42 protein-coding genes (1 of these 42 only partly in view) are annotated in these 47,452 nt (G+C 65.3%); 33 read left to right on the forward strand and 9 right to left on the reverse strand.

The genetic code is table 11. The annotated features are described in order from the left end of the window. Nucleotides 1-865, reverse strand: partial view of an NPCBM/NEW2 domain-containing protein gene (locus ABDJ85_RS17980; protein ID WP_347706173.1) — the 5' portion only. Its footprint begins 1,049 nt before the window's first position; 865 of the gene's 1,914 nt are visible here — the first part of the coding sequence; its start codon is at nt 863-865; its stop codon lies off the left edge, out of view. 231 nt (nt 866-1,096) lie between these two features. On the opposite strand from ABDJ85_RS17980, the gene ABDJ85_RS17985 reads away from it, so the two are divergent. Together ABDJ85_RS17985 and ABDJ85_RS17990 are read left to right on the forward strand one after the other, a co-directional pair. Next, nucleotides 1,097-4,024, forward strand: a complete 2,928-nt coding sequence (locus tag ABDJ85_RS17985; protein WP_347706174.1) for a glycoside hydrolase family 31 protein — start codon at nt 1,097-1,099, stop codon at nt 4,022-4,024. A 103-nt stretch (nt 4,025-4,127) separates the two neighbouring features. Continuing rightward, a complete protein-coding gene (locus tag ABDJ85_RS17990; RefSeq protein ID WP_347706175.1) occupies nt 4,128-4,616 on the forward strand; it encodes a PEP-CTERM sorting domain-containing protein in 489 nt (162 codons plus the stop codon). 68 nt (nt 4,617-4,684) lie between these two features. Here ABDJ85_RS17990 and ugpQ read toward each other — a convergent pair whose 3' ends face one another. After that, entirely contained in the window at nt 4,685-5,419 is a 735-nt protein-coding gene (ugpQ, locus tag ABDJ85_RS17995; RefSeq protein ID WP_347706176.1) for a glycerophosphodiester phosphodiesterase, read from the reverse strand. 165 nt (nt 5,420-5,584) lie between these two features. Here ugpQ and ABDJ85_RS18000 point away from each other — a divergent pair, with 165 nt between their 5' ends. Further along, the gene (locus ABDJ85_RS18000; RefSeq protein ID WP_347706177.1) at nt 5,585-9,442 is read left to right on the forward strand and encodes a DUF3683 domain-containing protein; all 3,858 of its coding nucleotides are present in this window, start codon (nt 5,585-5,587) and stop codon (nt 9,440-9,442) included. Beyond that, a complete protein-coding gene (locus ABDJ85_RS18005) occupies nt 9,439-9,849 on the forward strand; it encodes an HIT family protein (protein WP_347706178.1) in 411 nt (136 codons plus the stop codon). Before ABDJ85_RS18000 ends, ABDJ85_RS18005 begins: the two co-directional genes overlap by 4 nt. A gap of 2 nt (nt 9,850-9,851) precedes the next feature. Here the strand turns inward: ABDJ85_RS18005 and ABDJ85_RS18010 are convergent, their stop codons facing one another. Beyond that, a complete protein-coding gene (locus ABDJ85_RS18010; protein ID WP_347706179.1) occupies nt 9,852-10,307 on the reverse strand; it encodes a hypothetical protein in 456 nt (151 codons plus the stop codon). 326 nt (nt 10,308-10,633) lie between these two features. Here ABDJ85_RS18010 and gmd (ABDJ85_RS18015) point away from each other — a divergent pair, with 326 nt between their 5' ends. The 18 genes from gmd (ABDJ85_RS18015) (at nt 10,634) to ABDJ85_RS18100 (ending at nt 29,511) form a co-directional block, all read left to right on the forward strand. After that, nucleotides 10,634-11,749, forward strand: a complete 1,116-nt coding sequence (gene gmd, locus ABDJ85_RS18015; RefSeq protein ID WP_347706180.1) for a GDP-mannose 4,6-dehydratase — start codon at nt 10,634-10,636, stop codon at nt 11,747-11,749. A 188-nt stretch (nt 11,750-11,937) separates the two neighbouring features. Next, entirely contained in the window at nt 11,938-12,885 is a 948-nt protein-coding gene (gene fcl / locus ABDJ85_RS18020; protein ID WP_347706181.1) for a GDP-L-fucose synthase, read from the forward strand. Between the two features lie 72 nt (nt 12,886-12,957). After that, nucleotides 12,958-13,347: a gamma-butyrobetaine hydroxylase family protein gene (locus ABDJ85_RS18025; RefSeq protein WP_347706182.1), complete on the forward strand. Its 390-nt coding sequence runs from the start codon at nt 12,958-12,960 to the stop codon at nt 13,345-13,347. Nucleotides 13,348-13,456: 109 nt separating this feature from the next. Beyond that, nucleotides 13,457-14,188 (forward strand): bifunctional demethylmenaquinone methyltransferase/2-methoxy-6-polyprenyl-1,4-benzoquinol methylase UbiE, encoded by a 732-nt coding sequence (gene ubiE, locus ABDJ85_RS18030; protein WP_347706183.1) that lies wholly within the window; start codon nt 13,457-13,459, stop codon nt 14,186-14,188. A gap of 204 nt (nt 14,189-14,392) precedes the next feature. Beyond that, entirely contained in the window at nt 14,393-15,361 is a 969-nt protein-coding gene (locus tag ABDJ85_RS18035; protein WP_347706184.1) for an EpsD family peptidyl-prolyl cis-trans isomerase, read from the forward strand. Further along, nucleotides 15,361-16,197: a polysaccharide export protein EpsE gene (epsE, locus tag ABDJ85_RS18040; protein WP_347706185.1), complete on the forward strand. Its 837-nt coding sequence runs from the start codon at nt 15,361-15,363 to the stop codon at nt 16,195-16,197. The genes ABDJ85_RS18035 and epsE overlap by 1 nt, the downstream gene beginning before the upstream one ends. A gap of 15 nt (nt 16,198-16,212) precedes the next feature. Further along, entirely contained in the window at nt 16,213-17,646 is a 1,434-nt protein-coding gene (epsF, locus tag ABDJ85_RS18045) for a chain length determinant protein EpsF (RefSeq protein ID WP_347706186.1), read from the forward strand. Nucleotides 17,647-17,681: 35 nt separating this feature from the next. Continuing rightward, a complete protein-coding gene (locus tag ABDJ85_RS18050; RefSeq protein ID WP_347706187.1) occupies nt 17,682-18,518 on the forward strand; it encodes a CpsD/CapB family tyrosine-protein kinase in 837 nt (278 codons plus the stop codon). A gap of 27 nt (nt 18,519-18,545) precedes the next feature. Beyond that, the gene (gene xrtB, locus ABDJ85_RS18055) at nt 18,546-19,457 is read left to right on the forward strand and encodes an exosortase B (protein ID WP_347706188.1); all 912 of its coding nucleotides are present in this window, start codon (nt 18,546-18,548) and stop codon (nt 19,455-19,457) included. Continuing rightward, nucleotides 19,454-20,152, forward strand: a complete 699-nt coding sequence (epsI, locus tag ABDJ85_RS18060) for an exosortase-associated protein EpsI, B-type (RefSeq protein ID WP_347706189.1) — start codon at nt 19,454-19,456, stop codon at nt 20,150-20,152. The genes xrtB and epsI overlap by 4 nt, the downstream gene beginning before the upstream one ends. Before the next feature lie 5 nt (nt 20,153-20,157). Next, nucleotides 20,158-21,279 (forward strand): GDP-mannose 4,6-dehydratase, encoded by a 1,122-nt coding sequence (gene gmd / locus ABDJ85_RS18065; RefSeq protein ID WP_347706190.1) that lies wholly within the window; start codon nt 20,158-20,160, stop codon nt 21,277-21,279. Then, nucleotides 21,263-22,354 carry an acyltransferase family protein gene (locus ABDJ85_RS18070; RefSeq protein ID WP_347706191.1) on the forward strand — a complete coding sequence of 364 codons (1,092 nt, stop codon included), beginning with the start codon at nt 21,263-21,265 and terminating at the stop codon, nt 22,352-22,354. The genes gmd (ABDJ85_RS18065) and ABDJ85_RS18070 overlap by 17 nt, the downstream gene beginning before the upstream one ends. Nucleotides 22,355-22,411: 57 nt before the next feature. Continuing rightward, on the forward strand, nt 22,412-23,350 hold the full coding sequence (fcl, locus tag ABDJ85_RS18075; RefSeq protein WP_347706192.1) for a GDP-L-fucose synthase: 939 nt from the start codon (nt 22,412-22,414) through the stop codon (nt 23,348-23,350). A 69-nt stretch (nt 23,351-23,419) separates the two neighbouring features. After that, a complete protein-coding gene (locus ABDJ85_RS18080; RefSeq protein ID WP_347706193.1) occupies nt 23,420-24,877 on the forward strand; it encodes an oligosaccharide flippase family protein in 1,458 nt (485 codons plus the stop codon). Between the two features lie 52 nt (nt 24,878-24,929). Continuing rightward, nucleotides 24,930-26,021, forward strand: coding sequence for an alpha-1,2-fucosyltransferase (locus ABDJ85_RS18085; RefSeq protein ID WP_347706194.1), 1,092 nt, complete (start codon nt 24,930-24,932; stop codon nt 26,019-26,021). Further along, on the forward strand, nt 26,021-27,136 hold the full coding sequence (locus ABDJ85_RS18090) for a glycosyltransferase family 4 protein (RefSeq protein WP_347706195.1): 1,116 nt from the start codon (nt 26,021-26,023) through the stop codon (nt 27,134-27,136). The genes ABDJ85_RS18085 and ABDJ85_RS18090 overlap by 1 nt, the downstream gene beginning before the upstream one ends. An 84-nt stretch (nt 27,137-27,220) precedes the next feature. Beyond that, complete coding sequence (locus ABDJ85_RS18095; protein ID WP_347706196.1) at nt 27,221-28,612, forward strand: O-antigen ligase family protein; 1,392 nt, start codon at nt 27,221-27,223, stop codon at nt 28,610-28,612. Further along, nucleotides 28,609-29,511: a glycosyltransferase family 2 protein gene (locus ABDJ85_RS18100; RefSeq protein ID WP_347706197.1), complete on the forward strand. Its 903-nt coding sequence runs from the start codon at nt 28,609-28,611 to the stop codon at nt 29,509-29,511. The genes ABDJ85_RS18095 and ABDJ85_RS18100 overlap by 4 nt, the downstream gene beginning before the upstream one ends. A 28-nt stretch (nt 29,512-29,539) precedes the next feature. On the opposite strand, the gene ABDJ85_RS18105 is transcribed toward ABDJ85_RS18100, so the two are convergent. Further along, on the reverse strand, nt 29,540-30,913 hold the full coding sequence (locus ABDJ85_RS18105; protein WP_347706198.1) for a hypothetical protein: 1,374 nt from the start codon (nt 30,911-30,913) through the stop codon (nt 29,540-29,542). Between the two features lie 1,154 nt (nt 30,914-32,067). Between ABDJ85_RS18105 and ABDJ85_RS18110 the strand changes: the two genes are divergently transcribed. The 9 genes from ABDJ85_RS18110 (at nt 32,068) to lplT (ending at nt 40,775) form a co-directional block, all read left to right on the forward strand. Further along, nucleotides 32,068-33,132: an acyltransferase family protein gene (locus ABDJ85_RS18110; RefSeq protein WP_347706199.1), complete on the forward strand. Its 1,065-nt coding sequence runs from the start codon at nt 32,068-32,070 to the stop codon at nt 33,130-33,132. Between the two features lie 128 nt (nt 33,133-33,260). Beyond that, complete coding sequence (locus ABDJ85_RS18115; RefSeq protein ID WP_347706200.1) at nt 33,261-34,409, forward strand: glycosyltransferase family 4 protein; 1,149 nt, start codon at nt 33,261-33,263, stop codon at nt 34,407-34,409. Further along, nucleotides 34,406-35,560: a glycosyltransferase gene (locus tag ABDJ85_RS18120; protein ID WP_347706201.1), complete on the forward strand. Its 1,155-nt coding sequence runs from the start codon at nt 34,406-34,408 to the stop codon at nt 35,558-35,560. The genes ABDJ85_RS18115 and ABDJ85_RS18120 overlap by 4 nt, the downstream gene beginning before the upstream one ends. Then, nucleotides 35,553-36,302 carry a WecB/TagA/CpsF family glycosyltransferase gene (locus tag ABDJ85_RS18125; protein WP_347706202.1) on the forward strand — a complete coding sequence of 250 codons (750 nt, stop codon included), beginning with the start codon at nt 35,553-35,555 and terminating at the stop codon, nt 36,300-36,302. Before ABDJ85_RS18120 ends, ABDJ85_RS18125 begins: the two co-directional genes overlap by 8 nt. A 55-nt stretch (nt 36,303-36,357) precedes the next feature. Next, nucleotides 36,358-37,365 (forward strand): NAD-dependent epimerase, encoded by a 1,008-nt coding sequence (locus ABDJ85_RS18130; protein ID WP_347706203.1) that lies wholly within the window; start codon nt 36,358-36,360, stop codon nt 37,363-37,365. 59 nt (nt 37,366-37,424) lie between these two features. Next, nucleotides 37,425-37,715 (forward strand): nucleotidyltransferase family protein, encoded by a 291-nt coding sequence (locus tag ABDJ85_RS18135; RefSeq protein WP_347706204.1) that lies wholly within the window; start codon nt 37,425-37,427, stop codon nt 37,713-37,715. Next, nucleotides 37,712-38,080 (forward strand): HepT-like ribonuclease domain-containing protein, encoded by a 369-nt coding sequence (locus ABDJ85_RS18140; protein ID WP_347706205.1) that lies wholly within the window; start codon nt 37,712-37,714, stop codon nt 38,078-38,080. Before ABDJ85_RS18135 ends, ABDJ85_RS18140 begins: the two co-directional genes overlap by 4 nt. A gap of 38 nt (nt 38,081-38,118) precedes the next feature. Next, nucleotides 38,119-39,438, forward strand: coding sequence for a UDP-glucose dehydrogenase family protein (locus ABDJ85_RS18145; protein ID WP_347706206.1), 1,320 nt, complete (start codon nt 38,119-38,121; stop codon nt 39,436-39,438). Between the two features lie 113 nt (nt 39,439-39,551). Then, nucleotides 39,552-40,775 carry a lysophospholipid transporter LplT gene (gene lplT, locus ABDJ85_RS18150; protein WP_347706207.1) on the forward strand — a complete coding sequence of 408 codons (1,224 nt, stop codon included), beginning with the start codon at nt 39,552-39,554 and terminating at the stop codon, nt 40,773-40,775. On the opposite strand, the gene ABDJ85_RS18155 is transcribed toward lplT, so the two are convergent. Then, nucleotides 40,762-42,009, reverse strand: a complete 1,248-nt coding sequence (locus ABDJ85_RS18155; RefSeq protein ID WP_347706208.1) for a glycosyltransferase family 4 protein — start codon at nt 42,007-42,009, stop codon at nt 40,762-40,764. The genes lplT and ABDJ85_RS18155 overlap by 14 nt on opposite strands. Before the next feature lie 123 nt (nt 42,010-42,132). On the opposite strand from ABDJ85_RS18155, the gene ABDJ85_RS18160 reads away from it, so the two are divergent. Further along, nucleotides 42,133-42,744 carry a DUF962 domain-containing protein gene (locus tag ABDJ85_RS18160; protein ID WP_347706209.1) on the forward strand — a complete coding sequence of 204 codons (612 nt, stop codon included), beginning with the start codon at nt 42,133-42,135 and terminating at the stop codon, nt 42,742-42,744. Between the two features lie 5 nt (nt 42,745-42,749). Here ABDJ85_RS18160 and ABDJ85_RS18165 read toward each other — a convergent pair whose 3' ends face one another. Genes ABDJ85_RS18165 through ABDJ85_RS18175 form a run of 3 tightly spaced genes read right to left on the reverse strand, consistent with a single transcriptional unit; the run spans nt 42,750 to nt 45,535 of the window. Further along, nucleotides 42,750-43,523, reverse strand: coding sequence for a hypothetical protein (locus ABDJ85_RS18165; RefSeq protein ID WP_347706210.1), 774 nt, complete (start codon nt 43,521-43,523; stop codon nt 42,750-42,752). A gap of 7 nt (nt 43,524-43,530) precedes the next feature. After that, nucleotides 43,531-43,857: a TA system antitoxin ParD family protein gene (locus tag ABDJ85_RS18170; RefSeq protein WP_347706211.1), complete on the reverse strand. Its 327-nt coding sequence runs from the start codon at nt 43,855-43,857 to the stop codon at nt 43,531-43,533. A gap of 28 nt (nt 43,858-43,885) precedes the next feature. Continuing rightward, nucleotides 43,886-45,535 carry an aminotransferase class III-fold pyridoxal phosphate-dependent enzyme gene (locus tag ABDJ85_RS18175; RefSeq protein ID WP_347706212.1) on the reverse strand — a complete coding sequence of 550 codons (1,650 nt, stop codon included), beginning with the start codon at nt 45,533-45,535 and terminating at the stop codon, nt 43,886-43,888. 56 nt (nt 45,536-45,591) lie between these two features. Here ABDJ85_RS18175 and asd point away from each other — a divergent pair, with 56 nt between their 5' ends. Next, entirely contained in the window at nt 45,592-46,509 is a 918-nt protein-coding gene (gene asd, locus ABDJ85_RS18180; RefSeq protein WP_347706213.1) for an archaetidylserine decarboxylase, read from the forward strand. Between the two features lie 3 nt (nt 46,510-46,512). Here the strand turns inward: asd and ABDJ85_RS18185 are convergent, their stop codons facing one another. Beyond that, nucleotides 46,513-47,340, reverse strand: coding sequence for a UDP-2,3-diacylglucosamine diphosphatase (locus tag ABDJ85_RS18185; RefSeq protein ID WP_347706214.1), 828 nt, complete (start codon nt 47,338-47,340; stop codon nt 46,513-46,515). Between the last annotated feature and the right edge of the window lie 112 nt (nt 47,341-47,452).

A 47,452-nucleotide genomic window follows, 5' to 3' on the forward strand; every position in this document is an offset into this window, starting at 1 on the left:
TGGTCAGCATCCGGCTCCAGGTGGGGTTGATGTCGTCACTGGTGCGGGAGATATTGCCGAAGTCCTTGCCCCAGGCGCGCACATTGCCCGCGCCCCAGACGCACAGCGACAGCACGAAGTCGCCGTCCGGGTTGCTTCTCACCAGAGCCTCGTGGATCTCGCGGAATTGCTGCTGCACGGCTGCGATGTCCGAGCGGGCAACGGAGTCCATGTCGAGCACGGGCTTGAGCTCGCGGTATTTGCCCGAGCGCACCTTCTCGGCCTCGGCGCCAAAGGCGCGCAGGCCGCAGCCGTCCACCTTGATGAAGTCAAAGCCCCAGGTCTCGAAGTAGAGGGCGATGTCCTGCTGCGTGTGGCCGTAAAGGCCCACCTCGCGCTCCAGCACCGAGCCCTTGGGCAGGTCGGTGTCGTCGGGCGAATAGGCCTGCGAGCAGCTGTTGCGGCCCAGGTCGGTGTAGATGCCGGCTTTGAGGCCCATGGCATGCAGCCGGTCGGTGAAGCTGCGGAAGGACGGCGTCCCGCTCGCTTGCCGGGTGGACGGGAAGCGCTCGGTGCGGATGATCAACGTGCCGTCGCTCAAGCGCCGCTGCAGCCACCAGCCGTCGTCGATGTTGATGTAGCGGTAGCCCTTGGCGGCCAGACCTTGGTCCACCAGCGCCTGCGCGGCCCCGAGCACCTTGTGCTCGTCGATGTCGGTGCCAAAGGCGTTCCAGCTGCTCCAGCCCATGGGCGGCGTGGCGGCCCGGCCGGCGGTGTAGGCGGACCAGGTGCCGGTGGGGGCCAGAGGGTCGGCGTGGGCCTGCAAGCCCAGCGCGAGCAGCAGGGCCAAAGTGACGACGCGGAAGCGGGGCAGGGCCAGTTTCATGGGGGCAGGCGCGGTGGCACGGCGGGCGGGGCCCGCACCATATCAAGCCGAAGGGCTGCTTTCGCGCGCTATGCGCAATCGGAATGGGTGCTGGTCAAGTTGTGATCGCAGGCGCCGGCCGCGATGCGCAATGACTTCCCTAAATCAGCGCAGATGCCGAGTGGCAGCGGCTGCGAGGCTCGCCATACTGGCCGGTGTTTGGATAGCGCAACCCTCCCACGCTGAATCGCCATGACTTCACCCCGCCTGCTCTCGCTGCTGACCGCCACGCTGCTCGTGGCCCTGGCCACGCCCGCCCTGGCCGGCAGCTACGAAAAAACGCCCACCGGCGTGCTGGTGCGGCCCGACACGGGCAGCGTCAAGGAGCTGCGCCTCAATGCCATCACCGAATCGATCATCCAGGTCACCGGCGTCGATGACCCGGCACGGCCGCAGATGGAATCGCTGATGGCCGTTGCCAAGCCCAGCGGCCGCTTCACGCTCAAGGCCGGCGCTGACAGCGTGACCCTGAATGCCGGCAAGGCCTCGGCCACAGTGTCCTTGAAGGACGGCGGGGTGCAGTTCTTCGATGCCAAGGGCGCTGCGGTGTTGCGGTCCAACAAGGTGGCGATCCAGCCGGTCACGGTCGAGGGCCAGGCCTTCGTTGCTCCGTCCATCCAGTTCAATCGCGGCACGACCGAGGCTTTCTACGGCCTCGGGCAGCACCAGGATGCGCAGATGAACATGAATGGCGAGGACGTCGAGCTGCGCCAGCACAACATGGACATCGCCATCCCCTTCGTCGTGTCCGACCGCAACTACGGTGTGCTGTGGGACAACAACGCCGTCACGCGCTTTGGCAACCCCATTCGCTTTGGCCTGGCCAGCCGCGACCTGAAGCTCACCGCGCTGGACGGCAGCGCGGGCCTGACCGCGCGCTACTACGTGGACGACCAGCTGGTGCTGACGCGCGTGGAGCCAGACATCCGCTATCAGTTCCTCAGCGACTTGCGCAAGCACTGGCCCACCGACCCTCGGCTCACCCGCGAGGCCACACGCGGCAAGAAGCTGCGCGTCGTCTGGGAAGGCGCCATGGCCTCCGACAAGGCCGGCCTGCACAAGATGCGCCTCTTTGGCTCGGACTACTTCACCCTCACGGTTGCCGGAAAGACGGTCTTCGACAAGCGCCAGTGGCGCGTTCGCTGGAACGGCTGGTACAACAACTTCGAGCAGGCCTTCACGCCCGGCAAGCCGGTGCCGCTGCAGCTGGAATGGCTGCCCGATGGCGGCCTCATCTCCCTGCACCACTCCGACCCCGAGCCCGCTGCTGACAAGCACTCGCTGCGCTTTGCCTCCGAGGCGGGCACGGGGCTCAACTACTACTTCATCAGCAGCGACTCGATGCAGGGCGTGATCCGCGGCTACCACCAGGTCACCGGCGTGCCGCCCATGATGCCCAAGTGGGCCTACGGCTTCTGGCAGTCCCGCCAGCGCTACAAGACCCAGGCCGAGCTGTTGGGCGTGCTGGACACCTACCGCAAGAACCGCTGGCCGCTCGACAACATCGTGCAGGACTGGCTCTACTGGCCTGAAGACCAGTGGGGCAGCCACGCGTTTGATGCCGCGCGCTTCCCCAACCCCAAGGGCATGGTCGATGAAGTGCACCACCAGCATGCGCGGCTGATGATCTCGATCTGGGGCAAGTTCTACGCAAACACGGACCACTACAAGGAGCTAGACGCCAAGGGCTATATGTGGCGCCGCAATGTCGAGCTGGGCATGAAGGACTGGGTCGGCCCCGGCTACCTGAACAGCCACTACTCGCCCTACAACCAAGAGGCCCGCGACATCTACTACCGCCAGATGAAGCAGCGCCTGGTGGACCTGGGGATCGACGCCTGGTGGATGGACAACACCGAGCCCGACGTGCGCTCCAACTCCAGCCCCGAGGAGATGGCCGCGCTGACCTCGCCCACTCAGATGGGCCCCGGCGCCCTGGTGCAAAACGCCTACTCGACCATGAGCACCAAGGCCATGTACGACGGCCTCGTGCGCGACCAGCCGAACACCCGGCAATTCATCCTGTCGCGATCCGGCTTTGCGGGCGTGCAGCGCCATGCGGCAGCTGTGTGGTCCGGCGATGTGGGCGGCACCTGGGACAACTTCTACAAGCAGATCTCGGCGGGGGTGCAGACCGGCTTCTCGGGCGTGCCCAACTGGACGCACGACATTGGCGGCTACACGCAGGAAGGCCGCTTCCAGGACGACTCCGTCCAGGGCCTGCAGGAGAACCGCGTCGAGGCGGGCAAGCGCACGGCCGAGGACCTGAAGGAATGGCGTGAACTGAACCAACGCTGGTGGCAGTTCGGCACCTTCTCACCGCTGATGCGCAGCCATGGCGAAGGCGTCAAACGCGAGATCCACGAAATCTCGCCCGAGGGCTCGCCCATGCGGGCCAACCTGCTGTGGTTCCTGGAGCTGCGCTATCGCCTGATGCCCTACATCTACACGGCCGCCGCCGACAGCCACTACGAGGGCGCCCCCCTCATGCGCGGCCTGGCGCTTGACTTTCCCAGCGACGCCCCGGCCCGCACGATTGCCGATCAATACCTGTTCGGCAAATCCATCCTGGTGGCGCCGGTGACGAGCTACGGCGCCACGACTCGCCGCGTCTACTTCCCCGGCGCCTCCACCTGGTACGACTTCTGGACCGGCGAGGCCGTCAAGGGCGGCAGCACCCGCGACGTCGCAGCGCCGCTGGACCGCCTGCCGCTCTTCGTCAAGGCCGGCGCCATCGTCCCCATGGGCCCGGTGATGCAGTACGTGGACGAAGTGCCCGACGCGCCGCTGACGATCAATGTCTACACCGGCGCCGATGGCCGCTACAGCCTCTACGAGGACGACGGCGTCTCGAACGGCTACCTTGCGGGCCAGTTCAGCCGCATCCCGTTTGCCTACGACGAGAAGCGCGGCACCCTCACCATCGGTGCGCGTCAGGGCAGCTATCCGGGCATGGTCGCCACGCGGCGCTTCAACGTCCGCTTCCTGAAGGCGGGGGACAAGACGGTGGACTTCGATGCACCGGGCGTTGCGGTGACTTATGCGGGTGAACAGGTCGTGGTTCGGGCCCCTGCCCCCCGAGACAGGGGTGTCGATGGCGTTGTCAAACTAGGGGGGTAATTTGGGGCCTAATTTCCCTAAGTGGCTGTCCTGATTGAAGAAAAATTTCCTGGCACGCTGGGTGCTTTGTTGAATGCATCCCGCCCCTTACCGTGAGACCCCGATGAACACAACGTTTGCCAAGTCCCTGATCGCCGCCCTCGCAGTGGCCGCCTCTTCGGTCGCCATGGCGGCGCCGGTCAGCATTCAAGCTGATTTCACGTTTACCTGGCCTGGTGACAACGTCTATACCGGTCACATCGGTGCCACGGATTCCAACAACGACGGGCTGATCACCAAGTCAGAGGTCACCAGCATTTTCGAGTCCCTGAGCAATCACAACTCGATCAGCCAGCTGTACGACATCGGGACGATCGATATCGCGACCAAGCACTGGACGGCAAACGGCATTTCTTGGAACGGCTATCCCAATACAGCGTTCATGACTTTCGATAACCGTTCTTGGTCCTGCACCACGTACAACGGTTGCAGCGTCACGTTCACCCAGTTCGAGACCCGTGGTGGCAACGTCCCTGAGCCGGCTTCGATTGCTTTGCTGGCCGTGGCACTCGTGGGTGCTGGCGTGGCCTCACGCAAGCGTCAGGTGCGCTGAACGAAAAGCGTTTCACCTCGCCGAAAGCCCGCTCTGCGCGGGCTTTTTGCATTTTGGCCTTCTGCTCCTCAGCCCAGCACGTCCACTCGGTCTGTGATGAGACCGTCGATGCCATCACGGATCAGCCGCTCGGCCACTTCGGCCTCGTTCACGGTGTAGACCAGCGCCCGCCAACCGGCGCCGTGCAACTGCTCAATCAAGGCGGCGTCCATCACGCGCCAGTTGGTCACAACGGCGACGATGCCCAGGGACTTTGCAGCCTCGAACCAGCCGTCCCACAGCGTGTCCAGCAGCAGGGCGCGGGGCAGGGCGGCGGCGGCCTCGCGGGCGCCTTCCAGGGCCTCGGGCTTGAAGGAGCTGAGCAGCGGCGGCACGGCGGCGCCGGCCCAGAGGCTGGCGGCCTTGGCGGCCACCACCTGGCCGGTGCGGCGCTCTACGCCGGGGCAGGGCTTGATCTCGACGTTCAGCGCGCAGGCATTGGCCCGGCAGAAGCGGGCGATCTGGTCAAACCGGGGCAGGCGCTCGCCGGTGTAGGGCGGGCTGTGCCAACTGCCAGCATCCAGGGGCGCCAGCGCCGACCAGTCCTGCTCAGCCGGCGAGCCCTGGCCGCTGGTGGTGCGCTCCAGCGTGTCGTCGTGGAGCAAAAATGTCGCTTCATCCCGCGTCAGCTTCACGTCGCACTCAAAGGCGCGGTAGCCGTGTTGCAGCCCGAGCCGAAAGGCGGCCAGGGTGTTCTCGGGCGCCAGCTTGCCGGCGCCACGGTGCGCAATCCACAAGGGGTAGGGCCAAGGGGTGAGAGCCATGCCGGCAGGATAGCGGCGCTTCGTGCTCAGGCAACCCAGGCCCCGGCCCCGGGGAGGCAAGGGGATAGCCCCCTCGGTTAGCATTCCGGCCCTTGCCGCTGCTGGGTTTTACCCGTGGCGATGCGCCCCGATCCGACTCCTCCTGGCGCAGCCGCGCCGGACGCCATGAACGCTCCGCACCCCTTGATGCTCACCGCTGCCGAGCACGAGACCGCAGCCCCTCGGCTGCGTGAGATTCCCTACAACTACACCTCGTTCTCCGACCGCGAGATCGTGATCCGGTTGCTGGGGGAGCGTTCCTGGGAGCTGCTCGACAAGCTGCGTCTGGAGCGCCGCACCGGCCGCTCGGCCCGCATGCTCTACGAGGTGCTGGGCGACATCTGGGTCGTGCAGCGCAACCCGTACTTGCAGGACGACCTGCTCGACAACTCGCGCCGCCGCATGCAACTGGTGGACGCGCTCAAGCACCGCCTGGGCGAGGTTGAGAAGCGCCGCAACCCCGAGGGTGACGCCCAGCGTGACGCCCATGTGGGCGAGCTGCTGGTGGCTGCACGTGGCGCGGTGGAGGCCTTTGCCGCCCAGTTCGAGCAGGTGGCCGACCTGCGCCGCCGCGCGAGCCGGCTATTGGCCCGGCACACGGCCAAGGACAACATCAAGTTCGACGGCCTCTCGCGCGTCTCGCACGTGACCGACGCGACCGACTGGCGCGTCGAGTACCCCTTCGTCGTGCTCACGCCCGACACCGAGGCCGAGATGGCCGGCCTGGTGGCCGCCTGCTTCGAGCTGGGCCTGACCGTGATCCCGCGTGGGGGCGGCACCGGCTACACCGGCGGCGCCGTGCCTCTGGTGTGGAACAGCGCCGTCATCAACACCGAGAAGCTCGAAGCCTTGCGCGGCGTCGAGATGCTCCAGCTCCCGGGCCTGGACCGCGAGGTCGCCACCATCTACAGCGAAGCCGGCGTTGTCACCCAGCGCGTGGCCGACCTGGCCGAGCAGCACGGTTTTGTGTTTGCGGTGGACCCCACCTCGGCCGAGGCCAGCTGCATCGGCGGCAACATCGCCATGAATGCCGGCGGCAAGAAGGCCGTGCTCTGGGGCACGGCACTCGACAACCTGGCTTCCTGGAAGATGGTCACGCCCGAGGCCAAGTGGCTGGAGGTGGTGCGGCTCAACCACAACCTCGGCAAGATCCACGACGTGGAGCTGGCCAGCTTCGAGCTGCGCTACTTCGACGCCAGCGGCAAGAAGCTGGAGAAGACCGAGCGCCTCGACATCCCCGGCCGCGTCTTCCGCAAGGAAGGCCTGGGCAAGGACGTGACGGACAAGTTCCTCGCCGGCCTGCCGGGCATCCAGAAGGAAGGCTGCGACGGCCTGATCACCAGCGCGCGCTGGATCGTGCACCGCATGCCGGGCCATGTGCGTACCGTCTGCCTGGAGTTCTTCGGCAACCCCAAGGACTGCGTGCCCAGCATCGTGGACATCAAGGACTACATGTTCTCGATCGCCTCGTCGGGTGTGCTGCTGGCGGGCCTGGAGCACCTGGACGACCGCTACCTCAAAGCCGTGGGCTACGCGACCAAGAGCAAGCGCGGCGGCTTCCCCAAGATGGTCCTCATCGGCGACATCGTCGGTGACGACGCCGACGCCGTGGCCCGCGCCACCAGCGAGGTGGTGCGCCTGGCCAATGGGCGCTCGGGCGAGGGCTTCATCGCCGTCAGCGCCGAAGCGCGCAAGAAGTTCTGGCTCGACCGCAAGCGCACGGCCGCCATCTCCAAGCACACCAATGCCTTCAAGGTGAACGAGGACGTGGTGATCCCGCTGGAGCGCATGGGCGAGTACACGCTGGGCATCGAGCGCATCAACATCGAGCTCAGCTTGCGCAACAAGCTGGAGCTGGTGGACCGCCTGCGCACCTGGTTCGAGGCTGGCCAACTGCCCCTGGGCAAGAGTGACGACGCCAGCGACATCGCCGGCAGCGAGCTGCTGGAAGACCGCGTCCAGCAGGCGCTGGAGCTGCTAGCCGGTGTGCGCAGCCAGTGGCAAACCTGGCTCGATGGTTTGGATAGCGATGGCTACTTCGCCGGCCTGCAGGACCATTCGCTACGCGCCTCGTGGAAGACCCAGATCCTCAAGCCCCTGCAGTCGATCTTCAGTGGCGCGGCTTTCGAGCCCCTGCTGGCCGAGGTCCGCAGCATCCACAAGGAGGTGCTGCGGGGCCGCGTCTGGGTGGCGCTGCACATGCACGCGGGGGACGGCAACGTCCACACCAACATCCCCGTCAACAGCGACAACTACGCCATGCTGCAAACGGCCCACGCGGCCGTGGCGCGCATCATGGTGCTGGCGCGCAGCCTCAATGGCGTGATCTCGGGCGAGCACGGCATCGGCATCACCAAGATCGAGTTCCTGACCGACGGCGAGATTGCCGAGTTCGAGGACTACAAGGCCCGCATCGACCCCGAAGGCCGCTTCAACAAGGGCAAGCTGCTGCGCAATGGCCCTGTAGCGGCCGACCTGCGCAATGCCTACACGCCGTCCTTCGGCCTGATGGGGCATGAGTCGCTGATCATGCAGCAGAGCGACATCGGCGCCATTGCCGATTCGGTCAAGGACTGCCTGCGCTGCGGCAAGTGCAAGCCCGTCTGCGCCACGCATGTGCCGCGTGCCAACCTGCTCTACAGCCCGCGCAACAAGATCCTGGCCACTTCGCTGCTGGTCGAGGCCTTCTTGTACGAAGAGCAAACGCGCCGTGGCGTCTCGATCAAGCACTGGCAGGAGTTCGAGGACGTGGCCGACCACTGCACGGTCTGCCACAAGTGCGAGTCGCCCTGCCCGGTCAAGATCGACTTCGGCGACGTGACCATGAACATGCGCAACCTGCTGCGCAAGATGGGGCAGAAGAGCTTCCGCCCCGGCAACGCGGCGGCCATGTTCATGCTCAACGCCACTAACCCCGAGACCATCAAGCTGGCACGCACGGCCATGGTCGGCGTGGGCTTCAAGGCGCAGCGCCTGGCGGTGGACCTGTTCAAGACCCTGGGCCGCAAGCAGACCTCGGCGCCGCCCGCCACAGTGGGCACGGCGCCCGTCAAAGAGCAGGTCATCCACTTCATCAACAAGAAGCTGCCCGGCGGCCTGCCCAAGAAGACCGCCCGTGCCCTGCTGGACATCGAGGACAAGGACTACGTCCCCATCATCCGGCCGCCGCAAGTGGCGACCGATGCCGAGGCCGTCTTCTACTTCCCCGGCTGCGGCTCGGAGCGGCTCTTCAGCCAGGTGGGCCTCGCCACCCAGGCCATGCTCTGGCACGCTGGGGTGCAGACCGTGCTGCCGCCCGGCTACCTGTGCTGCGGCTACCCGCAGCGCGGTTCGGGCCAGTTCGACAAGGCCGAGAAGATGATCACCGACAACCGGGTGCTCTTCCACCGCGTCGCCAACACGCTCAACTACCTCGACATCAAGACCGTCGTCGTCAGCTGCGGCACCTGCTTCGACCAGCTCCAGGGCTACAAGTTCGAAGAGATCTTCCCCGGCTGCCGCATCGTCGACATCCACGAGTTCCTGCTGGAGAAGGGCATCAAGCTCGGCTCGCAGCAGAGCTACCTCTATCACGACCCCTGCCACTCGCCCATGAAGCAGCAGGACCCGATGAAGACCGTCAAGGCCCTCGTCGGCGACGGCGTCATCAAGAGCGAGCGCTGCTGCGGCGAGAGCGGCACCCTGGGCGTGACGCGCCCCGACATCTCCACCCAGGTGCGCTTCCGCAAGGAAGAAGAGCTGCGCAAGGTGGAAGCCCAGCTGCGCAGCAGCGGCAAGGTCGGCGCGCAGGACAACCTCAAGATCCTCACCTCCTGCCCCAGCTGCCTGCAAGGCCTGACGCGCTACGGTGACGACCTGCAAAACGGCCTTTTGGAGGCCGACTACATCGTCATCGAGATGGCCAAGCAGATCCTGGGCGAGAACTGGATGCCCGAGTACGTGGCCCGCGCCAACAACGGCGGGATCGAACGGGTGCTGGTGTGAGTTGTGTCTTGTGTGAGGGCGATGGCGGGCACGTCGTCCTGCGCACGCCCAAGTTCCGCGTCGTGCGTGTGGAGGGCGACGAGGGTGCGCGCTTCCCGGGCTTTTACCGGCTGATTTGGAACGCCCACGCCGCCGAGTTCTCAGACCTCGGCCGTGAGGATCGCCTGCTGTGCATGGATGCCGTCGCAGCCATCGAGGCCGTGCTGCGTCAGCAGCTGCAGCCTACCAAGATCAACCTGGCTGCACTGGGCAATGTGGTGCCGCATCTGCACTGGCACATCATTCCGCGCTGGGCGGACGACAGCCACTTTCCGGCGCCCATCTGGGCGACGGCGGTGCGCGACGTGCCGAGCCGGCCGATTGATCTTGCGGCGCTGGACGCCGCTGTGGTGGCGGCGCTGGGCTGATTTCAGGGCTGGGGCGCCAGGCCCAGTTGCACCGTCGTCGTCGGTGCTGCGTCCGGGGCCGGCGCGCTGCGCTCCTGCACCCCCAGCACGAAACTGAAGCTCTGCGGCGCCTGGCGTGCGGCGCTGTCCTGGCAGCTCAGCTGGCGCACCGCGCGGCGCACTGCCACTCGGGCTTCCATCGGTGCCGCGCCCGCCACGTCCACGTCACGCACCTCGCTGCCGTCTAGCACGAAGTGCACCGTCACGTCCTCGCGCAAGCCTGTGCGCTGGCGCAACTGGGCCAGGCGCTCTTGCAACTGCTGGTCCAGGCCGGCGCAGGCGGCGCGCACATCGGTGCGGGCCGCCGGACCGCTGGCAGCCAGCAGGTCGCGCGAAGGGTTGCTGGCCATCGCGGCCGTGGCGCTGCAGGCCAGGGTCAGGGTGGCAAGGGCGGGAGCGAGGTGGCGGGCGAAGTTCATGGGGAGTCTCCTGAAGGCGGTTGCAGCGCGGGGCTGCTGGGTGGACCGCTCGGTTCGTCGATCCATGGACTGAAGCGTAGGCAGCCGTTGCCCGCGCTGCCAGCGCCGCCCGACCATCTGCCGTTCTGTGCGACAGACTGCGGATTTGTGCGATGAAGCAGGCTGTTCGAAGGGGGTGGGCTCATAGGGCTGCCCTATACACTGACCACGCGCCACAGCCCACCGAGCGCGGCCAGCGGTGTATTCCGTTCAAGCGGGGGCCCGCTTAGGCCAAACGCAGATCGGCTCAGCCCATCATCATTTCCTTGAGGCAATCACAAGTCCCCATGAAAAAAGTTGCACTCATCACCGGCGTCACCGGCCAAGACGGCGCCTATCTTGCTGAACTGCTCCTCTCCAAGGGCTACGAAGTCCATGGCATCAAGCGCCGCTCGTCGCTGTTCAACACCGACCGTGTCGACCACCTCTACCAAGACCCCCACGTCGACAACCAGCGCTTCAAGCTCCACTACGGCGACCTGACCGACTCCACCAATCTCATCCGCATCGTCCAGGAGACGCAGCCCGACGAGATCTACAACCTCGGCGCCATGAGCCACGTGGCCGTCAGCTTCGAGCAGCCCGAGTACGCGGCCGATGCCGACGGCATTGGCACCCTGCGCCTGCTGGAGGCCATCCGCATCCTCGGCCTGCAAAAGAAGACCCGCTTCTACCAAGCCTCCACCTCCGAGCTTTACGGCCTGGTGCAAGAGATCCCCCAGAAGGAAACCACCCCCTTCTACCCGCGCAGCCCCTACGCCGTCGCCAAGATGTACGCCTACTGGATCACGGTCAACTACCGTGAGGCCTATGGCATGTATGCCTGCAACGGCATCCTCTTCAACCACGAGAGCCCGCTGCGTGGCGAGACCTTCGTCACCCGCAAGATCACCCGCGCCATCGCCCGCATCGCGCTGGGCCTGCAAGACTGCCTCTACCTCGGCAACATGAGCGCCCTGCGCGACTGGGGCCACGCCAAGGACTACGTTGAGATGCAGTGGATGATGCTGCAGCAGGACAAGCCCGAGGACTTCGTCATCGCCACCGGCGTGCAGTACAGCGTGCGCCAGTTCGTCGAGTTCGCCGCTGCTGAGCTTGGCGTCACTGTCGAGTTCAAGGGCCAGGGTGAGCAGGAAGTTGGCGTCGTCGCCAAGGTCGTGGGCGACAAGGCCAAGTGCAAGGTCGGCGACGTCATCGTCAAGGTCGATCCGCGCTACTACCGCCCCACCGAAGTCGAGACCCTGCTGGGCGACCCCACCAAGGCCAAGGAAAAACTCGGCTGGGTGCCCAAGACCACGCTCAAGGAGCTGGTCGCCGAGATGGTCCAGTCCGACTACACCTCGGCCCGCCGCGACAGCCTCGTCAAGCTCGCCGGCTTCCAGGCCTACGACTACAACGAGTGAACGTGGAGCCCCTCGCCCATTCTTGCGGCGCTGAACGCGCGCAAGCCTGGTCGGTCCCCCGAGGGGACGGCGATGCATGCGGCATTGAGCCGCTGCACATCGCCATGACGGGCCGGCTTGGGAGCGGCCCGGCGCTCGGCCCGAACAGCCGGTGCCCACACGGCGTCAACCAGCACTGAACCACTGAGATGGACAAAAACGCCAAGATCTTCATCGCCGGCCATCGCGGCATGGTCGGCTCGGCCCTGGTGCGGCGCCTGCAAGCCGGTGGCTACACCAATGTGCTCACCGCCAGCCGCCAGGAGCTGGACCTGCTCGACCAGCGCGCCGTGCACGCATGGCTGCAGGACAACAAGCCCGACTACCTCTTCATCGCCGCCGCCAAGGTCGGTGGCATCCAGGCCAACAACGTCTACCGCGCCGAGTTCCTCTATCAGAACCTCATGATCGAGGCCAACCTCATCCACGGCGCCCACCTCGCCGGGGTGCAGCGCCTGATGTTCCTTGGCAGCTCCTGCATCTACCCCAAGCTCGCACCCCAGCCGCTCAAGGAAGACTGCCTGCTCACCGGCCCGCTCGAGCCCACCAACGAGCCCTACGCCATCGCCAAGATTGCCGGCATCAAGCTCTGCGAAAGCTACAACCGCCAGTACGGGCGGCAGTACGTCAGCGCCATGCCCACCAACCTCTACGGCCCCAACGACAACTACGACCTGCAAAGCAGCCACGTGCTGCCCGCCCTCATCCGCAAGGCGCATGAAGCCAAGCAGCGTGGTGACGCCGAGCTCGTGGTCTGGGGCACCGGCACGCCGCTGCGCGAGTTCCTCTACGTCGATGACCTGGCCGATGCCTGCGTTCACCTGATGGAGATCGGCGCCGAAGACGTGCTCACCAACATCGGCGTCGGCTCCGACGTCACCATCCGCCAGCTCGCTGAAGCAGTCTGCGAGGTGGTGGGCTTCCCCGGCAAGCTGGTGTTCGACACCTCCAAGCCCGACGGCACGCCCCGCAAGCTGATGGACGTCAGCCTGCTGGCCAGCCGGGGTTGGCGTGCCAAGACCGGGCTGCGCGAGGGCATCGCGCTGGCCTACGCTGACTTCAAGCACCGGTTTGCGACAGAGGCCAGCGCAGCCTGAGTCAAGCGGCGGCAGCTGGCCCGCCGAGCCGTCGAAGCCGCCAATTGGGGGTGGCCCCTTTACACTGCCGCCATGCCCCAGCCCACCGAGATCACGGTTCACCAGTTCTCGCGCATGCTGGAGGTGGCCTTCGATGACGGGGCGCGCTTCCAGATCCCTTTTGAGCTGATGCGCGTCTATAGCCCCTCGGCCGAGGTGATGGGCCACGGCCCCGGGCAGGAGACCCTGCAGACCGGCAAGCGCGACGTGCAGATGCTGGGCCTGGAGCCCGTCGGCCACTACGCCGTGCGGCCCGCCTTCTCGGATGGCCACGACAGCGGCCTCTTCACCTGGGACTATCTCTACCGCCTTGGGCGCGACCAAGCTCAGCTCTGGGCGGACTACGAAGCCCGCCTAGCCGCCGCCGGCGTGACGAGAGACACCCCCATGCCTGCGCCTGCTGCGGGCTGCACGTCGCACTAGCCATGCCTCACAGATTCACGCCCAGCCCGGCCGAGCGCCGGGCCGCTCCCAAGCCGGCCGGCATCCCCTCGGGGGATCGGTCGATGTACCCATCGGACGAGGGGCTCCAATGACTCAAACCCACTTCGGCTTCGCCACCGTCGACGAGAAGGACAAGGCCCGCAAGGTGCGCGGCGTGTTTGACTCCGTCGCCTCCCGCTACGACCTGATGAACGATCTCATGTCGGGCGGCATGCACCGGGCCTGGAAGGCCTACACCGTGGCCGTGGCCAATCTCAAGCCCGGCGAGCAGGTGCTCGACATTGCTGGCGGCACCGGCGACATGGCCCGTGCCTTTGCCCGCAAGGTGGGCAGCACCGGCCTGGTCGTGCACACCGACATTAACGAAGCCATGCTCCGCCAGGGCCGCGACCGCCTCACCGACGAAGGCCTTTTGCTGCCCACCAGCCTGGCCGACGCCGAGAAGCTGCCCTTCAAGGACGCCGGCTTTGACCTCGTCTGCGTGGCCTTTGGCCTGCGCAATATGACGCACAAGGACCGCGCGCTGGCCGAGATGGCCCGCGTGCTCAAGCCCGGCGGCCGCCTGCTGGTGCTGGAGTTCTCCAAGGTTGCCGAGCCGCTGCGCAAGCCCTACGACTGGTATTCCTTCAATGTGCTGCCCAGGCTGGGCCAGTGGATTGCCGGTGACGCCGACAGCTACCGCTACCTGGCCGAGTCCATCCGCATGCACCCCGACCAAGCCACCCTCAAGGCCATGATGAAGACGGCCGGCTTCGGCCACGTGGACGTGCACAACCTCTCGGCGGGTCTCGTCGCGCTGCACGCCGGCATCAAGTGCTGAGCTGACCCCGAGCCGGGGTCGCTGCCTCGTGGCCACTTCAAAGCTAGGGGGGTGAAGTACGGGTTCCCCCCTGTGTCGAGGTACTTGCCATGCCAAACCGTCACAGGGCTGTAGTTACACTCGTCCGCTCTATGGGCTGACCGCAGTGCTGCGGGCCCGAACCCGCTTCAGGCGGGCCTCTTTTCGCCGGAGAACTTCCACGTGATGACGTCCACCGCTCTGCGCGCCCCTGGCCGCTCGTTTTTCACTCTCCTGACGGCCGTTGCCGCCGCTGCCGCACTCACCGCCTGCGGGGGTGACAAGGGCGAAAAGGCCTCGCAGACCGCAGCCAAGGTCAACAAGGAAGAGATCACCGTCCACCAGATCAACTTCGTGCTGCAGCGCCAGCCCGGTCTCAAGCCCGAACAGGCCGAGGCCGCCAGCAAGCAAGTGCTGGAGCGCCTGATCGACCAGGAACTGGCCGTCCAGAAGGCGCAAGAGCAAAAGCTCGACCGCGACCCCCGCGTCGTCCAGCAGATCGAAGCCGCCAAGCGCGAAATCATCGCCCGCGCCTACGTCGAGCGCGTGGGTGAGAGCGTGGCCAAGCCCACCAACGAAGAGATCGCCAAGTACTACGCCGAGAAGCCCGCGCTCTTCAAGGAGCGCCGCATCTACAGCCTGCAAGAGATCCAGATCGAGGCCAAGCCCGAGCAGTTCGAGACCATCACCAACAAGCTCAAGGCGGCCAAGAGCCTCAGCGAGTTTGTCGAGTTCCTCAAGGCCAACGACATCCGCTTTGCCGGTAACCAGGCCGTGCGTGCCGCCGAGCAGCTGCCGCTCAATAGCCTCGACGCCATCGCCCAGCTCAAGGATGGCGAGTCCCGCGTCATGACCACCCCCGCCGGCCTGACCGTGCTGGTGCTCAATGGCTCGCGCAGCCAGCCCGTCGACGAAGCCGCCGCCCGCCCCGCCATCGAAGCCTTCCTGCTCAACCAGCGCAAGGCCGAGGCCGTGCAGAAGGACATCAAGGCCCTGCGCGACAGCTCCAACATCGAATACGTCGGCAAGTTTGTCGGCGGCCCCGGCGCTGCCGCGTCGGCAGCGGCTGCCGCCCCGGCGCCCGTCGTGGCTCCCGCGCCGGCCGCCAGCGGCCTTGACGCTGCCACCATCTCCAAGGGCATGGGGCTCAAGTGATGATCAAGCGCACCGCCTCCCTTCTTTCCAGCCTGGTGCTGGGCGCCACGCTCCTGGCCTTTGGCCCGGCCGCGCAGGCCCAGTCAGCGGCCAATGGCAGCAGCGCTGCTGCTGAGTACCGCCTCGGCTCCGGCGACATCATCCGCGTCGTCGTCTACCAGAACCAGGACCTCACGCTCGAAACCCGCGTCTCCGAGGCCGGCACCGTCAGCTACCCGCTGCTCGGCACCATCCGCATCGGTGGCCTCTCGCCCTCCCAGGCCGAGAAGCTCATCGCCGACGGTCTCAAGAACGGCAACTTCGTCAAGAACCCGCAGGTCACCATCATCCTGCTGCAGGTCAAGGGCAACCAGGCCAGCGTGCTCGGCCAGGTCAATCGCCCCGGTCGCTACCCCATCGAAGTGGCCGACATGCGCCTGACCGACCTGCTCGCCAACGCCGGCGGCGTGGCCGCCAGCGGCACCGAGCAGCTCGTGCTCACCGGCACCCGCAACGGCAAGCCCTACCGCGTTGAGGTCGAGCTGGGCGCCATCTTTGCCCCCAACGGCCGCGACCTCGACATCACCATCCAGAACGGCGATGTCCTCTGGGTCGACCGCGCCCCGCTCGTCTATATCTACGGCGAGGTTCAGCGCCCCGGCCCCATGCGCCTTGAGCGCGGCATGACCCTCATGCAGGTGCTCGCCTCCGGCGGCGGCCTCACCCAGCGCGGCACCGAGCGCGGCATCCGCGTGCACCGCAAGGGCACCGACGGCAAGGTGCAAGTGCTGCAGCCTGGCATGGACGAGTCGCTGAAGGATGGCGACGTGGTCTATGTCAAGGAAAGTCTCTTCTGAGTTTCAGGGCGCCCCATGACCTTCGTTCAATTCCTCTCCATCCTGCGGGCCCGCTACCGCCTTGCGCTGGCCGTGTTCTTTGGCCTGGTGATCACCGCCATCATTGCCACGCTACTCTGGCCGCGTAGCTACACTGCCGTCGCCTCTGTGGTGGTTGATCAGGGCAAGCCTGACCCCCTGGCTGCCGTGATGTTCAACTCCGGCATGAACCCGGCCGTCATCGCCACCCAGATCGACGTCATCCAGAGCGACCGCGTGGCCTTCAAGGTGGTCCGCAACCTCAAGCTGACCGAGAACCCGCAGCTGCGTGAGCAGTGGCAATCGGCCACCAACGGTGAAGGCTCCATGGAGCAGTGGCTGAGCGACGTCTTCCAGCGCGCGCTGGACGTCAAGCCCTCGCGCGAGTCCAACGTCATCAACGTCTCCTACAAGGCCGCCGACCCACGCTTCGCCGCTGGCCTGGCCAACGCCTTCGTGCAGGCCTACCTCGAGACCAATCTTGAGCTGAAGGTCGAACCCGCTCGCCTGTATTCCTCCTTCTTCGAGCAGCGCGCCAAAGAGGCCCGCGAGGGCCTCGAAAAAGCCCAGGGCCGTCTCTCCGAGTTCCAGAAGGACAAAGGCATCATCGCCACTGACGAGCGGCTCGATGTCGAGAACGCCCGGCTGAACGAGTTGTCCACCCAGGTTGTCAGCCTCCAGGCCCTGGCGTCTGACTCCGGCAGCCGCCAGAAGGCTGCCAAGCAAGGCGCCGACCGCATGCAGGAAGTGCTGGGCAACCCGCTCGTCAGCGGCCTCAAGGCCGACCAGGCGCGCCTTGAAGCGCGTCTGCAAGAGCTCACCGCCCGCCTTGGCGACAACAACCCGCAAGTCATCGAAGCGCGCGCCAATCTGGCTGAACTGCGGCTCAAGATCGACGGCGAAATCGCTCGCGTCTCCAGCAGCCTCGGCATCGCCAACAACATCAACATGCAGCGTGTTGGCGAGGTCAAGGCGGCGCTTGAGGCCCAGCGCGCCCGCATCCTGCAGATGAAGGCCGTGCGCGACGAGGGCACCGTCCTCCAGCGCGATGTCGAGAACGCCCAGCGCATGTACGACCAGATCATGCAGCGCCTCAACCAGGCCACCATGGAGAGCCTGGCCACGCAAAGCAATATCTCGGTGCTGTCGCAAGCCGTCCCGCCCGTGCAGCCCTCGTCGCCGCGCGTCGTGCTCAACCTCGCGCTCGCCGTCTTTGCCGGCACCCTGCTCGCCGTGGCGGCCGTCATCGCGCTCGAACTCTTCGACCGCCGCGTCCGCACCGCTGAGGATGTGGCCCAAGCCGTCGCGCTGCCCATCATCGGCCTGCTGCCGCCCGCGCATGGCCGCCGCCTGTTCGGCAAGGCCTCCAAGGCCAATCTCATGCAGCAGCGGGTGCTCGGTCATGCCACTGGCCTGAGCAAAGGGGCTTGAGCATGAGCACCGAAAACCAACAAGGAAGCCCCGCTGTGCACGACCGCTCCATTGGCGATCTCATCCGCGACGCGCGCAATCTCAGCGCTGCCGAAGTCGAGAAAGTGCTGGCCTACCAGCGCCAGCACGGCGTCCGCTTCGGCGAGGCGGCCGTCACCCTTGGCTTGGCCAGCCCGGAAGACGTGCTCAGTGCGCTTGCGCAGCAGTTCCACTACCCGCTCGCCTCGTCCGATGGCCCCCGTGCCAGCCCCGAGCTGGTCACCCTGGTGCAGCCCTTCTCGCGCCAGGCTGAGGCCATCCGTGCCGCCCGCAGCCAGGTCACCATGCGCCTGCACCGGCCCGACAGCGTGCGCCAGGCCCTGGCCGTGATCAGCCCGGACCGTGGTGACGGCAAGACCTACTTCACCGCCAACCTGGCTGTCTCGCTCGCCCAGCTCGGTGGCCGCACCCTGCTCGTGGACGCCGATCTGCGCAGCCCCCGCCAGCACGAGGTCTTCGGCGTGCCCAACACCGCCGGCCTGTCCTCGCTGCTTTCGGGGCGCGCTGAAAGCCAGGTCATCCAGAGCGTCGAAGGCGTCCCCGGCCTCTTCGTGCTGCCCAGCGGCCCCATTCCGCCCAACCCGCTGGAGCTGATCGAGCGCCCGGCCTTTGGCCTGCTCGTGCGCGAGCTGGTGTCCAAGTTCGACCATGTCGTGCTCGACACCGCCGCCGCTGCCCACGGGGCTGATGCCAGCGTCGTTGCCGGCAAGTGCGGTGCTGCCATCGTGCTCACCCGCAAGGACCAGAACCGTGTCGATGCCCTGCAGGAGCTGGTGGCGAGCCTGACTGGCAGCCCGGTGCAATTGCTCGGCGCCGTTGTCAACGAGTTCTGACTCTGCTGATCTGGCAGAGCATTCCCCATGGAAGTTCAGCGCTCGCCCGTCGGCCTCAATCTCAAACCCCGCTGGGCGCTGACCCCGGCTGGCGGCGTCGATGTGGTGGCGCTTGGCCTGCTGGCGTTGGGGCTGTGCGTGCTGTTCCTGCCCACCCTGGTAGATGTCGCACGCACCATCTGGACGCGTGACGAACAAGGCCATGGCCCCATCATCCTGGCGGTGACCGCCTGGCTGGTCTACCGCAAGCGGGACGAGCTGTTCGCACTGGAACCCAGCCCCAGCCCCCTGGCCGGGTCGCTCTGGCTCGCCCTGGGCCTGCTCATGTTCGTGCTCGGCCGCTCACAGGCCGTGTTGCTGCTCAGCATGGGCGCCCTGATCCCGGTGCTCATCGCCCTGCTGCTGCTCCTGATCGGGCCGGCCGCCGTGCGCCTGCTGTGGTTCCCACTCTTCTTCCTGCTCTTCATGGTGCCGCTGCCTGCCACGCTGGTCATTGCAGTCACCACCCCGCTCAAGTCAGCGGTCTCGGCCGTGGCCAGCGCGTTGCTCTATCACCTGGGCTATCCGGTTGGCCGCAGTGGTGTCGTCTTGACCGTGGGGCCCTACCAGTTGCTGGTGGCCGATGCCTGCGCCGGGCTCAACTCGATGTTCACGCTGGAGGCCCTGGGCCTGCTCTACATGAACGTCATGTCCTACGCCTCCAAGGCGCGGAACCTCGCCATGGCCATCGCCATCGTGCCCATTTCCTTCGTGGCCAACATCGTTCGGGTCTGCATCCTGGTGCTGGTGACCTACCACTTTGGCGACGAGGCCGGCCAAGGCTTTGTGCATGGCTTTGCCGGCATGGTGCTCTTCCTGGTGGCCTTGACCCTCATCCTGGCCTTTGACCACGGCATGACCGGGCTGGTGCGCCGGGTCAAGAGACTGGGCAAGGCATGACCACTCGCCGCGTTGCCATATTTGGCTCTGCTGCAATGCTCGGCTCTGCGGCGCTGGCCGAGTGGGCGCGCCCCACCGTTCGTGTCTCTGACCTCCACCCTGGCTTCAAGCTGGAGGAGCTATTCCCCGGCAGCTTTGGCGAGTGGCGTGTTGATGAGAACGTGCCTGTCGTTGTGCCGCCGCCTGATCAGCAGGCAGTCATCGACAAGATTTACAACCAGACCCTGGCCAGAACCTACTTCAACGCCAAAGGTCAACGGGTGATGCTGTCTGTGGCATACGGCGGCGATCAGTCCGATGGCCTGACTGTGCACATCCCCGATGTTTGCTACGCCACTCAGGGGTTCAAGGTCGAAGCAGGCCGTGATGATCGGCTTGAAGTCAGGCCCGGTTTTTTCATTCCCGTGCGCCAGTTGGTCGCCAAGATGGGGCCACGCGTCGAACCCATCACCTACTGGGTGCTCATGGGCGACGAAGCGACGATTACGGCGACCCAAAGGCGCCTGGTCTCGATCCGATATGGGTTGCGTCGCCTCATCCCTGAGGGGATGCTCGTCCGAGTTTCATCCATCAATCCCGACCAGGCCGAAGCCATACAAGTTCACAGCAGATTCATTCGTGAGTTGCTGGCTCAGTTACCTGAGCCGGAGCACGAGCGTGTCGTCGGCAAGATCAACCTCAACCGCAAGACTTAAACAGCATGAGCCAAAAGAAAGTTGCACTCATCACCGGCGTCACTGGCCAAGACGGCGCCTACCTCGCTGAACTGCTCCTCTCCAAGGGCTATGAAGTCCACGGCATCAAGCGCCGTTCGTCGCTGTTCAACACCGACCGTGTCGACCATCTCTACCAAGACCCACACGTCGACAACCAGCGCTTCAAGCTGCACTACGGCGACCTGACCGATGCCACCAATCTCATCCGCATCGTCCAGGAGACGCAGCCCGACGAGATCTACAACCTCGGCGCCATGAGCCACGTGGCCGTCAGCTTCGAGCAGCCCGAGTACGCCGCCGATGCCGACGGCATTGGCACCCTGCGCCTGCTGGAGGCCATCCGCATCCTCGGCTTGCAAAAGAAGACCCGCTTCTACCAAGCCTCCACCTCTGAGCTTTACGGCCTGGTGCAAGAGATCCCGCAGAAGGAAACCACCCCCTTCTACCCGCGCAGCCCCTACGCCGTCGCCAAGATGTACGCCTACTGGATCACGGTCAACTACCGTGAGGCCTATGGCATGTATGCCTGTAACGGCATCCTCTTCAACCACGAGAGCCCGCTGCGCGGCGAAACCTTCGTCACCCGCAAGATCACCCGCGCCATCGCCCGCATCGCGCTGGGCCTGCAAGACTGCCTCTACCTCGGCAACATGAGCGCTCTGCGCGACTGGGGCCACGCCAAGGACTACGTCGAGATGCAGTGGATGATGTTGCAGCAAGACCATCCCGAGGACTTCGTCATCGCCACCGGCGTGCAGTACAGCGTGCGCCAGTTCGTCGAGTTTGCTGCCGCCGAGCTGGGCATCGAGGTCGCCTTTGAAGGCGAGGGCGCCAACGAGATCGGCCGCGTCACCAAGGTCACCGGCGACAAGGCCAAGTGCAAGGTCGGCGAAGTCATCGTCAAGGTCGACCCGCGCTACTTCCGCCCCACCGAGGTCGAGACCCTGCTGGGCGACCCCACCAAGGCCAAGGAAAAGCTCGGCTGGGTGCCCAAGACCACGCTCAAGGAGCTGGTCGCCGAGATGGTCCAGTCCGACTACACCGCCGCCAAGCGTGACAGCCTCGTCAAACTCGCCGGCTTCCAGGCGTATGACTACAACGAGTGATGCTTCCAGTTCGCCGAACGCGGTCGAGGAGAAGCGGGCTTACGTCCATTCCCTCGACGGTGTGCGGGGGCTGGCTGCGCTCGCTGTGGTCCTCTATCACGTCGAATACTTCCATGCTTGGTTTGCGCGCGGATACCTGGCGGTAGACCTGTTCTTTATTCTCAGTGGCTTCGTTCTGACGCACCGCTACGGCCAGCAAATCGAGCGTCGAGGGAGTTTTGGCAGGTTTGCTTTGGCGCGATTGGCCCGGCTATACCCACTGCACTTCGCGACTCTTGCGGTGCTGGCGTTGGCTGAGTTGGTGCTTGGGCATTACGGCAAGCACGCGGTCATTCAAGGTGATTTGGGCTACAGCCTGATCATGAATCTGCTGCTTCTGCAAGCGGTAGGCTTTTCCGACTCTCCAAGTTGGAACACGTCTGCTTGGTCTATATCGGCAGAGTTCTGGTTCAACTTGCTGTGGGCCTTGTTGTTAGCCGTCCCTCTTATCAAGCGGTTCATTACTCCATTGTTCGCATTGGCCTGGGCAGTGGGGCTGATGTTATTGATCCAGCATTCGGTATTGATCGACTATCACATGGAGAAGATTGGCGGCATGACGACGGCTTTGCTGCGTTGCGCCGTGGGATTCTCCTGTGGCGCTTTGATCTATGGCGTAAGACAGCAAGCTCAGCGGTTTTCTCGCTGGGCGGCGGTGGCCGGTTTGATTGCCGTACTACTTGTTGTGGCGCTTAAACCTGAATACATGGACTACTGGGTAGTCGCTTTCGTCTTCCCTTTGCTGATCATTGCGAGCCTTGCGTCGGCTCACCAATCTTGGTGGGTCACCTTTCTGGAGTGGAAGCCGGTCGCTTGGTTGGGGGTGATCTCGTACTCCGTCTACCTGAACCATCTCCTTGTAATCAAGGCCGTGAATTTGGTGGCGTCGAAGTTGGATCTACTTTCTCGCGGGGCTCTCATCGTTGTTGTAGTGCTCGCGTTGTCTGCCTTCACTTATCGCTTTGTCGAGGCGCCAGCGCGGCGATGGTTGGTATCGCTCGCAGGACGCAGTTCTGGGATACAGGTTCCGGCTTAAGCGTCGGGCCGAGTCTTCGGGCTCCTCATGCATCAATCGAAAGTTGGAATCGAGCAAATGGATAAAACGTCGCGCATCTTCATCGCTGGTCATCGTGGCATGGTCGGCTCGGCTCTGGTGCGGCGCCTGCAAGCGGGCGGCTACACCAACGTGCTCACCGCCAGCCGGCAGGAGCTGGACCTGCTCGACCAGCGCGCCGTGCATGAGTGGTTGCAGGCCAACAAGCCCGACTACCTCTTCATCGCTGCCGCCAAGGTCGGCGGCATCCAGGCCAACAACGTCTACCGCGCCGAGTTCCTCTATCAGAACCTCATGATCGAGGCCAACCTCATCCACGGCGCCCACCTCGCAGGGGTGCAGCGCCTGATGTTCCTCGGCAGCTCCTGCATCTACCCCAAGCTCGCACCCCAGCCCCTCAAGGAAGAGTGCCTGCTCACCGGCCCGCTCGAGCCCACCAATGAGCCCTACGCCATTGCCAAGATTGCCGGCATCAAGCTCTGCGAAAGCTACAACCGCCAGTACGGGCGGCAGTACGTCAGCGCCATGCCGACCAACCTGTACGGCCCCAACGACAACTACGACCTGCAAAGCAGCCACGTGCTGCCCGCCCTTATCCGCAAGGCGCATGAAGCCAAGCGGCGCGGTGACGCCGAGCTCGTTGTCTGGGGTACTGGCACGCCGCTGCGCGAGTTCCTCTACGTGGACGACCTAGCCGACGCCTGCGTCCACCTGATGGAAATCGGCGCCGAAGACGTGCTCACCAACATCGGCGTCGGCTCCGACGTCACCATCCGCCAGCTCGCCGAACTGGTCTGTGAGGTGGTGGGCTTCCCCGGCCAGCTGGTGTTCGACACCTCCAAGCCTGACGGCACGCCCCGCAAGCTCATGGACGTGAGCCTGCTGGCCAGCCGCGGCTGGCGCGCCAAGACAGGGCTGCCCGAGGGCATCGCATTGGCGTACGCAGATTTTCAGCGTCGTGCGGCAGCCGGCCTGTGATGCGATGGCGCCCAACGATCGAAGCTGAGCGGTGCCATGCGTGAGTCCGAGGCTCTGGGTCGCCGCACCTTGGCGGCGCTGCTCTGGAGCTACGGAGGCGCGCTGATACGTGTGCTGCTGCAGTTGGTCTTCCAACTGCTGCTGGCGCGCTTGCTTGGGCCCGAAGCCTTTGGACAAGCGTCGATAGCGCTGATCGTGCTGGGGTTTGGGTGGATCCTTTCTGAGGCAGGCTTTGGCTCGGCCTTGATCCAGAAGCAAGACATCGCCGACGCTGACATCCGCTATGCGCTGGGTTGGGTCGCGCTCACATCCGTCCTTGCGGGCGCAGTTATCGCCGTGAGTGCCCCTTGGCTGGCTGGCTGGCTGGGTGACCCGCAGGCGTGGCCGTTCATCGCCGCTGCCGCTGCCTTGATTCCCATTCAGGCGGTGTCCAACATCCCTGCGAGCCTGATGCGGCGGCGTCTTGATGCCAAACGGGCTCAGACCATCTTTCTTTCGGGCTATGCGCTCGCCTACGGCTGCGTGGGCCTGCCGGCGGCTTGGATGGGGGCCGGCGCGTGGGCGTTGGTGGCCAGCTTTGGTTTGCACAGCCTCTACAACCTCGTGTGCGGGTGCATCGTGACGCGTTGTCCGCTACGCCCCAGCCTGCGTGGGGAACCAACGCTCCGCACCTTCGGGCTCAAGGTCACGCTGGCAAATATGGGCAACTGGGCTACTGAAAACGTCGACCGCATGCTGGTGGCGCGTTTCTGGGGTAGCGCATCTCTTGGGGCCTACGGGGCTGCCGCCAATCTTTCTCGGGCGCCCGTTGGGTTCATGCTGGGGTCGTTGCAGTCGGTCGCGTTTGCGTCTGCGGCCAAGCTCCAGGGAGCGCCGGAACGCCTCGCTCAGGTCTACCTCGGCATGTTGGCTGGCGTCAGCTTGCTGACCTGGCCCATATTCGTTGCCATGGCCGTTCACGCCGACGCCCTCATCGCGCTGCTATATGGGCATCGCTGGTCCGAGGCGGGCCCGCTCTTCGGTGTCTTCAGCCTTGCGCTGCTGCCGCTGACGCTGCTGGGTGTCACGGGCCCACTCCTGTGGGCACTCAATGTGGTGAGCGCAGACATCCAGGCCCAGGTGCTTACGGGCGCATTGCTCGTTGCCGGGCTTTGCCTGTGCGCCGCGCTGCCCTTGCAGCAGGCGGTGTGGGTTGTTTTGCCGGCTTACTGGGCGCGCAGCCTCTGGATGTTGGGGCGGCTCTCCCGTGCACTCTCGGTGTCGGCGGCGCAGTTGCTGCTGGCTTTCCGTGGCGGCCTGTTGCTGCTTTTGTTGGCGGCGACGGTCGCCCTCAGTTCACGCATGGTGCTGTCGCCCAACCTGGCTCTGCTGGGCACCATCGTCCTTGGGCTGCCGCTCTTTGTCGGGCTGCTGCTCTGGCAGCCGGCTTTTCTCTTGGGGCCGCTGGGCGGGCTCATGCGCGAAATGGCGGCTGACTTTCCGGCACTGAAGCGGCTGTGCAGGCTTTTGCGCTTGGAGGTCTCGTGATGCCGAGCGTCTCCTGCCCGAGGCCCCGACTGCATAGCCACCTGGAGCCCACATGCTGAAGTTCTGCCTGCCTTGGGTGCAAGGCCGCGGTGCCGGCTTGGGGAATGAACTCATACCCTGGTGCCGCGCCTTCATTGCTGCGCAAGTGCTTGGCGCACGCTGCCTTCCGCCCGCGTTTGGGCTGAACCAACGGCGCTACTGGCGGCATTTCGGCACCTCGCGAATGGATTGGTTGCTTCACCGGGCGTTGCGGGCATCGCTGCCGCATGTCGAGTTCACCGAGGCTGATTACCTGCAGCACGGTGGGGGCGACGCGGCACTTGCGCTTGAGCGCTTTGTCGTCGCCCGAAGCCTCCGAGACAAGCCAGCGCTCTTGCTCACGACCCAGGGGATGTGGGGCGGCATGGCACATCTTGAGGCAGCCCGCGACTTTGCTCTCAGCACGCTTTACCAGAGTCGCTTTGCTGCCCGGAACCTCATCACCATCCGCAGCCGCTTGAACCCTGAGCTACCGGTCGTCGGCGTTCATGTCCGGATGGGCGACTTCGCCGCACCGCTGCCACCCGAGCAGTACCGCGGCAAGTTCAACGTCGCCCTGCCGCCCGAGTGGTACCGCAACGTGGCGCAAAGCATCCACGAGCAGCTAGCAGGTCGGGTCCAGTTTCTGGTGGTCTCGGATGCGCCGGAGGCACGCCTTCGCACCCTCATGGACGGTTTTCAATGCACGTTCACGGCTGACATCCCTGATTCCGATTGCTCCGACCTGCTTGCACTCTCACGCTGCGATCTGCTGGTTTGCTCCGTCTCATCCTTCAGCGTGTGGGCTGCTTTCCTGTCGGAGGCGCCGTATCTTTGGTACGAGCCCAACCTTGGTGAGAGTGCGCCGGGGTGGCTGTCGATTTGGGGGCATGAGCCTGGCCAACGCGAGCCTGCATCGGGAACCCAAAGAGCGCTCGCCAACGCGATGGCGGCGCGCGAGCCCAGGGCGCAAAGAGCCTGGGCCACGCCTGCGTCCGGAGCGGTTGACTTTGAGGCGCTTGCTCAGGCCACGGCACGGCACAGTGCACGCAGCCTCGACCTCATCCGGTATGGGGTTGTGCCGCCGCATCGACAGCCCGATCCATCCAAGCAGCGGGCCATGTGATGCAAGTACTGATCGACCATCAGATCTTCACCATTCAGCGCTACGGTGGCGTCTCCCGCTACTTTGTGGAACTGGCCCGAGCGCTGAATGCCCGCAGCGACGTGGCTGCGCGTCTCCTGGCCCCCGCCTACGTCAATCGCTACTTGAGCCCGCAGGACGCTTTGCACCCACTGAGCTTCGCGTGGGACGGTCCGAACCGAGGCGTTCGTTTCCGGCCGTTCGTGCTGCGGCCCCTCGCCTGGCTGGCCGTGCGCACGGCGCGCCCAGCGGTGTGGCACGAGACCAGCTACGAAGCCTGCATCGACCGGCTGCCCAAAGGCGTCGCGCGCGTCACCACGCTCCACGACATGATCGTCGAGCGCTTCCCGTCCCACTTTGCCAACGCAGAAGAGCGGCGCCTGCGCAAGCTCGCAGCGATGCGTCGCGCCGACCTCGTCATCTGCATCTCGCACGCCACCGAGCGCGACCTGTTGAGCTTTTACCCAGAGTTCGCGGGCAAGACCCACGTCGTCCACCATGGCGTTGCCCAAGCACGGGTGGAGGGCCCCAAGCCCAGCAACCTGCCCGACAACTACCTGCTCTACGTAGGCACGCGGCAGGCCTACAAGAACTTTGATGGACTCGTCCGTGCACTCGGAGCTTCCAACAAACTGCCGCCAGACCTGCAGCTCGTCTGCTTTGGCGGCGGGGCTTTGACGCCAGCAGAACGCAAGCTGGTCGAAGAGTCTGGCTTCCCGCTCAGGCGGGTCAGGCAGATGCAGGGGGACGACCAGTTGCTGTCTCAGGCCTACCGACATGCACGGCTGTTTGTGTTCCCCTCCCGGTACGAGGGATTTGGGATGCCTCTGACCGAAGCTATGGTGCAGGGGACACCCATCGCGTGCGCCAAGGCCAGTTGCTTTCCGGAGATCTGCGAGGACGCAGCTGCCTATTTCGATCCCGATGACTTGAATGACATCCGTGGTTGCTTGGAGTCATTGCTTGAAAATCCAGACCGGTTGCTCGCCCTTGGCAGGGACTCTCAGCAACGCGCTGCGGTGTTCACCTGGCAGCGGTGTGCGGAGCAAACGTTGATGGCCTACGCAAAGGCGGTCGAATCACATGGCGTGCGTTGAATTCATGCAAGTCCAGGCATTCGCTTGTTCTCTCGTTGTTCGCTCTGGTGATGCCATGCGATGGGCGGGTGGGACGACACGCACGTGTCCAAAGAATCTCGAAAAGGGGCGCTCAAGATGGAGCTGATCTATTGGGCATTTCAGGCGTTGCCTTTTGTTGTGGCCTTCCTGGCTGCGGTGGCATTGCTGTTGATTTTTAACTTCAGTTTTCGCCGGTTCGAATTCGGACTGGGTGTGTTGGCAGTCACCTTCTGGCTGGATGCTGCAACCCAGTCGGCGCCGGTCTTGCAGCTGGGCCTTCGTTGGTACATCGCAGACCTGCCTTTGATCATCCTCGGGGCAGTGACGCTGCTGCGCTGGCTGGTGTCGAAGCAGATGCCCTGGCGGCATCCTGGCTGGCTGCTTTACGTAGGCGTCTTTCTCGTCAATCTGGCCATTGGCTTGGCGACGCAGGGCACCGCTGCCGGCGTGCAAGCTCGTGGCGAGTTCTACGCCATCGTGGCGGCCAGCTATGCAATGAGCTTTCCGATCGCGCGAGAACAGGTGCGCGCCCTGGTGGCAGCGTTCGCCTGGTTGGGTGTCGGACTGGCTCTTTTGACGGTGTATCGCTGGGTGGTCTTTTACGCGCCCATCACGGATTTGTTGCCTCCAGAGGGCGTCTACAACATCGACGGTGCGATCCGGGTTATCGGGGCGCCGCAAGCCCTCGTGCTAGCCCAGGCGTTGTTGATCGGTCTTTACTTTGCTCACCTCGGTGGCGCAGCGACGGCGCTTCGCCTGCTGTCGCCGCTGTTCCTGGGCTTCGTCGTCGCCCTGCAGCATCGATCAGTCTGGCTCGCTGCTGCTGTTGGGGTCGCCGTTGGATTGCTGTTGGCTCGCGCGAAGCATGTCCCTGTGTGGCAGCAGGTGGGCGTGGTTTGTGTCATGTTTTCCCTGCTCGTTGGTGGCGTGATGTACGGCGGACGAGTCGGGCAGGACGTGGCCAGTAGTGCGCAGCGTGCGGTGGCTGGCGAGGGAACGGTTCAGGCGCGGCTCAACAATTGGCGCTCGACCTTGGGGGATTGGTACGGTGAGGGCCCCCGGGCCATTCTGATTGGTCGCACGCTTGGCAGCGATATGACGCGTGTTGTGCGCGATGCTGGTGGGCGCGACATCAGCATTGCCTATGGGGCGCACAACAACTATGTGACTCAGCTGGTCAGCTTCGGTGTGCTTGGGTTTGCAGGTTTGCTTTGGGCCCTGCTTAGTGCGGTGCGCGGGCTTTGGCGCATGTGTCAACGTCGTGAGATCGGCGTTTCAGAGTACGCGGCGCTTCTGCTCATGCTGATCGTTGTTCAGTTGGCCTACTACGTCGCATATGCGTCCAGCTTCATCCAACTGAGTCTCATCGGGATGGCTCTTGCCGCTTGCGCTCCTTCTCGCCGCGATGGCAAGGTGGCTGCAGCGCGGCCGGTGTACGTCCCCCGGGTCGCATGAACGATCAGCAGTCTTCGTATGGAAGTCAGGTTGCGATGAGCGCGCCGGTCAGTGTTTGTGCGCTGCTGACTTGTTTCAATCGCGTAGAGAAGACCATGGCTTGCCTTGCCGCCTTAGAGGTCGCGGCAAAGAAGGCTGACGTGGAGTTGTGTGCAGTGCTGGTGGACGACGGTAGTTCAGACGGAACTGCCCAACAGGTGCGGCAACGTTTCGCTTGGGTTCAGGTTGAGGTGAATGTTGGTGCACCGCTGTTTTGGTGTCGCGGCATGCATCGCGCCATGCAACTCGCGTTTGAGCGTCGTCCGGAACTGCTTCTGCTGCTCAACGACGATACGGTGCTGTTTGAAGATGCACTGTCGACCTTGATCGATTGTTTGGCGCAAGGCGGTGCCGACCAGCGACTGGCCATTGCCGTCGGTAGTACCTGCGATGCCACGACTGGGGCTCAGAGCTATGGGGGATCGCGGCGGATTTCCAGATGGCGCCCGATGACCTTCGTGCGAGTAGCGCCGACTGAAAAGCCTCAAGACCTGGATACGTTCAACGGCAACGTTGTGCTGATCCCCACCGCAGTTGTGGAGCGAATTGGTCTCATTGACGGCACGTTCGAGCACGCGATGGGCGATATCGACTACGGTCTGCGTGCGCGTAGGGCCGGCATTGCTGTCAGGCTAGCTGCCGGGTTCCAAGGGGCCTGCAGCAACAACCCGGTTCGCGGTACCCATGGCGACAGCACTTTGCCGTTGTCACGCCGATGGCAATTGATGTTGAGCCGCAAGGGCTTGCCCTGGCGCTCATGGGCGAGGCTCACTCGTCGCCACGCCGGTCTCGGATGGCCTCTGTACTTCGCTTGGCCTTATTTCAAGCTGCTATTGAGCGGGCTATCCCGGCGCGGATGAGTCTCGTGCCGTTCGCGGAGCACTTGGGTCAGTTGGGTCTGGTCAGCAGCACGCTTGGCAAGGCGTTGAACGGATCGGTCCAGGTGCCCCATCCGGTGGTCACCGTATTGCCAGTGGCGCCGGGAAACGGAAGGCTAGTGGCACCCTTTTCGCGCAGTACCAAGGGAGCGATATTGGCGGACGGAAGCAGCTTGGCTGCAGGCAGTAGCCCAAGCTCATGGTAGTTTTCCAGGGGCTTGGCTGACTTCATGTAGTAACTCCGCATGCCAAATATGGCGTTAGCGCTAGAAAAGTCTTGCTTCTCTTGCCACGGCTGGTGGTAGTACCACTTGATGGTGCCGTGGCTCAGCCCTAGTTGAGTAGTGATAGCCGTTGCCAGCGTCTTGGGTGCTGACGTGCCGGCGACTTCTGTGCCAAATAGGCCTTCGCGAGTACTGAACTGCTGGATGGACTGGTCACCCTGGCGGGTCAAGATGGAGGCAAGCAGCGCAGCGCTGGCGGTGTTAGCTCCGCTGTAGATGACGCCTTGCTGTGGGATGCAATAGTCACCATTTCGCGCGTACTCGCCTTGGCTGCCATCAGGCCAAACGCCGTATGTCAGCCATTCAAAGGTGTAGCGCTTTGCACTGGCGATGAGGACTGGGTCGGCTAACAACACCCCGGCCGCGCCGAACGCCAGGACGGATGTAGCACGACGATTGTTGAAGAGCTGGGCAAGCTCCGAGATTCGTGGGCCCACCACGCCGTCCGCCCTTACGTATGCGTAGACCGGCCCGGGCGCAGCGGCATCTGCGGCGTCCACTTTGCAGTCTCCGTTGGTGTCGTACCGCTTGCTCCACCAGGAGATGACGCCATTCTTTGTTGCGGCCACCCAGGTACGAGTTGCGTAATCCCCACTCAGGCGATTTGGGAACACGCTGCGCATTCCGTTGTCGACTTGCGTCGCGAGAAGGTATGCGTTCTTGCGGATGGAATTTTCAATGTTGACGCGGTCGGTGGAACTCAGCGCACTGCGTACGAAGTCATAAGTGACGATGTAACGGAGCAGCCAACTCGCCTGGAAGAAATAGGCGTCTGGATTCCAGTTGTTCAGATCACGCAGGCACAGCGTGGCCGGGAAGTTGGCTGCCGGGTTCTGGGTTTGGGCCAATAGGTAGCTGCGCACTGCACTGAAGGCACCGCCATCCGATGTCAGCAAGAATTTGAATGCAGCATCACGGGCCTTGCTGCCCAATTGGCCATACGCATCGCTCGAAGTGCTTGCTTGGGGCCCCGGATCGCCTTTGGCTATGAACTCAGTGGCGTTTTGGGTGATCCTGCTCCAGTCACCGGGAGAGCCTTGCGTGTAGTCGTTGGCGACCAGAAACGGCCCTTTCGCGAGCCTAGCCTTCCAGTCAGCCAACTCAGCGCTCGAAAAGAAGACGCCGCCAGCGAGGGGGCGCGTTGCAGGAGTGGAACTCGTGAGAGACGGGGGAGGGACGTAGGCTTCCTTGCAACTGGCAACTGCTGCACTAACCGTCGTGGTACTGGTGCTTGCAGTGATCTTGGTGGAGAGGCTCGTGACACCTGCCGACGTACCCAGTACCGACGTATCAGGTTGAGCAACGGCCGCAGAGGTCAGTACCAGTGGGCCGCCAGATGCGACGTTCGATCCGGTCGAAACGGACACCCCCAAGGCCTTGGCCGTCGGCGATGTTGATTCGGTGGCGACCGTCACAGTAGGCAAAGGGGTGCTGCCGGTCGCGCTCGAGCTACTCGCTTTGGCTGTGCGAGCCTGTGGTGACGCTGATGCAACTTGCGCAACAGCATCCGGAGCGGCAGAGGATGCGCCACTGGCTGGCTCTGCGGCAACCGAAGCGACTTGCTGACCGGCCTCAACGCCACTCGCTGCACCACCAGACGGCGTCGTCTGCGCTGTGGAGCTGGTTTGAGCGGGGGCGCTTCCCGCTCCGCCACCACAAGCGGCGAGCATCAGCAGGAGGGCTAGCAGGGGCGAGGCGGATTTTTGGGGGGTACTGCGGGGAAACATGAAGGCCTTGGAGAGAGTTGAGTGATGGTGCCAGCGTGGGACCAGTTTGAGCAGGCCGGCCGTCGGGTAGGCGTGATGCCTGACACGCCCTGCCGCCTCGGCATTTGTAACCATTTCAAACCAGGGGAAACCACTAAACTGCCGCCGCCTTCCAAGATTGCCTGTCCATGACTTCTGCCGTGCCCCGGCGAGTGCTCGTCGTCCAACGGCGCCTCACCCACTACCGAGTCCCATTTTTTGAGCGGCTGCGTGCCGACATGGCGGCACACGGCATTGAGTTGATGCTCGCGCATGTCGAGCCGACCCCCCGGACTTTCAGCAGCGCTCGCTGTGGGCTTCCAGACGACTGGCCGGCCAGGTCACGGCTGCCCGTTACGAGAGGGCAAGATCCCGGTCCGGCGCGACCGCATGCCCGCATAGTGGCGACGGCAGAACGGCATCAGCAATGTCTAAAGTAGTTCGGACGTTGCAATGTGATGATCCGAACGGATTTACGTGGGCGACAGAGTCTTGCAGGTGGAGGTTGATTGAAAAGACTTGACTCACTGCAGATCCTGCGAGGTATCGCAGCGTGCGCAGTCACCCTGCATCACGCAGTGGCGGTCACGGAGCGGTTTGTGGGAGCCACTGGCCCATTGGCGGGGCATTCGCCGCTCGGCTTGTTGGGCGTGGACCTGTTCTTTGTTCTGTCGGGCTTCATCATTCTCAATAGCCATTTCGACGACCCGCAAGGGTTTGCAGCCGCCTGGCGGTATGCGGTCAAGCGATTACTTCGAATTTTTGTTCCGTACCTGCCCATCACTCTGGTCTACGCGACCGCCCTGAGTGCGATGCCTGGTTTGAGCGATAGCGGACGTAGCTGGAGCCTAGTGAGCTCTCTGACCTTGTTGCCTATGCAACAGCCACCGGTTTTGCTTCAAGCGTGGACGTTGGTTCACGAACTACTTTTCTACGGGGTTTTCTTGGCATTCTTCGCTTCAAGAATGGCGTTTGCTTGGCTTGTTCTGGCTTGGGGCACGCTGCTTTTGATCGCACCGAATGGCTGGCTTCAAGAGACGCCGCTGCCAGTGGTTCATCGACTTATGGCTCCGTTAAATCTTGAGTTCTGTCTGGGTATGGCAGCGGCCTGGGCACTTCGGCGGTTTGATCTCATCGCTGTGGGGAAGGCGCTGGCTACGGCGGGCTTTGCGTTGCTCATGGTGTTGGTACTTTTGACGTCGCACATCCAGCAGGATGTGGAAGCGAATCGCTTGTACTTTGGCGTTGGATTCACCGTGCTGATCGTTGGTCTGGCCGCGTGGGAGTCCAAGAGTTCATCGCCCCCCTACCGCGGCCAGAGTAAGCGTTGGGTGGGGCTACTCGTTTGGCTAGGTGACAGCTCTTATTCCCAGTACCTTGTCCACTTCGCTGTCGTCTCCGTCGTCGCCCGCGTCGCAAGCAAAGTAGTGCAACCGGGCCTAGCGATTCCGGTGGTCGGAGTTTGCCTAGCCCTGGTCATCGTAGTGACCGCCGTGTATTACGCGCAGATTGAACGCCGCGGCGTAGCGGCCACTCGTGCGTGGATCGGCGCACGACGAGCTGCATCGCAGTGAAGCGGGCCGTGAAAACTGGTCGGCCGACAGTGCACGAAGTCGATGACAGCTCGTGCAACCCGTAGTTTGTAACGCGAGCAGAACGGGGAAAACACTACACTGCCGCCGCCCCTCTAACCCGCCTTCCAATGCTCCCAGCCGTGCCCCGACGGGTGCTCGTCGTCCAGCGGCGCCTAACTCACTACCGCGTTCCGTTTTTCGAGCGTTTGCGTGCCGATATGGCGGCGGCTGGCTTGGAGCTGGTGCTGGCCCATGGCGACCCAACGCCGGAAGAGGTCACCAAGCGGGACGGTGGGCAGTTGCCTTGGGCGCATCACCTGACTACACGCTATGCGCTGGGCGGTCGGTTGTGCTGGCAGCCGTTTGGTGCCCTGGCTGCGGGGGCCGAGCTGACGGTGATCACTGCCGAGAACAAGTTGGTCTACAACCTAGTCGAGCAGTTTGATGCGGCCTCGCGGCGTGTAGCCCTATGGGGCCACGGCGCCAATCTGCAGGGCGATGCCACCAGCCTACGTGAGCGCTTCAAGGCTCGCCTGGCGCTGCGAGCGGACTGGTGGCTGGCCTACACGGAAATGAGCCGTGGTTTGGTTGAGGGCCTTGGCTTCCCGAAGGACCGGATTACGGTGCTGGACAACGCGGTGGACATGACCGAACTGTGCGAGCAGTTTGCGGCGGTGACGCCTGCGGCCAGCGCAGCGGCCCGGCGCGAAATGGGCCTTGATGGCGGCCCGGTGGCGCTGTACCTAGGCTCGCTCTACGCCGAGAAGCGCGTGGACTTTTTGCTGGAGTCGGCGCGGCAGCTTCGCCAGCGCCTTCCAGGTTTCAACCTTGTCGTCATTGGTGGAGGGCCTGAGCTGGCGGTGATCCAGGCGGCCGCGCAGCAGGAGCCGTGGATTAAGGCGCTCGGCGTGCGCAAAGGGATGGAAAAGGTGGTTGCAGCGTCGGTGGCCGATGTGATGCTGAACCCGGGCCTCGTGGGCCTGAACATCCTGGACAGTTTCGCGGGCGGACTGCCGATGCTGACGACCGACTGTGGCCTGCATTCGCCCGAAATCGCCTATTTGGAGTCCGGCCGCAACGGCTTGATGACAGCCAACACGCTGGACGCCTTTGTGGAGGCCAGCCTGTCGCTGTTGACGCAGCCCGAGCGTCGAGCGGCCATGGCGGCACAGGCGCGGGCGGATGCGTTGCGGTACACACTGGCGCACATGTCCGAGCGCTTCACCGAAGGCGTGCTGGGTGCGCTGGCGGCGCCGATTCGCCGGGGCCGCACATGAGGGTGCTGATCGCCCACAACGCCTACCAGCACCGAGGGGGCGAAGACAGCGTCGTGGATGACGAGCTGCGCCTGCTCCGTGACCATGGCCACGAGGTGGAGTTGCTCTCGGCGCACAACGATGAGATCGCGGGCATGGGCAAGGTGGCCTTGTTGGGTCGCACGGTGTGGAGCCGACCCGCCGCAGACGCATTGCGGGCGAAGTGCTCCAGCTTTCGGCCGGATGTCCTGCATGTGCACAACAGCTTCCCACTGCTGTCGCCAGCCATCCACTGGCAGGCGCAGGCCATTGGTGTGCCGGTGGTTCAGACGCTCCACAACTTTCGTCTGATGTGCCCGCAGGCCATGCTGCTGCGCGAGGGGCGTGTGTGCGAGGACTGTGTAGGGCGTGTGCCGTGGCGAGGCGTGGTGCGAGCCTGCTACCGGGATTCGGTGGTGCAGAGCGGTGTGCTGACCGGGATGCTTGTGGTGCACCGGGCGCTGGGCACCTGGCAGCGGCGGGTGAACCGCTTCATCGCGTTGAACGAGTTTTGCCGCAGTAAGTTCATTCAGGGTGGCCTGCCCGCAGAGCGCATCCGCGTGAAGCCGAACTTTGTGAGCCGCGAGGAGCCTGCCGACAGCGAGCGGCAGGGCTTTCTCTTTGTGGGGCGGCTGTCACCGGAGAAGGGCCTGGAGGTGCTGGCAACTGCGGCCGAGCGTGCTGGCCTGGAGGTAGACGTCGTAGGCACTGGCCCGCTTGCAGAGCCAATGGCTGGCCGAGCAGGCTTGCGCCTTCAAGGTGGCCAGCCCATGCCAGAGGTGCTGGCACGCATGGAGGCGGCTCAGGCTTTGGTGTTGCCAAGTATTTGGTACGAGAACTTTCCGCGCACCTTGGTGGAGGCTTTTGCCTGCGGGCTGCCTGTGATTGCAAGCAGGCTGGGCGGCATGGCGGAACTGATAGAGGACGGTGTGACGGGCTTGCTTTTTCAGCCTGGTGATGCGCAAGACCTGGCTGCCAAGTTGACCTGGGCGCGCGCCAATGGCGACGCTCTACGGGCCATGGGGCGTGCGGCCCGTGCGCGCTATGAAGCCCTGTATGGACCGGAGCGAAATGTGAGCCAGCTGCTTGAGATCTACGAGGAAGCCATCAGCGAGGGCCCGCTGCATGGCTGAACGCAGGCGCATCGAGGTGCTTGGTCAGCCCTTCGACCCCCTGACCTGGCCCGAGGCGCTGGGCCGCATAGCCGGCTGGGCGGCGGCCCGGGAGAGCCGCTACGTTTGCATCAGCAATGCCCACTCGGCCGTGACGGGCAGCCGGGACCCGACGTTTGCCGCCGTGCTGCGCGAGGCCGACATGGTGACGCCTGACGGTGCGCCGGTGGCCTGGATGCTGCGGCAATTGGGCGTGACAGGCCAGCAGCGCATCAATGGCCCAGACCTGATGTGGCGCTACTGCGAGCAGGCGGGGCAGCGCGGGGAGGCGATCTTTCTCTATGGCGGCTCTGAGGCGACGCTGGTGCTCTTGAAGCAGCGGCTGTTGGCGGCGTTCCCGGGCTTGGTGGTGGCGGGGGCGATCTCGCCGCCGTTCAGGCCGCTGACGGAGGCCGAAGCCGCCCGGGACATTGCCTTGATCAACGCCTCGGGCGCTGGCACGGTGTGGGTGTCGCTGGGCTGCCCCAAGCAGGAGCTGTGGATGGCGGCGCACCGGGGCCAGGTGCAGGCCGTGATGATTGGCGTGGGGGCGGCGTTTGATTACCACGCGGGCACCCTGAAACGGGCGCCAGCCTGGATGCAGCGGGCGGGGCTGGAGTGGCTGCACCGGCTGTGCAGCGAGCCGCGCCGCCTGTGGCGCCGGTATCTCATCACGAACTCTCTCTTCATCTGGGGGGCCGCGAAGCAGCTGCTGGGGCGGTGAGCTTGCGAGAATGCGCGGCTGCACTTCCCAGAAATCGAAGCCTAGGAGAACGGACTTGAAGGTACTCGTCACCGGCGCAGCCGGCTTCATCGGCATGCACGTCAGCCAGATCCTGCTGGGTCGGGGCGATCAGGTCGTGGGTATCGACAACCTGAACGATTACTACGACCCGCAGCTCAAGCACAACCGCCTGGCGCGGTTGACGGGCAAGCCGGGGTTTGAGTTCATCAAGCTGGACGTGGCCGATCGGGCCGGCATGGCCGAGCTGTTTGCCAAGCATCGGCCCGACCGGGTGGTGCACCTGGCGGCGCAGGCCGGGGTGCGTTATTCCATCGAGAACCCGCACGCCTACATCGACAGCAACATCGTTGGCTTCACCAACATCCTGGAGGGCTGCCGCCACAACGGGGTGCAGCACCTGGCCTATGCGTCCAGTTCCAGCGTCTATGGCGGCAACACGCTGATGCCTTTCTCAGAGCATCACAGCGTGGACCACCCCATCAGCCTCTACGCGGCCACCAAGAAGGCCAACGAGCTGATGGCGCACACGTATTCGCACCTGTTCAACCTGCCCACCACGGGCCTGCGCTTCTTCACGGTGTATGGCCCCTGGGGCCGGCCGGACATGGCGCTGTTCTTGTTCACCAAGGCCATCATTGAAGGGCGGCCCATCAACGTGTTCAACCACGGCAAGATGATCCGCGACTTCACCTACATCGACGACATCGCCGAAGGCGTGGTCCGCGTGCTGGACCGTGTGGCCACGGGCGACCCGGCCTATGACCCGGTGCAGGCCGACCCGGCGCGCTCCAGCGCCCCCTACCGCGTGTTCAACATCGGCAACCACGCACCCATCCAGCTGATGAGCTTCATCGAGGCGATCGAGCAGTCGGTGGGCAAAGAGGCGATCAAGAACTACATGCCCATGCAAGACGGCGACGTGCCGGCCACGCACGCGGACGTGGAAGAACTGGCGCAGTGGACCGGCTTCCGCCCCGCGATGCCGGTGCCCGAGGGCATCAGCCGCTTTGTGAAGTGGTATCGCGAGTACTACAAGGTTTGAGCGCTTTCCCTGAAGCGTCAAAGTCGCTGGCTATCATTTATGACATCCCCGCAGCCGTCATGAAGCCTTCGCACGCCCTTGCCCAGCATCGCCTTGCCATCCGCGAGGTGGTGCAGCGCCATGGCATGCAAGGCGTGCGCGTGTTTGGCTCGGCCGCCAGCGGCGAAGACGTTGAAGGCAGTGACCTGGACCTGTTGATCGAGCCGGGGCCGGCCACCACGCTGTTCACCTTGGGCGCATTGCGCCGTGACCTGAGCCGACTGTTGGGCTTGCAGGTGGACGTGGTGACGCCCGCCTCTTTGCCAGAGCGAGTGCGTGCAGACGTGCTTGAGCGCAGCCTGCGGGTATGAGCCAGCACCCGGCGCGTGTGCCTGACTTTCTCCAGCACATCGTCGCGGCGATCGACAAGGTGCAGTCCTACACGGCCGGGCTTGATGAGGCTGCGTTCACGGCCGATAGCCTGGTGCAGGATGCCGTGATCCGCAATCTGGAAATCATTGGCGAGGCCAGCCGCAACCTGGAGCGCCATGCGCCCGGATTTGCCGAGCTTCACCCAGAACTGCCCCTCGGGGCAGCCTATGAAATGCGCAATGTGCTGGCCCATGGCTATTTCCAGGTGGACCTGCACCTGGTGTGGCAGACGATTCAGCACGACCTGCCCCCCTTGAGAAACGCTGTCGCCTCCTTGCTGACGCTGCCGCCAGCCAACGCCTGAATTCCCTTTCCCCAAGCTTCATTCACCGAGCATCGAACATGAAAGTTACCGCCATCGGCACCGGATACGTGGGCCTCGTCACGGGCGCCTGCCTTGCAGAAATGGGCAACCATGTGGTCTGCCTGGACGTGAACCCCGAGAAGATTCGCATCCTGAACGAGGGGGGCATCCCCATTCACGAGCCGGGCCTGGACGCGGTGGTCAAGCGCAATGTGGAGGCCGGCCGCCTGCAGTTCACGACCGACGTGGACGCGGCGGTGCAGCACGGCACGCTGCTGTTCATCGGCGTGGGCACGCCGCCCGACGAAGACGGCTCGGCCGACCTGCAGTACGTGGTGGCGGCGGCGCGCTCCATCGGTGCGCGGATGAAGGAATACAAGGTCATCGTCGACAAGAGCACGGTGCCCGTGGGCACGGCCGACAAGGTGCGCGCGGCCGTCCAGGAAGAGCTGGACAAGCGCGGCGTGAAGATTGGCTACGCGGTCGTCTCCAACCCCGAGTTCCTGAAGGAAGGCGCGGCGGTGGAGGACTTCATGAAGCCCGACCGCATCGTGGTGGGCTCGGACGACGAACAGGCCACGCTGCTGATGCGCGCGCTCTATGCGCCCTTCACGCGCAACCAGGACCGCATGCTGGTGATGGACGTGCGCAGCGCCGAGTTCACCAAGTACGCAGCCAACGCCATGCTGGCCACGCGCATCAGCTTCATGAACGAGCTGGCCCTGCTGGCCGAGCGCCTGGGCGCCGACATCGAGCTGGTGCGCCGCGGCATTGGCTCTGACCCGCGCATTGGCTACCAGTTCCTGTTCCCCGGCGCTGGCTACGGTGGCTCCTGCTTCCCCAAGGACGTGAAGGCGCTGGTCAAGTCGGCCGCCGACGCGGGCATGACGCTCAAGGTGCTGACGGCCGTGGAAGAGGCCAACGAGCACCAAAAGCGCGTGCTGGTGCAGAAGGTGACCAGCCGCTTTGGCGAGAACCTCGCGGGCCGCAAGTTCGCGCTCTGGGGCCTGGCCTTCAAGCCCAACACCGACGACATGCGCGAGGCGCCGTCCCTCGTCATCATTGACGAGCTGATCAAGCGCGGCGCCACCGTGGTGGCCTATGACCCGGTGGCCATGACCGAGGCCAAGCGCATCGTGGGCGACAAGGCTGGCCTCACCTTTGTGACGCGTGGCGAGGAGGTGCTGCCCGGCGCCGATGCGCTGCTGATCGTCACCGAGTGGAAGGAATTCCGCACCCCGGACTTCGACGGCATCAAGGCCGCGCTGAAGCAGCCGGTGGTCTTTGACGGCCGCAACCTCTATGACCCCAAGCTGATGAAGACGCTGGGCTTCGAGTACAGCGGCATCGGGCGCTGAAGCCACGCACGCGCAGGCAAAGAGCTGGCAAAAAACGGGGGCCCTGCGGGGCCCCTTTTTCATGGCCGCGTCATGCCGCACAGCGATGCTGATTGCATGGCGGAACGGTGTCGATGACGACCGCCCCGGGCGGGCTGCCACGGGGCTTTGGCTGGCTGATGGGGGCGCAGTTTGCGTCGGCCCTGGCGGACAACGCGCTCCTGATCGTGGCGATTGCGCTGCTGCAGGCGCAAGGGCTGCAGGCCTGGTGGGCGCCGCTGCTCAAGGTGGGCCTGATCGCGGCCTATGTGCCGCTGGCGCCCTGGGTCGGGCCGCTGGCCGATGCGCACGCCAAGGGCCGCGTGATGGCGGTGATGAACCTGGTGAAGCTGGCCGGCCTGCTGGCCATGCTGGCGGGCCTGCACCCGGTGCTGGCAATGGCGCTGGTGGGCCTGGGAGCGGCGGGCTATGCGCCGGCCAAATACGGGCTGGTGACGGAGCTGGTGCCGGCGCCGCTGCTGGTGCGGGCCAATGCGTGGATCGAGATCACCGTGGTGGGCGCGGCGCTGCTGGGTGCGGGGCTGGGAGGCTGGCTCGTGAGTGCCGCCTGGCTGGGCCTGGCGGGCAGCCTGCAGGGCTCACTGGCGGCGCTGCTGGCGCTGTACCTGCTGTCGAGCGGGCTCAATGCCTTCATCCCCGATACCGGCTACCGGCGGGCGCCCGCGCGCGGGGGGCGGCAGCCTTCATGCCGGCAGTTCTGGGCCGCGAACCTGCGCCTGTGGCGTGACGCCGAGGGCGGCCTCTCGCTGGCCGCCACGACCATCTTCTGGGGCGTGGGCGCGACGCTGCAATTTGCCGTGCTGCGCTGGGCGCAGGAGCGCTTGGCCCTGCCGCTGGACCAGGCCGCCTACCTGCAGGCCGCCGTGGCGGTGGGCGTGGTGCTGGGCGCCTGGGCGGCCGGGCGCTGGGTGGCGCTGCGGCATGCGCCGCGCATGCTGTGGGCGGGCGTGGCGCTGGGCCTCTTGATGCCGCTGCTGGCCCAGGTGCAGACGGTGCCGCTGGCCGCTGGCCTGCTGCTGGCCGTGGGCGCGGTGGGTGGCGCGATGGTGGTGCCGCTGAACGCGCTGCTGCAGCATCGCGGCCACCAGTTGCTGGCGGCGGGCAGCTCGATTGCGGTGCAAGGCTTCAACGAGAACCTGAGCGTGCTGGCCATGCTGGGCGTCTACGCGCTGTGCCTGCACCAGGGGCTGGACATCGTCAGCCTGCTGTGCGGCCTCGGGCTGCTGGTGGCGGCATCGCTGGGCGGCTTGCTGCTGCGCACGCGGGCGCTGCAGCACGGGGCGGTCAGGACTGGCTGAGCCTCAGCTGACCCAGCGCGCTGCGGATCTCGCGGCGGGTGATGGCGTCTTCCAGCACGGTCTCGAACTGGCTGACGATCTCGGCCCAGCTCAGGCGCAGCGCGGTGCGGCGCGCACCCGCGCCCAGGCGGCGACGGGTGGCCAGGTCATGCCCCGTCTGCAGCGCGGCGGCCACGAAGGCGGCTTCGCTCTCGTCCTGCGCCAGCACGCCATTGAGGCCGCTGTCGATCAGCTCGCCCGCCGCCGCGCTGCGGAAGGCCGCCACCGCGCAGCCGCTGGCCAGGGCCTCGGTGGTGACGTTGCCAAAGGTCTCGGTCAGGCTGGGGAAGAGGAAAACATCGAGGCTGGCGTAGTGCGTGGCCAGGTCGTCGCCGCTGCGCTGGCCGACGAAGTGCGCCTCGGGCACGCGGGCCAGCAGCTCGGCGCGCATGGGCCCATCGCCCACCCACACCAGGCGCGCACGCGGCTGCTGGCGCAGCAACGCCCGGAAGGCGGCCACCACAGCCAGCAGGTTCTTCTCGGGGGCCAGGCGGCCCACGTAGCCGCAGACGAGGTCGTCCGGCCCGGCGCCCCACTCGCCGCGCAGCAGGTCGCTGCGGCGGGCGGGGTCATAGCGCTGGGTGTCCACGCCCCGGCCCACCGTGTGCAGGCGCTCGAAGCCCTGGTCGGCCAGCAGGCGGCGGATGTGCTCGGTGGGCGCCATGGTGGCGTCGCAGCGGTTGTGGAACTTGCGCAGGTAGCCAAGGATGGCCTTGGAGAAGAGGCCCACCTTGTAGTGGCGCCCGTAGGCGTGGAAGTTGGTGCGGTAGTCCGACGTGACGGGCAGCTCCAGGTGCTGCGCGGCCTGCAGCGCCGACCAGCCCAGGGGCCCCTCGGTGGCGATGTGCACCACGTCGGGCCGGTGCTTGGCCCACAGCTGCACCAGCGCCCGCTTGGACGGCACGCCCATGCGCAGGTTGGGGTAGAGCGGCACCGGCAGGCCGCGCGTCAGCACCTCGTCCACATGGGCATTGGCACCCGAGGCATGGGTGGGCTGGCGCGGGCGGATCAGCTGCACGTCGTGATTGCGGCGGTGCAGCTCGTCCACCACGCGCGCCATCGACATGGCCACGCCGTTCACCTCGGGCGGGTAGGTCTCGGTCACCACCGCCAGGCGGCGCGAGTGGCGCGGGGCCGGCAGCTCCTTGACATCAAAGTCCTGTGGCTCGGCGGCGAGGGCGGTGGCGGTGTTCATGCCGCAGATGGTGAGCATGCGCTGCAACAGAACGATGACAGCGGCCCGTCACGCGCTTTTCATGCAGCGGCGCAACCATGCGTGCTGCGGCACTTGGCCGCGCATGCACAAGCTGCCAACGACATGAACCAATTCTTCGAGACCCTGAAGACCCAGCGCTGGGACGACCACCGCTTCTATCACCAGAGCCGCATCAACCAGAGCCTGCACTTCGTCAGCGCGCTCTCCTTTCTGGTGTCGTATGGGCTGGTCTTCATCAACCCGGCCTGGGCGGCACTGCTGGCCTGGGGCGTCTCGATGACCACACGCCAGGCCGGCCACTTCTTCTTCGAGCCGCGCGGCTTTGACCACGTCAACAACGTGACCGACGAGTACAAGGAAGAGATCAAGGTGGGCTACAACATCCAGCGCAAGATTGTGCTGATGGCCGTGTGGGTGGCCCTGCCCGTGCTGCTGTGGCTCACGCCTTCACTGTTCGGCACCATCCAGCCCGCCACCGACCTGCGCGGCTACGTCGAGGATGTCGGCATGGCCTGGTTCTGCCTCGGCGTGGCGGGCCTGCTGCTGCGCGTTGTGCAGCTGTGGCTGACCCGCAGCCTGATGGAGGGCGTGGCCTGGGCCACCAAGATCATCACTGACCCCTTCCACGACGCTGTGCTGTATCGCAAGGCGCCGCTGTACTTGCTGAAGGGGGAGTTGCTGGATCCGATGCTGCATGTGCGTGAGCAGCATTGAGCGCGTCAGGGGCCGCGCCGCTGCGCGGCGGAGCGCTTGATGGCATCCAGTTGGCGCGAATGGGTGGGCGCCAGGGCCCGAAGCGCCTCGACATCGACGGCCTCCAGCAGCTCCACGCCGCGCTCGGCCAGCAGCCGTTTGCCAACCTGGCTGCGGGCCAGGGTGTAGACGCGCTGGAGCTGAGCGCCCAGGCGCTGGGCCGAGGCGGCATCCCGCGCCAGTCGCAGCAGGGCTTCTTGGGCGACCAGCACGGCCCACCGCGACTGGGTGACGACATGGGGGCCCTTGTCCTCCAGCAGCCCGACGGCGTTCTGCGCCCGCGACTCCAGCACGTCGAAAGGCTCCATCACCCTGATGAGGCGCCCAGGGCGCCACTCGACCTCGACACTGCCCGCGATGACACGCCGTGTGAACTCGGCGGACTTGCGCGGGCCAGCGATGGTGTAGAGCTGGTGCAGCACGTCGATGTTGCGCGCGTCGCCTCCAGGGCCAGGTAAGCGCAGCTGGGCGACGATGGCGGTGCGGCTGGACCGAGCAGGCAGTTCAAGGCGGGCCTGAAGCGATTCGGCCAGTTGGGTGGCGCGCTCAACGGAGCCCAGCGCATCGCCATCGTTGGAGATGGCCACCCCGTCGGCGTCGACGCCGAAGCGGCTCATCCAGAAGGCCAGGGCTTGGCCGCCGACGAGCACCATGTCCGCCCCCAGGTTGGCCAGCAGACGATCCACCGTGGCCGCGTTCAGGGGCGCTTCGCCTGGCGGCAGCGCGGGGCGCGTGGCCATGGTGAGTTCAGTACGGCGTGTCGCGCAGCTTCACGCGTTTGGCCTTGTTGCCAGAGAACCAGCTCAGCTGCTTCTGGCTGACACGGCCTGCCCGGGCGTTCTTCATGTCGGCCTGTTGCTGGGCGCGCTTGTGGGCCCATAGAGCCGCGTCGCCGGCCGCCTCGCGCTGGAGCAGTGCAGCCACTTGCGCAACGCTCAGCCCCGTCGCCTCCAGCGCCGCCCCAAGGCGGGCCCAGTGCTCCACCTGCTGTGCCGTTGAGCGCGACAGCACGGCCCCTTCATCCCGGGCAGTGTTGAAAAGCTCGGCGCTGATGCGAACGGAGTTGGACGACATGGCGGGAAGATCGAGGTTGTGTGGCAGATTACCACGCAAGCTGCGCCAGTGTCTCGCGCAACACACTCCGCCGGATCCGCTTCGTCGTCAGCCCTTCATCACGCCACCACCAACCACCCTCACGCATGGCTTCGCAGGCGGCGAGGAAGCGGCGGGCGACTTCTGCAAAGTCGGCCTCGGTGTAGTTGAGGCTGAAGATGAAGCGGCCGGTGCCGACCCAGGACAGGCCCAGGCCCTGCTGGCGCAGGTAGAACTGCAGCATCCAGTGGTAGCGGCCGGGCTGGGTGTAGAGCACGGTCCAGATGGTTTGCAGGTTGGCGACGCGCACGGGGTGGCCGGCGGCTTCGAGCTGGGCGTTGAGGCTGGCGGCGCGGCGGTTCCAGGTGTCGTCGAGGCCCTGGTAGAGCGTGCGGGTCTCGGGGGTTTCCAACCGGTCGAGGAAGGCGGACATGGACGCCATCACATACGGGTGGGCGTTGAAGGTGCCGCGTGCAAAGCAGAGGTCGGCGGGCCGGTCCTCGCGGTAGCGCTTCATCAGCGCGGCCTTGCCGCAGACCACGCCGATGGGCAGGCCGCCGCCCAGGGTCTTGCCGTAGGTGACGAGGTCGGCCTGGACGCCGAAGTACTGCTGCGCACCGCCGGGCGCGAGCCGGAAGCCGACGAAGACTTCGTCAAAGATCAGCACGATGCCGCGCGCGGTGCAGACCTCGCGCAGGCGCTTGAGCCAGGCGGTGTAGGCGGCCTTGTCGTAGTGCGCGCGGCGGCTACCGTCGATGAGGGATGAGTCGCCCGGGGCGTTGGCATTGGGGTGCAGGGCCTGCAGCGGGTTGACGAGCACGCAGGCGATGTCGCGCCGTGTGGCCAGCACGTGCAGCGAGCGCTCGGCCATGTCCTGCAGGGTGTAGGTCTCGCGCGGGGGCAGTGGGTTGCCGGGGCCGGGCTGCACGTCCTCCCACCAGCCGTGATAGGCCCCGCAAAAGCGCACCAGGCGCTTGCGGCCGGTGTGATAGCGGGCCAGGCGCACGGCCTGCATCACGGCCTCGGTGCCGGACATGTGGAAGCTGACTTCGTCGAGCCCGGAGATGCGTTTGAGCCGCTCGGCATTGCTCAGCACGCAGGGGTGGTAGCTGCCGAGCACGGGGCCCAGGGACTCGGCGGCACGGGCACCCTCGGCCATGCAGGCCTTGTAGGCGTCGTAGCCCAGCACATTGACGCCGTAGGAGCCGGTCAGGTCGTAGAAGCGGTTGCCGTCCAGGTCCTCGACCTGCACGCCTTCGCTGGCGCGCAGGAAGGCGCCCACCTGCAGGTGCTCGCGCAGCAAAGGCGAGTACTGGAAGGGCACGCGGTAGCGGCCGGTGAAGGCGAGGTCGGAGATGGAGGTGCGGGCCTGTGCGGTCATGGCTGCCGAGTGGCGGTAGCGCGTGCGGAACTCGTCACCAAGGTGCAACAGGGCTGTGCGACGCTGAGAGGCGACGCTCTCGGGGGCGCCGTCGCTGTTGAACCAGGTGCTGTCGTCGTAGGCATAACCGGGCAACCAACGCGCCAGCCGCTTGGCCATGCGCGAATGGCCAGCCAACGAGCGGTGCTTGGCGCGCGACAGCTCCAGCCGGCGCTTGGCGGCCGGGAGCAGGGCCAGCACGCCGAGTGCCAATGCCGAGAGCGTCAAGGTTTCGTCCATGAACGGGAGACTGAGTGAAGACAGCTGGAGATGTACCCGCCGCGCTTGACAGCGTCATGAATGACGAAACGGTGACGACCACATCCGCGCGGCACGGCTGGCTGGCCCGCCTGGGGGCGCATGAAGACCTGAACTTCCTGCTGACCAATCGCGTGCCGCGCATCGCCCTGACGCGTCTGGTGGGGCGCTTGTCGAAAGTGCGCAGCCGCGCGTTCACACGTTTCGGCATCTGGCTGTGGACGCGCTTCACCGCGCTGGACCTGCGCGACGCGCGCAAGACGGAGTTCGAGTCCCTGCACGACTGCTTCACGCGCGAGCTGAAAGCCGGCAGCCGGCCCTTTGATGCCCGCCCGGAGGTGTTCAGCAGCCCGAGCGATGGCATCGTGGGCGCCTGCGGCCGCGTGGTGGATGGGCAGCTCTACCAGGCCAAGGGCTTCCCGTACTCGATTGCCGAGCTGTTCGGGCCCACGCAGGACCCGAGCCCGTTTGAGAACGGCTGGTATGTGACGCTGCGCTTGACCTCGGCGATGTACCACCGCTTCCACGCCCCGCACGACGCGGTGCTGGAGCACGTGACCTATCTGAGCGGCGACACCTGGAACGTGAACCCGATTGCGCTCCAGCGTATCGAGCGGCTGTTCTGCCGCAATGAGCGGGCGGTGCTGCGCGGCCACCTGGCCGAGGGTGGGCAGCAGCCCTTTGCGCTGGTGCCGGTGGCGGCCATCCTGGTGGCGAGCATCCGCCTGCACTTCCTGGACGTGCTGCTGCACCTCAAGCGGCGCGGCCCCAACGAGATGCCTTGCCGCGCGCGCGTGGCCAAGGGCCAGGAGCTGGGCTGGTTCGAGCACGGCTCGACCATCATCGTGTTCGCGCCGGCAGGCTTTGCGCTGGCTGAGGGCATTGCCGAGGGCGTGCGGGTCAAGGCCGGCGAGGCCTTGATGCGCGTGCCGCAGCACGCCTTCGTCGAGGCCTGAGGCTTACTCCACCACGGGCAGTGGCAGCTGCACGGCGGGCTCAGCCGTCGCACTCTGCGGCACCAGAGCCTCGCTGCTGCGGTCGATGATCTCCAGCCGGCCGTCGTGGTGCTCGACCAGGGCGGTGAGGCTCTCGACCCAGTCGCCGTCGTTGCAATAGAGCACGCCGTCGATCTCGCGAATCTCGGCATGGTGGATGTGGCCGCAGACGACACCATGCGCGCCGCGCTTCTTGGCCTCGCGGGCGACGGCGCACTCGTAGTCGTCAATGAAGGCGACGGCGCGTTTGACCTTGTGCTTGAGGTATTTGGAGAGGCTCCAGTAGGGCAGCCCGAGCTTGGCGCGCCAGTGGTTGAACCAGCGGTTGACCTTGAGCGTGAACTCGTAGGCCACGTCGCCCATGATGGCCAGCCAGCGCGCGTGCTGGACAACGCCGTCGTACAGATCACCGTGGGTGACCCAGAGGCGTTTGCCGTCGGCGGTGACGTGCAGACACTCGTCCATCACGTCCACCCCACCAAAGTTGTGGGCCACGTATTTGCGGGCGAACTCGTCGTGGTTGCCCGGCACAAAGATCACGCGCGTGCCTTTGCGGGCCTTGCGCAGCAGCTTCTGCACCACGTCGTTGTGGGCCTGCGGCCAGTACCAGGAGCGGCGCAGCTGCCAGCCATCAATGATGTCGCCGACGAGGTAGAGGGTCTCGCAGTCCAGGTCGCGCAGAAAGTCGAGCAGGGCCTCAGCCTGGCAGCCGGGCGTGCCCAGATGCAGGTCCGAGATCCAGGCTGTGCGGACGTGGATTTTGGGCGGCTGGGAGTCGGGGTCGAGCACCATGGCCCGTCATGGTGGCGGGGCCGGGTGACGGTGGCGTGTCAGGGCTGGTTCGGGGGGGCACTACTTCGGGGGATGGGTTAGGGCAAGGCGGCGGGCGGGGCCGGGGTGGGGT

This window comes from Roseateles paludis, assembly GCF_039872745.1.
Classification (GTDB): domain Bacteria; phylum Pseudomonadota; class Gammaproteobacteria; order Burkholderiales; family Burkholderiaceae_C; genus Pelomonas; species Pelomonas paludis.

What these genes read in the sequence shown, in the direction of transcription:
- ABDJ85_RS18135 (WP_347706204.1), top strand. Translation starts at nt 37,425, where the DNA reads ATGAAGCCTTCGCACGCCCTTGCCCAGCATCGCCTTGCCATCCGCGAG.
- fcl (WP_347706181.1), top strand. Translation starts at nt 11,938, where the DNA reads ATGGACAAAAACGCCAAGATCTTCATCGCCGGCCATCGCGGCATGGTC.
- ABDJ85_RS18145 (WP_347706206.1), top strand. Translation starts at nt 38,119, where the DNA reads ATGAAAGTTACCGCCATCGGCACCGGATACGTGGGCCTCGTCACGGGC.
- ABDJ85_RS18090 (WP_347706195.1), top strand. Translation starts at nt 26,021, where the DNA reads ATGCAAGTACTGATCGACCATCAGATCTTCACCATTCAGCGCTACGGT.
- epsI (WP_347706189.1), top strand. Translation starts at nt 19,454, where the DNA reads ATGACCACTCGCCGCGTTGCCATATTTGGCTCTGCTGCAATGCTCGGC.
- xrtB (WP_347706188.1), top strand. Translation starts at nt 18,546, where the DNA reads ATGGAAGTTCAGCGCTCGCCCGTCGGCCTCAATCTCAAACCCCGCTGG.
- fcl (WP_347706192.1), top strand. Translation starts at nt 22,412, where the DNA reads ATGGATAAAACGTCGCGCATCTTCATCGCTGGTCATCGTGGCATGGTC.
- ABDJ85_RS18175 (WP_347706212.1), bottom strand. Translation starts at nt 45,535, where the DNA reads ATGGACGAAACCTTGACGCTCTCGGCATTGGCACTCGGCGTGCTGGCC.
- ABDJ85_RS18165 (WP_347706210.1), bottom strand. Translation starts at nt 43,523, where the DNA reads ATGGCCACGCGCCCCGCGCTGCCGCCAGGCGAAGCGCCCCTGAACGCG.
- asd (WP_347706213.1), top strand. Translation starts at nt 45,592, where the DNA reads ATGAATGACGAAACGGTGACGACCACATCCGCGCGGCACGGCTGGCTG.
- lplT (WP_347706207.1), top strand. Translation starts at nt 39,552, where the DNA reads ATGACGACCGCCCCGGGCGGGCTGCCACGGGGCTTTGGCTGGCTGATG.
- ABDJ85_RS18000 (WP_347706177.1), top strand. Translation starts at nt 5,585, where the DNA reads ATGAACGCTCCGCACCCCTTGATGCTCACCGCTGCCGAGCACGAGACC.
- ABDJ85_RS18025 (WP_347706182.1), top strand. Translation starts at nt 12,958, where the DNA reads ATGCCCCAGCCCACCGAGATCACGGTTCACCAGTTCTCGCGCATGCTG.
- ABDJ85_RS18155 (WP_347706208.1), bottom strand. Translation starts at nt 42,009, where the DNA reads ATGAACACCGCCACCGCCCTCGCCGCCGAGCCACAGGACTTTGATGTC.
- ABDJ85_RS18070 (WP_347706191.1), top strand. Translation starts at nt 21,263, where the DNA reads ATGACTACAACGAGTGATGCTTCCAGTTCGCCGAACGCGGTCGAGGAG.
- ABDJ85_RS18185 (WP_347706214.1), bottom strand. Translation starts at nt 47,340, where the DNA reads ATGGTGCTCGACCCCGACTCCCAGCCGCCCAAAATCCACGTCCGCACA.
- epsE (WP_347706185.1), top strand. Translation starts at nt 15,361, where the DNA reads ATGATCAAGCGCACCGCCTCCCTTCTTTCCAGCCTGGTGCTGGGCGCC.
- gmd (WP_347706180.1), top strand. Translation starts at nt 10,634, where the DNA reads ATGAAAAAAGTTGCACTCATCACCGGCGTCACCGGCCAAGACGGCGCC.
- ABDJ85_RS18140 (WP_347706205.1), top strand. Translation starts at nt 37,712, where the DNA reads ATGAGCCAGCACCCGGCGCGTGTGCCTGACTTTCTCCAGCACATCGTC.
- ABDJ85_RS18125 (WP_347706202.1), top strand. Translation starts at nt 35,553, where the DNA reads ATGGCTGAACGCAGGCGCATCGAGGTGCTTGGTCAGCCCTTCGACCCC.
- ugpQ (WP_347706176.1), bottom strand. Translation starts at nt 5,419, where the DNA reads ATGGCTCTCACCCCTTGGCCCTACCCCTTGTGGATTGCGCACCGTGGC.
- ABDJ85_RS18170 (WP_347706211.1), bottom strand. Translation starts at nt 43,857, where the DNA reads ATGTCGTCCAACTCCGTTCGCATCAGCGCCGAGCTTTTCAACACTGCC.
- ABDJ85_RS18085 (WP_347706194.1), top strand. Translation starts at nt 24,930, where the DNA reads ATGCTGAAGTTCTGCCTGCCTTGGGTGCAAGGCCGCGGTGCCGGCTTG.
- ABDJ85_RS18120 (WP_347706201.1), top strand. Translation starts at nt 34,406, where the DNA reads ATGAGGGTGCTGATCGCCCACAACGCCTACCAGCACCGAGGGGGCGAA.
- ABDJ85_RS18160 (WP_347706209.1), top strand. Translation starts at nt 42,133, where the DNA reads ATGAACCAATTCTTCGAGACCCTGAAGACCCAGCGCTGGGACGACCAC.
- gmd (WP_347706190.1), top strand. Translation starts at nt 20,158, where the DNA reads ATGAGCCAAAAGAAAGTTGCACTCATCACCGGCGTCACTGGCCAAGAC.
- ABDJ85_RS18115 (WP_347706200.1), top strand. Translation starts at nt 33,261, where the DNA reads ATGCTCCCAGCCGTGCCCCGACGGGTGCTCGTCGTCCAGCGGCGCCTA.
- ABDJ85_RS18100 (WP_347706197.1), top strand. Translation starts at nt 28,609, where the DNA reads ATGAACGATCAGCAGTCTTCGTATGGAAGTCAGGTTGCGATGAGCGCG.
- epsF (WP_347706186.1), top strand. Translation starts at nt 16,213, where the DNA reads ATGACCTTCGTTCAATTCCTCTCCATCCTGCGGGCCCGCTACCGCCTT.
- ABDJ85_RS18010 (WP_347706179.1), bottom strand. Translation starts at nt 10,307, where the DNA reads ATGAACTTCGCCCGCCACCTCGCTCCCGCCCTTGCCACCCTGACCCTG.
- ABDJ85_RS18035 (WP_347706184.1), top strand. Translation starts at nt 14,393, where the DNA reads ATGACGTCCACCGCTCTGCGCGCCCCTGGCCGCTCGTTTTTCACTCTC.
- ABDJ85_RS17985 (WP_347706174.1), top strand. Translation starts at nt 1,097, where the DNA reads ATGACTTCACCCCGCCTGCTCTCGCTGCTGACCGCCACGCTGCTCGTG.
- ABDJ85_RS17990 (WP_347706175.1), top strand. Translation starts at nt 4,128, where the DNA reads ATGAACACAACGTTTGCCAAGTCCCTGATCGCCGCCCTCGCAGTGGCC.
- ubiE (WP_347706183.1), top strand. Translation starts at nt 13,457, where the DNA reads ATGACTCAAACCCACTTCGGCTTCGCCACCGTCGACGAGAAGGACAAG.